Below are 56,520 nucleotides of genomic sequence, written 5' to 3'. Positions count from 1 at the left end.
TGCCGACAATTTCTCGTTCCGGCGCGGCGAGCCCTGGACGCACTAAGAGGCATTCTCTTCCAAGATGCCGTCATGCCCGGGCTTGTCCCGGGCATCCACGTTTTGGGGGCGCGTTTGAAAGAACGTGTACATCCCGCCCGGCGCTGTGGTGTGGGAGCCAGCAGCCGGCGGCCACTCATGGCGGACGTGCTTCGCGTCGCCGGCTTCGACGTCATCACCAGTGACATTGTCACGTATCGGCGCAGTCGGCCGCACTCGCTCATCTTCGATTTCCTCAACGGCTCGGCGATCGTCCCGCCGCGCTTCTGCGACGTCATCATTACGAACCCGCCATATGGCCCGCAGAACTGCACAGCAGCGAAGTTCGCGCGCCTGGCGCTGCAACGGTGCCCGGGCGTGGTGCGCTCTTGCTGACCGCCAAATTCGATTCCGGCAGCACTCGCCGAGGCCTGTTCGCGGATAACCCGCGCTTCCTGTGCAAGATCGCGTTGACTGACCGGATTAAGTGGTTCGCCGGAGATTACGAAGGAATCGAAGATCACGCCTGGCCGGCGATCGGCGCCACCGGCACGCCCAGGCTTTGCTACGCGGGGCGGGGACAATGACGCTGACACCGAAGGACTGGCGCGAATTCCAGCACTACAAAGACCGCTCTCCGCCGTGGATCAAGCTGCATAAGAAGACCCTCGACAACGCAGATTTTCACCGCTTGCCGGTTGCTAGCAGAACGCTAGCGCCGATGTTGTGGCTTCTCGCGAGCGAGTATGACGACGGCCAAATCACAGCCGAGCTCGACGACATCGCGTGGCGCTTCCGCATGTCGCTTGAGGATCTCCACGCGGCCGTGCGCCCTTTGATCGCAAAGGGACTTTTCATCTCGGATGATCCTGCAAGCGCGCCGCTAGCGCCACGCAAGCCGGATGCTATGCCAGAGAGAGAGGAAGAGGCAGAGAAAGAGGAAGAGACAGACTCTCGGCCGGGCAAAGCCCGACCGGAGCGCGCGCCTTCTCGCTTCGATGAATTCTGGCAGGCCTACCCACGCCGAGACGGGCCGAACCCGCGCAAGCCCGCAGAGACCAGGTTCGATTCGCTGGTCAAGACCGGGCTCGACCCGCAAATGCTGATCGACGCGGCCAAGAAACTCGCCACCGATGAAGGCGCGCGCGGCAACATCGGCACGCGGTTCATTCCCCAGGCCGTGACGTGGCTCAATCAGCAGCGATGGTCCGATCACGCCGCAATCGCGGCTCTGCAGTCGATGGGCCCGACCAACGGCTTCACGATTGAGAACGCCGTCGAGCACTGGGCAAAGCTCGGACGGTGGCCGCGCGGCATGGGCGCAGAGCCTGGAATGGCGAGCTGCGAAGCCTCGCCCGGGCTGCTCGCGCAATACGGGATCGCGCCGGATGGCCGTAAGTTGGTGATGAGCCTAGACGATGCCCTCGAATAGCTCTGGTTGCAGGTGGCGCGGCGCGCAATTAAGGTGCGGATCGGGCGGAGCAGGGGAGGGCTATGTGGGCGTCGAAAGCAAAGGGCAACCGGCGGAGCTAAGCCAAGGATTTGTTTTCAAAGATTGGGCCATCTTTGTTCCGACGCTAACGACCGCGCTTGCGTTAGCCTGGCAAGTCGGCGCCCTAGTGCCGACTGGGGGATTTGAATATTTTAGTATCTCCGACCATCTCGTTGCGGCGGCGAAGGCGTTACCCTTTGCACTCTCAATTTCGTCCGCAGTATCTATGACCTATGTGGTTTATTTTCTGGGGCCGTATCGTCCTCAATCGACGTTTGACCTTGTTGGCAAGCTGATCGGCGTTTATGTCGCGTTTCCCTTTTTAGTGATATTTTACGCCCTTACATTTTATGGCGTTGAGGTGCCGGGCCTCTTTCTCATGTTGACGTTGATTCTCGTCGTTATCGGCGCGTGGTTGTTAAACAGGCGGTCCGTTGACAAGGGCTTGCTGCTATTTTTCGTTTTTATGGGCCTCACGATGCTTTCGACCGCGCTAGCGGTTGATCTGACACTGTGGCGTCTTTGGAGAGTTGATGGTGGCAGAACTCCCCTAGCAACGATTACGACGAAATCCGGAGCGACAAAGGGCTACGTGGTGATGGCTGGTGAGCGGGGGTTCTTGGTGTACAACTCACCTCGCTCGACCACCTTCGTTCGGTCAGATGAAGTGTTGATGATCAACTACCAACGCTAACGCTAACGCTGCTCGCTTCTGAAAGCTGTGCATTAGTTGCGCGCTCATCCACAGATGCAGCTTCGTGTTATTTTCGGCTGCGAGAGGCCCGCGTCAGGGCTAAGACAGCGTTTGGCTGTGCTTGCGGCGGGTTGGAAAGCAGGTGTGTGGTGAGCGATTGGTGGGTAAACCAGAAAAGACCTACAGGACCGAGGTGCGGGGCGGCTTCTTATGGTCACCAAAGACGCGCAAGGGAAACATCCGAAATCCTTTCTATGACAACATGCGCTTGGTCAGACCCGGCGATCTCGTCTTCTCTTTTTGGGATACCAGGATAAAGGCGATCGGGATGTATTACGACGTTGGGGAATTGACCAGGTAACGAACGTCGGGCTCATTTATGCCTGAGCAACAAGCCTATTTGGAGTATCATCGAACGGTGCGATTTCGTCGCTCATAGAATGAGGCCGGCTGCGCCTATCGCGTCGTGTTGGATACCACTATTTCTTTGTTGGGTCGTTCCCCTTCTTCTTTTCTGGTGGCCTCGGCTCTGGCAAGACCTGACAGTTATCTCCATTACATAGCATCCGTGGGCGCGAGGGAGCCGGGGAAGGTGAAGTTGTGGGCGCGGGCCTTGGCTCCGGTTTGATCTGCAATTGCGCGTCATTGGGAGTATTTGTGCCTGTGGATTTCTCAGACGGGCGCAATTCAGGATTAAGCTGAGGCGGAGTCGCCATTGCGGTAGTCGCGATCGTGTCCAAAAATCCTAAAGAAAGCAGGAAAGCAAAGATATTCGCTTTCATTTCTTGCCTCCGTCGTTCACCGTCGCAAAATCATAGTAGCTCGATGTGGCCCAGCCGATTTCCGTGCCGGGTCGCGATTTCCGGGCGTTTCGAAAATAGGTGTATACGCGCACGCCCTTAACATCGGATGGGGTCACAAATTCAAAATCGAGACTCTGTTTTTCTCCTGGTTCGATCTCAGCCGAGGGTTTGAAGGAGACGTTTCGCTCACCTATCAGCGGCCACGAAAAGCGGTCGTCCTTCCTATCGACCCCAGCGGAAGCTTGCTTGAGTTGTGTCGCTGCACACGGCTCATTTGTGCAAGGCGCCAATGGCAATATTTGCTGGACTCGAACTATCGACATGTCGACCAACATTAGAGAGCTCCCGGTGTTGGTCAATTCGAGCCCGACTCGTAACAGATTTTGCTGATCAGACAGCGCGAGGTGAGTGATTTTCTGCTCGATGTTCGCGTGCGGATACTCGCGCCGCTCTTTAATGAAGACGTTGTAAGTCCAAATGCCGCCGATAATGATGGCCGCGATGGTCACAAGACCTTGGATGATGTCCACCTTCTCTTTGAACGCTGCTGCACCAGTCTTTGGGGCGCACATGGCTGAGCTCAAAATATGATTATTGCTAAAATATCGGGCTCAGTATGGTTGCCAGTCCGGAAAAATGCAAGCAAAACGATATTCAGGTTGGCGTGCGCGGGTGGCGTGAACTCGGTCCAAATCTGTGCATGGCTCATGCCGCCATCCACAGATTGCGTTCCGCACGCATTCTCTTCGCAAGGCAAATCAGCGCTCATGATCACGCATGAGCATTCACGATCTTAAGCACCGAATGAGCGACGTCCCGGGCATCGAGGCATTGACCATGGTCATGCTCTCGGGCCGCCAGCACTACAACATCGGCGGCAAGGTGGTGCAGTTGCCCGCCGCCGCGTCTGCCATCGAGGTTGAAGCGGCGATTCGCGCGGCCATGTCGTCGGATGCCATTGCACAGATACCAGCAGGGACGCCTGTGATGACAGCGCCCCATGCAGCGGAGGGGGCCGAAACGATGGTCCCTTCGCAGGCGGGAGAGGCCAGCCCAGTGGCAGCGCTTCATTCTGATGGCGCGCAGCGACGGGGAGCGCGTTTCGTGGCCGGTGCCGACCCACACCAAGAAGGCCGAGGGCCTCGCCTAATCCCCGGCGTCAAGCCGTGGCGGCCGGCCCGCGAAATCATCGATTGGTCGATCAACGGCAAGTCGATATTCAACCGCAAGAAGCCTCTCGCGCCGAAGACGCTCGCGCGCATCTATGCCGGTGCCGCAAAATTTGGCTGGCCGGAGCCGTTCCTGGTCATTCTCCGCAATCACATGGCCGGGCAGAGCGTCAACGATCCACTGCCGACCATCACCGCCGGCGGGACACATATCGGCGTTGCTCAACCAATCCTGCTATCGCAGCACAATTCGGGCGCGGCGCGCTCGGCTGACGACCCTTTGCCTACGATCACCACCGGCGGCGCGGTGGATGGCTGGGATAATCCGAGGGCTATCGTAGATGACAGCTGGAGGTTGACGGACGAGCTCGGCCGGTCGAGACGCCAGCTTTGGCGGGCTCCTCACCCTGATATCTCGACGCAAAACTCGACCTCATCCTGAGGGCACGGCGGAGCCGGCAGTCTCGAAGGATGGGGCGCAGGCAAGCTTCCCGCCCGCGCTTTTCTAGCCCTGGGGAAGCCTAAGGCGGTTGGCACCAATTCCGCCGCGTGCTTCGCTGCTGCGCATGACACGACCATGACGAGGGTGGGGTATGGCCGGGCGTGACCAGCTCGACGGCGTCGATCTGAAGATACTCTCCGAGCTGCAGCAGGACGGGCGGGTGCGCAACAACGAGCTGGCGCTGCGCGTCGGCGTGTCCGCGCCCAATTGCCTGCGACGGCTGAAATTGCTGTTCAGCCGCGGCGTGATCCGGGCGGTTCGCGCCGTCATCGACGAGCGGCTGCTCGGCTATGAGGTGGTTTCGTTCGTCTCGATCCAGCTCGTGAGCCAGGCCCAGCCGGTGCTGGAGGCGTTCGAGAGCTCGATTGCCGCGATCCCGCGCATCCAGCAGTGCTGGCGGATTTCAGGCGACACCGACTACCTGCTGAAATGCGTCGCGCCGAACGTCGAAAGCATGCGCCAGCAGCTGCTGCATTTCGCCGCGATGCCTGACGTGAAGAACGTCCGCAGCTTTCCGGTGCTGGGCGTCGCGAAGGATGTGCCGCTGCCGTTACAGGATGTAGTGGCGGCACCCGTCGGATAGGGCGTTCAAGTCTCGCTACTGAAGTTCCGAAGTCGGGGGCGCTTGCGCGCGGTGCGGTCTATTCGGATAGCTATAATAGCTTAGTAACTCACCTAACTGTGACATGTGATTTAGGCAGGACTGCAATGCGCGCAACCGTGATTGTCGGCATCTTTGCGCTGCCTAGATGCAGGGTGTGAACCTCGGTCTGCGTCGCACGCCGGGGATGCTTTTGTGGGACCCTAAGCAGGAAAAGACATCATGACATCGACTTCGAAGACGATCGCAGCCTCTGCTGCGACGCTGTTTGCGTCTGCGTTTTTTGTTCTGTCGGCGCCGGCTGCGAAGGCCGACGATTATTGCATCACCAACGGCGCCCAGGCCGCTCACGGCTGCGGCTATCCGACGATGGAAGCCTGCCGTCAGGCGGCCGGTGGCATCGGCGGCACGTGCTCGCAGGCCGGCGGCGCCAAGACTAGCAACGATGCGCTCGCCTTCCAGCCGAAGCAGACGAAGCAGCCCAAGGCTCGCCAGGGCGCGCAGAACTAACGCCTGAGATCGCGACCTGATCCGAGAGATTGCGTCCTCCGAGAGTGATCTCGGAGGACGTCAATTTATGACAAGCAGGTGACGCCGCGCCTCAGCGATAGCGCTCGCGAAATTCGCGCGGGCTAGCGCCGGTCCAGGTGCGGAAGGCGCGCGAAAAGCTCTTCTCGTTGCGGAAGCCGGCGATCTCCGCGATCCGCTTGATGGGGGCGCGGCCGCGCATCAGCTCCTGCTTGGCGAGCTCGAACTTTGCCTCTTCCTTGAGATCGCGCAGCGAGGTCGCTTCCTCGCGCAGGCGCCGGTGCATGGTGCGGGTCGAGAGCGCCAACTCGCTTGCGACATCCTCGGCGCCGAGAATGCGCCCGCGTGCATTGCGCAGCACGCGGCGGACGCGCTCGACCAGCAGCCGGTCGCGCCGGTAGGGCAGCACGGTGAGCCGCAGCGCGCCCTTGAGCATGCTGTCGAGATCGGCGGGGCTGCGGGTCAGCGGCAGAGAGAGATAATGTTTGTCGAACACGATGCGGGCGCCGTCCGCATCAAAGCTCAAATGCCTGCAGAAGATCGTCGGATAGACCGAGACGTGGCCCGGCTCGGAATAGGGAAACTCGGCCGCACGCAGCGCGATCGCGGAATCGACGGCCCAGCAGGAAAAGCCGAGGACATAGCGGAGCAGGGTGACCAGGCAGAATTCACGCAAGGGGCCGAGGTCGCGCTGTTCGCGAATGGAGATCGTCGCGGTCTCATCACCAAGCGAGAGCTCGAACAGCACGTCCTCGGTCAGCAGGCGATGATGCCGGCACCAGCGTTTTAGCGCGACTTCGAGATTGGGGGCCGTGATCGAGGCGCGGCACAGCATGCCGTAGGTTCCCCAAGGCAGCCGGCGCGAGAACCAGCCGAGCGCTTCGTCGTCGAGCTCGCGCATGGCATGGCCGGCCAGCGCCTCGAACTGGGCCGCCGTCACCCGTCCGTCGCGGGATCGAACGAGGTCCGCGGTGACCTGCCCCTTGCCCAAGGCTTCGGCCGGATCCCGCCCGTAAAGGGCATAAGCGGCAACCACGCCGCGGACGAAGGCGGCTGGGGTCATGGCGCGGCGGGGCGTCGCGGTCGCGGCTTGAAAGGGCATGAAAAATCCTCGCCAAACTTGGCGGAAAATGCAACCTTTTCGACCGCTGGGACGCCCGGGCGGGGGTAGGTTCGGACCCGACAAGAATACGGAGGAATCGCCTTGAACATCCCGAGCATCGATTTCGATCTGGGCGAAGACATCAGCATGCTGCGCGACACGCTGCGCGCCTTCGTGGAGGCGGAGATCGCCCCGCGCGCCGCCGAGATCGAGAAGGCCAATCTGTTCCCGGCCGACCTCTGGAAGCGCTTTGGCGACCTCGGCCTGCTCGGCATGACCGCGCCGGAGCAATATGGCGGCTCCAGCATGGGCTATCTCGCCCATATCGTCGCCATGGAGGAGATTTCGCGGGGCTCGGCCGCCGTGGGGCTGTCCTACGGCGCCCATTCCAACCTCTGCGTCAACCAGATCCGCCGCAACGGCAACGACGCGCAGCGCGCGCGCTATCTGCCGAAACTGATCTCCGGCGAATATGTCGGCGCGCTCGCGATGTCCGAGCCCGGCGCGGGCTCCGACGTCGTCTCGATGAAGCTGCGCGCAGACAAGCGCGGCGACCGCTATGTCCTCAACGGCTCGAAGATGTGGATCACCAATGGCGGCGACGCCGACGTGCTGGTCGTCTACGCCAAGACCGATCCGGAGGCGGGCCCGCGCGGCATGACCGCCTTCCTGATCGAAAAGGGCTTCAAGGGTTTCACCCACGGCCAGCATCTCGACAAGCTCGGCATGCGCGGCTCCAACACCTATCCGCTGTTCTTCGACGAGTGCGAGGTGCCCGAAGAGAACGTGCTCGGCAAGGTCGGCGAGGGCGTCAAGGTGCTGATGTCCGGCCTCGATTACGAGCGCACGGTGCTGTCGGGCGGCCCGCTCGGCATCATGGCGGCCTGCATGGACGCCGTGGTGCCCTACATGCATGAACGAAAACAGTTCGGCCAGCCGATCGGCGATTTCCAGCTGATGCAGGGCAAGCTCGCCGACATGTACGCGACCTGGCAGTCGGCGCGCGCCTATGTCTATGCGGTTGGGCGCGCCTGCGACCGGGCCGACCACGCCCGCACGCTGCGCAAGGATGCGGCCGCCGCGATCCTCTATTCCGCGGAGAAGGCGACGTGGATGGCCGGCGAGGCGATCCAGGCGCTCGGCGGCGTCGGCTACACCTCCGAATTCCCGGTCGGACGTCTCTGGCGCGACGCAAAACTCTACGAGATCGGCGCCGGCACCTCGGAGGTGCGTCGCATGCTGATCGGCCGCGAGCTGATGTCCGAGACGGCCTGAAACCTTCACCTCATTGGAATCAACATGCCGCTCCATTCCAGCATCGATACGTCTTCATCAGACTTTGCGCGCAATTCCGAGGCCATGCGCGGGCTTGTCGCGGACTTGCGCGAAAAACTGAGCCAGGTCGCCGGCGGCGGCGGCGAGGTCTCGCGCAACCGCCACACCTCGCGCGGCAAGATGCTGGCGCGCGAGCGCGTCGACCTGCTGGTCGATCCCGGCACCTCGTTCATGGAGCTGTCGCCGCTGGCGGCGTACGGCCTCTATGGCGGTGACGTGCATTCGGCGAGCGTCATCACCGGCGTCGGGCGCATCTCGGGCCGCGAATGCGTGATCGTCGCCAACGACGCCACCATCAAGGGCGGCACTTACTATCCGATGACGGTGAAGAAGCATCTGCGCGCGCAGGACGTGGCGCGGCAGAACAATCTTCCCTGCGTCTACATGGTCGATTCCGGCGGCGCCTTCCTGCCGCTTCAGGATGAGATCTTTCCGGACGAGCGCCATTTCGGCCGCATCTTCTACAACCAGGCCCAGATGTCGTCGCAGGGCATTCCGCAGATCGCGATCGTGATGGGCTCCTGCACCGCCGGCGGCGCCTATGTCCCCGCGATGTCGGACGAGAGCATCATCGTGCGCAACCAGGGCACCATCTTCCTCGGCGGCCCGCCGCTGGTGAAGGCCGCGACCGGCGAGGTGGTGAGTGCCGAGGAACTCGGCGGCGCCGACGTGCATTCGCGGCAATCGGGCGTGACCGACCACTACGCCCAGAACGACGCCCATGCGATCGGCATCGCCCGGCGCATCGTCGGCACGCTGAAGCCGTCGGTGCGGCCGAACCTCAACATGCACAGGCCGCGCGATCCGCTGTTTGCGGCGGAAGAGATCTACGGCGTGGTGCCAGTCGACGGCCGCAAGCCGTTCGACGTGCGCGACATTATCGCCCGTATCGTCGACGGCTCGGAGTTCGACGAGTTCAAGAAACTCTACGGCACGACGCTGGTCTGCGGCTTCGCCCATGTCTGGGGCTATCCGGTCGGCATCATCGCCAACAACGGCATCCTGTTCAGCGAGAGCTCGCTGAAGGGGGCGCATTTCATCGAGCTGTGCTGCCAGCGCGGCATTCCCTTGGTGTTCCTGCAGAACATCACGGGCTTCATGGTCGGCAAGAAGTACGAGGCCGGCGGCATCGCGCGCGACGGTGCCAAGCTCGTCACGGCGGTGGCGACCGCCTCGGTGCCGAAATTTACCGTCGTGATCGGCGGCTCCTACGGCGCCGGCAATTACGGCATGTGCGGCCGCGCCTACTCGCCGCGCTTCCTGTGGATGTGGCCGAACGCGCGCATCTCGGTGATGGGCGGCGAGCAGGCCTCGATGGTGCTGAGCCAGGTCCGCCGCGACAACATCGAGGCAAAGGGCGATAGCTGGTCGAAAGAAGAGGAAGACAAGTTCCGCGAGCCCATCCGCGCGCAATATGAGAGCCAGGGGCATCCGTATTACGCGACCGCGCGCCTGTGGGACGACGGCGTGATCGACCCGGCCGACACGCGCCTCGTGCTCGGCCTCGGCCTTTCCGCGGCGTCGAATGCGCCGATTGAGCCTACCAAATTCGGCCTGTTCAGGATGTGATGCGATGGACCGTTCAATGCTCTACCGGCGTTTTCGCACGCTCCTGATCGCCAACCGCGGCGAGATCGCCTGCCGCGTCATCCGCACCGCGCGAGCCATGGGCCTGCGCACGGTCGCGGTCTATTCCGAGGCCGACCGCGACGCGATGCACGTCGCGCTCGCAGATGAAGCCGTGTTGCTCGGTCCGGCGCGGGCGCGCGACAGCTACCTCAGTGCCGAGCGGCTGATCGAGGCCGCGCGCAAGACCGGCGCCGAGGCCGTGCATCCCGGCTACGGCTTCCTGTCCGAAAATGCCGAGTTCGCGCGGGCGTGCCTGGAGGCGGGCCTGGTGTTCGTCGGCCCGACCGCCGCGATGATGACGGCGATGGGCTCGAAGTCCGGCTCCAAGGCGCTGATGGAGAAGGCCGGCGTGCCGCTGGTGCCCGGCTAYCACGGCGAGGCCCAGGACGATGCGACGCTTTCGAAGGCCGCGGACAAGATCGGCTTTCCCATCCTGGTGAAGGCGTCCGCCGGCGGCGGCGGCCGCGGCATGCGCATCGTTCGCTCGGCGGATGAGCTTGGACCGGCGATTGTCAGCGCCAAGCGCGAGGCCAAGGCCGCGTTCGGCGACGACCGCATGCTGATCGAAAAATATGTCGACAATCCCCGTCACATCGAGGTGCAGATCATCGGCGACAGCCACGGCAATCTGCTGTCGCTGTTCGAGCGCGAATGCACGCTGCAGCGCCGGCACCAGAAGGTGATCGAGGAGGCGCCGTCGCCGACGCTCAATCCCGCCCAGCGCGAGACCGTCTGCGCCGCCGCGCGAAAGGCGGCCGGAGCCGTGAACTATGTCGGCGCCGGCACGATCGAGTTCGTCTCCGACGGCAAGGACGTGTTCTTCATCGAGATGAACACGCGTCTTCAGGTCGAGCATCCCGTGACCGAGCTGATCACCGGCATCGATCTGGTCGAGTGGCAGCTGCGCGTCGCCTTCGGCGAGGCACTGCCGCTGAAGCAGGACGAGCTCCGGCTCAATGGCCATGCGGTCGAGGCGCGCGTCTACGCGGAAAACCCGACCAAGAACTTCATGCCGTCGGTCGGGAGGATCTCGACCTGGCGCTTGCCGGCGGAAACGGGCGGCCTGCGCATCGACGCCGGCTATCGCGAAGGCGATACGGTCTCGCCCTATTACGATGCGATGCTCGCAAAAATGATCGCGTGGGCGCCGACGCGGGACGTCGCGATCGAACGGCTGAACCGCGGGCTGCAAGACTCCGACGTCCGCGGCATCGTCACCAATATCCCGTTCCTGTCGGCGCTGATGACGCATCCGAAGGTGCGGACCAATGCGATCGACACTGGCTTCATCGAGCGCGAGCTGGCAGTGCTGACGCAGGCCCCGCCGGCACCCGGCGAGCTCGAGCTATGCGCAGCAGTCGCCGCTGTTATCAACGACGAGCGGCAGTCCGCGCAAGACGAGGCGAGTTCGCCCTGGCAGACCTTCGGCTGGATGCCGGTCGGTCGCCGCCAGCGCAACTTTGCCTTCCGCGTCGGCCATGGACCTGAGCAGAAGATCACGCTGAACTACGGCAGCGGCCCGTCGACGCTGGTGATCGGCGACCGCGAGCTAGCGTTTGCCGTCGTGCCGAAGGATGGCGGCTTCGATCTGACGCTCGATGGCGTCAAATCGCAGGTCGCAGCCGTGATCGACGGCCATGAGCTGTATTTGCGCACACGCAACGGCCGCTTCGACCTGCATTGGGTCGATCCGTTCGGCGGCGAGAGCGAAGAGCATGTCGGCGAGGACAAGATCGCGGCGCCCTTGCCAGGCACGGTCGTCGCCGTGCTGGCCGAGGAGGGCGCCAAGCTCGACAAGGGCGCGCCGATCCTCACCCTGGAAGTGATGAAGATGGAGCAGACGCTGCGCGCGCCCTATGCCGGCGTGCTGAAATCGATCAAATGCAAGGTCGGAGACATCGTCCAGGAGGGCGTCGAGCTCGCCGTGGTCGAGCCATCGGGAGAGTGAGATGAGCGATCCCGTCCGCATCATCGAAATGGGGCCGCGCGACGGCCTCCAGAACGAGAAGACGCCCGTCAGCGTCGAGGCTCGCATCGCCTTCATCGAGGCGCTCGTCGCCGCTGGCCTCACCACGGTCGAGGTCGGCGCCTTCGTGTCGCCCAAGGCGATCCCGCAAATGGCGAGCTCGGACGCCGTGCTGCGCGGCGTAAGCCACGTCACGGGCGCCGAATTCCACGTGCTGGTGCCGAACGAGAAGGGCTATGACGCCGCGCGCGCTGCCGGCGCGCAAGTCGTCTCCGTGTTCGCGGCGGCCTCTGAAGGCTTTTCGCGCGCCAATATCAACTGCACGGTCGCGGAGTCCATCGAGCGCTTCAAGCCGGTGCTGGCGCGTGCCAAGGCGGATGGCGTCAAGGTCCGCGGCTATATCTCCTGCGTGCTGGGCTGTCCGTTCGACGGCGAGATCGAGCCGAAGGCGGTCGCCGATCTCGCCAACACGCTATGGGAACTCGGCTGCTACGAGATCTCGCTCGGCGACACCATCGGTGTCGGCACGCCTAATAAGGCCAAGGAGATGCTGCGCGCGGTTAGCGCCAATATCCCGCCGGCAAAACTCGCGATGCATTTCCACGACACCTACGGCCAGGCACTCGCCAATCTCAATGCCGGCCTGGAGGAGGGCGTCCGCGTCATCGATGCCGCCGCCGGCGGCCTTGGCGGCTGCCCCTACGCGCCGGGCGCGACCGGTAATGTCGCGACCGAGGACGTGGTCTACATGCTCGAAGGCATGGGCATCAGGACCGGCATTGACATGGACAAGCTGCTGGCGGCCACGAACGAGATGAGCGGCGTGCTGGGCAAGCCGCCTGTGAGCCGCGTAGCCTCCGCGCTGAACGCGAAGAAGAAGCGGGCGGCTTCCTAGCTTCGTATGGTGGGCAAAGGCGCGTAGCGCCGTGCCCACCATCTCTCCGCGACCGAATTTGCGAATGGTGGGCACGCTTCCGCTTTGCCCACCCTACGAGACCTTCGCCTACGCCGCCTTCAGCCCGACATCCGGCAGGCGCGGCCGGTTCTTGAGCGCCTTCGCCATCATCGCCTCGACCTCGGCCTTTTCCTGCGGCAGCAGCGCGAGGCGGGGCGGGCGGGTCAGCGCGGTGCCGCGGCCCATGATGTGCTCGCACAGCTTGATGCACTGGACGAGGTCGGGGCGTGCGTCGAGGTGCAGCAGCGGCATGAACCATTCGTAGATCGGCATGGCCTCGGCGAAGCGGCCGGCCTTGGCAAGGCGAAACAGCGTCTCGCCCTCGCGCGGGAAGGCGTTGGACATGCCGGAGACCCAGCCCACCGCGCCCATGGCGATGCTCTCGACGATGACGTCGTCGAGCCCTGCGAACAGCACGAAGCGGTCGCCGACCATATTCCTGGTGTCGATGAAGCGCCGCGTGTCGCCCGAGGAATCCTTGAAGCAGACCACGGTCTCGACGTCGACGAGCGAGGCCAGGATGTCGGGGGTGACGTCGTTCTTGTAGATCGGCGGGTTGTTGTAGAGCATCACCGGCAGGTCGGTCGCGCTGGCAACCGCGCGGAAATGTGCGGCGGTCTCGTGCGGTTTCGACGAATAGACCAGCGCCGGCATCACCATCACGCCGTCGATGCCGACGCGCGCGGCTTCCTTGGCGGTTTCGACCGCAAAGGCGGTGGTGAATTCGGCGATGCCGCATAGCACGGGCACGCGGCCGGCCGCGACGGATTTCGCCGTCTCCATGATCGCGACCTTCTCCTTGCGCTCCAGCGAGGTGTTCTCGCCGACCGAGCCGCAGACGATCAGACCGGAGACGCCGTCGCGGATCAACCCGTCCATGACCTTGGCGGTGGCGTCGATGTCGAGCGAGAGATCATCGTGGAATTGCGTGGTGACGGCCGGGAAGACGCCTTCCCAGGAAACGCGGCGGCTCATGATGTGACTCCAAGTGAGTTTGCCGGCGGGGGGCTGGATCCGCCGGCTGTGGTGAAGAGGATGGCGAATGGGATCAGAGCGTCGCGCCGACCTTGCGCAGCTCGGCGAGAACAGGTGCCTTGGGCAGCCAGATCTTGTCGAACTCGGCGATGACAGCCTCGGTGTCGCCGGGCGGGACCTGGCGGATCGGGATCGGCGCGTTCTTGAAATTCTCGATCAGCGCGGGCTCGTTGGAGGCCAACTCGTCGATCTGCGCGTCCAGCGTCGACTTCACCGTCTTGGCAATCAGCTCGCGGTCGGCTGCGGGGAGCGTCTGCCAGACCCGGCCGGAAACGACCGCGGCCATCGGCATGAAGACGGCGTTCATCTGCAGGATCACTTTGGAGACCTTGTCGAAGCGCTGGTTCCAGGAGAATTCGAGATCGGCCTCGAGGCCATCGACCTGGCCGTTGGCCATCGCGTCGAACACCTGCGGCGTCGGGATCGGCGTCGGTGCGGCACCGAGCGAGGAATAGAAGTCGCGATAGACCGGCGTCGGGTTGATGCGCAGCTTCATGCCCTTGATGTCGGCGAGCGAGTTCAGGTCCTTGGACGAGAACACCGCGCGCATGCCGGTGATGCCCCAGCCGAGGCCGATGGTGCCGGTCTCCTGCGGCAGCACATCGAACAGCTTCACGGCCGCCGGATGCCGCACGAATTTCGCGACCGCAGGCGTCGAGCGGACGATGTAGGGCGCATTGATCGCGGCGATGTGCGGCACGCGCGAGCCGAGCTCGGCGGCCTGGATGAAGCCCATGTCGAGCGCGCCGGACTGCAATTGCTGCATCATCGCGGGCTCGTTGCCGAGCTGGCCGGAATGGAACACGGTCAGGGTGAGCCGGCCGTTGGTGGCCGCCTTGAGATCGTCGCCGAACTTGAGCGCCGCCTTGTTCCAGGAATGGCCGTTGGGCGTGATCAGGCCGAGGCGGAATTCCTTGGCCTGGGCAAGCGCCAGCGACGGTGCGAACACCGAGGCGGCGGCACTGGCGGCGAGAAAGCGGCGGCGTGAAAGCGGCATGGTCGGGCTTCCTTTTGAACGGGCCTATTTGATGAGGATCAGCGAGAGCGAGGGGTAGAGCGAGAGCAGCACCAGCAGGACGCAGGAGATGACGAAGAAGGGCAGCGTCACCATGAACATCTTGCCGGGCTTGGCGCCGGTGACGGCGGCCGCGACGAAGAAGCAGAGCCCGACCGGCGGCGACAGCAGGCCGAGCACGAGGTTGATCACGACGACCACGCCGAAATGCCGGGGATCGATGTGGTAGACGTCGGTTGCAACCGGCAGCAGGATCGGCACCGTCATGATCAGGCCGGGAATGCCGTCGATGACAGTGCCGATGATCAGCAGGATGACGTTGCAGATCAGCATGAAGCTGACCGGGTCCTTGGCGGCGGACTGGATCCAGCCGGCGGTTTCCTGCGGCACCTTGCCGAAGATCAGGACCCAGGAGAACACCGCCGCGGCCGCCACCAGGAACAGCACGATCGCCGAATAGATGGCGCTGCGCAGCATCATCTGCGGCAGCTGCGAGAACTCGAATTCCCTGGTCCAGTATTTCCCGACGAGTGCGGCGGCGACCGCGCCGACCGCAGCGGATTCCGTCGCATTGGCGAGGCCGCTGAGGATGGTGCCGACGATGACGATCGGGATCAGCAGGGTGGGTGACGTCCGCAGGATCGTCATGACGCGCTGGCGCGGCGTCTGATAATCGGCGCGCGGATAGTTGTAGACGTATCCCATCAGCGCGATGACGAGGCAGAACATCACCGTGAGGATCACGCCCGGCACGATGCCGGCGATCAGCATGTCGCTGACCGAGACCTGCGCGAGCACGCTGTAGACCACGAACATCACCGACGGCGGAATGATCGGGCCGAGCATGCCGCCATAGGCGGTCAATCCCGCCGCGAAGGTCTTGTCGTAGCCCTTCTTCTCCATCTCCGGCACCATGATCTGGGCCATGATCGCGACCTGCGCGGTCGCCGATCCCAGGATCGAGGAGATGAACATGTTGGCGAGGATGTTGACGTAGGCGAGCCCGCCCTTGAGCGAGCCGACGAAGGCCATCGCCATGTCGACGATGCGCCGCGTGATGCCGCCGCCGTTCATGATCTCGCCGATCAGGATGAAGAGCGGAATGGCGATCAGGCCGTAGCTGTCGACGCCGCCGAACAGCTGGAGCGGATAGGACTGGAACAGCACCGGATTGCCGGATGCTGCGATGTAGACGAGGCCGGCGAGGCATAGGCAGAGGCCGATCGGCACGCCGACCAGCATGATCGCGACGAAGGCGGCTGACGTGATCATCAGTTGACCCCGTCGAGTTCGGAGAGCGCAAAGCCCTTCGGCGGCGTGCGCGGGACCAGTTCGAGATCTTCCAGCAGGTTGGCGAGGCCGTGGATGGTCATCGAGACCGCGAAGATCGGCAGCGTCAAATAGAGCACCCAGGTCGGCCAGTTCAGCGTCTGGGTGTGCTCGGTGTAGAGAAAGTTGAAGGTCTCAGCCGCGAGCTTGCGCCCGTCGAAGCCGGCGCGCGCGAGACCAATCGGGTCCATCCAGAGCACGCAGGTCACGATCAGTGCGATTCCGAACGCGACGACCATGCCGGTCGAGATCACCTTTGCGATCTTCTGGTGCCGCGGCGAAAGACGTTCCGTCAGCATGGTGACGGCGAAATCGAGCCGCAGCCGCGTCATCGCCGAGGCGCCGACGAAGGTCAGCCAGACAACGCAATAGACCGCGGATTCATCGATCCAGTAGATCGGGAAACGCGCGTAGCGGGTGACGACGTTCACCAGGATCAGCCCGGTGAGCAGGTACATCAGGCCCATCAGCGCGACGCGCTCGACGGCGAGCAGGGCACTGGACGCGCGGACGACCATGTGTCGAACGCTGAGTGCGCGCGTGGCCGGCATCGTCTGCTCGATCATGAAAGAGGCCCCGACCCCTGAGAAATCTCGTGCTATCGGCAAATGTATAATTTATACATTTTGCGTGTCAAACGGAGATTGCGGTCATTTCGGCGGCAGGACGCGCTTTTGCTGGGCACTGGCTTTTGCCGGGCCGCACACTTTTGTTGGGCCCCTCAACATGCAAGAGAGAGACCGCTTCGGCCGGATGAGTCGGGAAGGACAACAGAAGGTCAGATGAAACAGCCTCTGAAGCATCGCACGCTGTCGGCCGCGATCGTCGACCAGCTCAGGCAGGCGATCCTCGACGGCACCTATCCGGCCGGATCGCAGCTACGGCAGGACGCACTTGGCGAGGCCTATGGCGTCAGTCGCATCCCGGTGCGCGAAGCGCTGTTCCAGCTCGAAGCCGAAGGCCTGGTGCGCATCGTCCCGCAGAAGGGCGCGATCGTCTCGGAGCTGTCGCTGGACGAGATCAACGATGTGTTCGACCTGCGCGGAATCCTGGAGCCACGCCTCCTGGCGCAATCGGCGCCGCGTTTCACCGCCGATGATTTCGAAGGGCTCGACGACATCCACAAGAGTTTTGAGAAGGCGATCAAGGCGCGTAACGTCAGCGAATGGGGCCAGCTCAACGCCGATTTTCACATGGCGCTCTACGTTCACGCCCCCCAGCCGCGTACGCGCGCGATCGTGCTGTCACTGCTCCAGACCAGCGACCGCTATACGCGCCTCCAGCTCTCCAACACCAAGGCGATGGGAACAGCCGAGAAGGAGCACGCCCATCTGATCGCGCTCTGCCGCGCGCAGAAGGTCGAGGAGGCCTGCCGCTTCCTGGAGCGGCACATCGAGGCCGTGCGCAAGGATCTGTTGCAGGTGGTGGCCGGCAGCACGATCGCGCCGAAGTCACGGCGGAAGGATAAATCGTAGAGATCTTAGGGTTAGCTCGTAGGGTGGGCAAAGCGAAGCGTGCCCACCACTTTTATCGGGATCGAGGAGAGATGGTGGGCACGGCGCTGCGCGCCTTTGCCCACCCTACGGCAATTGCGATTGCCTCTACCTACTCCCGTCCGGCCCCATCACCAGGTCCGGCAGGCCGGTCGAGATTCCCGGGAAGAAGCACAGCAGCAGCACCGCGAGCATCATCAGCAGCACGAAGGGCAGGGTACCCCAGATCACCTCGCGCAAGGGAATGTCCGGCGCGACGTTGCGGATGACGAAGATGTTGAGGCCGACCGGCGGATGGATCAGCCCCATCTCCATCACGATGGTCATGACTACGCCGAACCAGATGATGTCGAAATTGGCGGCGCGGAGCGGCGGCAGGATGATCGGCGCGGTCATGAGAATAATCGAGACCGGCGGCAGGAAGAAGCCGAGCACGACGACCATGACGAGGATCGCGAACAGCAGCTCCCAGCGCGGCAGGTGCATCGCGACGATGGATTCGGCGACCGATTGCGAGATGTGCAGATAGCTCATCACGTAGGAATAGAGCAGCGACATGCCGATGATCATCATCAGCATGGTCGACTCCCGGATCGTCGACTTCAAGATCGGGGCGAGGTCGCTCGGCCGCCAGACGCTGTAGATCGCCGCGATCAGCGCCAGCGCGAGCAGGCCGCCGAGGCCGGCGGTTTCCGACGGCGTCGCGTAGCCGCCATAGAGCGCGATCATGACGCCGGTGAGCAGCAGCACGAACGGGATCACGCGCGGCAGCACGCTGAAGCGTTCGGCGAGCGTGTATTCGTCGCGGGCCAGGATCGCCGCCTCAGGCCCGCCTTTCTCAAAGATCGCCTGCGCCGCGGCATATTCCTGGCGGAAGCGGATCACCGCATAGGCGCCGAACAGGGACACCAGCAGCAGGCCGGGCCCGATGCCGGCGAGGAAGAGACGGCCGAGCGATTTTTCCGCGGCGACCGCGAACAGGATCATCGTGATCGAGGGCGGCAGCAGAATGCCGAGCGTGCCGCCGGCCGCGATGATGCCGGCGGCAAATCCGCCGGAATAGCCGCGCTTGCGCATCTCGGGGATGCCGGCCGATCCGATCGCCGAGCAGGTCGCGGGGCTGGAGCCCGCCATCGCCGCAAACAGCGCGCAGGCGAACACGTTGGCGACGCCGAGGCCGCCGGGGACGCGATGCAGCCACGCATGCAGGGCCGAATAGAGATCCTGGCCGGCGCGCGATTTGCCGATCGCGGCGCCCTTCAGGATGAAGAGCGGGATCGACAGCAGCGTGATCGAGGCCATTTCTTCGTAGACGTTCTGCGTCACCGTATCCAGGGACGCGGCCGGCATGTAGATGCCCATGAACACGACCGCGACCGCGCCGAGCGCGAACGCGATCGGCATGCCTGAGAACATCACGACCAGCGTCGCGATACCGTAGGCGAGGCCGATACCGAAAACGCTCATGGACGCCTGGCTCCTGCGAAAGGCAGCGCAAGCTGCACGAGGATCTGGATGCAGAGCAGGCTCATCCCGAGCGCCATCAGCGAATAGGGAATGGCGAGCGGCGGCGACCACATCGAGTTTGAGACCTGACCGTCGACATAGGCTTCATGGGTCAGCGTCCAGGACTTCCAGGCGAAAAAGGCGCAGAACAGGAACGTCGCAGCATCGACCAGCCAGAGCCTGATCCGGTTCGCGAGCGGCGACAGCAGGCCGACAAAGGCCTCGATGCCGATATGGCCGCGGTTCTGCTGCACATAGGCCGCCGTCATGAAGGTGGCGCCGACCAGGAGGAATACGGCGGCCTCGTCCTGCCAGTAATTGGCGGCCTTGAACAGAGCGCGGCTGAGCACGCTGTAGCTCAGGATGGCGCAGGCCGCGATCAGCGCGATCGCTGCGAACACGACGATGATGGTGTTGAGGACGGCGAGACCGCGATCGATCGCCGCCGCAAGGCCGGTCCTTGCGGCAGCGTTCGCCTGGTCGTCACGATCCGGAAGCGGACCGTGGCTCATGCGCCGACGTCGGAGGCGAGCTTGAGCAGGTTGGCGGCGGTCGCGGTCTTGGCGCCGTAATCCTTCCACGCGGTGTCGCGGGCGATGTCGCGCCATTTGCCGACGGTGGCGGCATCGAGCGCACTGACCTTGGCGCCGGCCTTCTCGTAGACCTTGGCGACCTCGACGTCGTCGTCCTGCGCGCCCTTGCGGCCGAAGGCTTCGAGCTCGGTGCCGACGGCGAGCAGGACGTCCTGCTGGTTCTTCGGCAGCTTGTCGAAAATCGCCTTCGACATCATCAGCGGCTCGAGCATGAACCAGTAGGAGGCACCCGCACCGGAGGTCAGCGACTTCGCGACCTCTTCGAGCCGGAACGAGATCAGGCTGGTCGAGGAGGTGATGCCGGCATCGCAGGCGCCGGTCTGCATCGCCGCGTAGATTTCGTTCGACGGCACCGAGAGCACCGAGGCGCCGGCGGTCTGGAGCACCATGTCCATTTCGCGCGAGCCGCCGCGCACCTTCATGCCCTTGGCATCTTCAGGAGCGACGATCGGCTTGGAGCGGCTGGCGACGCCGCCGGCCTGCCACACCCAGGTGAGCAGGATGATGCCCTTGTCGGCGAGGAAGTCGGTCAGCGCCTTGCCGACCGGCGCCTTCTTCCAGCGCATGCCCTGGTCGTAGGTGGTCACGAGGCCCGGCATCAGGCCGATATTGGTCTCCGGCAGCTCACCACCGGCGTAAGGCATCGGATAGAGGCTGATGTCGAGCGCGCCCTTGCGCATCGCGGAGAACTGCGCGTTGGTCTTGATCAGCGAGGAGTTCGGATAGATTTCTGCGGCGATGTCGCCTTTGCTGCGCTTGGCGACTTCAGCCGCGAACATGCGGCAAAGCCGGTCGCGGAAGTCGCCCTTGTCGATGGTCCCTCCCGGGAATTGATGCGAGATCTTCAGCGTGGTCGCGGCATGCGCGGTACCCGTGCCGAAGCGAAGAATGGCGGGTGCGGCGACGGCGGTCGCGATCAGATGACGGCGCGTGAGCATGGTGTATCCCCTTGGACGGCCCTTGGCCGGTTCTTGTTTGGTGTGAGGTGGGCTGGGTCCTTGAGACCAGCGCATAGGTCCATCCTAGCCGGTCTCTCACCCAATATTCTCTCATCTGATAGTTCGAGACCGAATGCCGGGGCAAGTGCCGGCCTTGCTGCAGTGCACACGGAACATCCTCGCAGCCGGCCCGCAGAAATTTTGTCAGTGGGCGCGTAACAACGCCAGCGGGCAATCCGTCGAGATCAGATAGCGGCGTCCGTCGCTGACAAACACCATCTCGAAGGGAAATCACTCATGACCATTCGCACCCGCATCGTGCTCGGCGTCTCGGCTGCCGCTCTGTCGCTTGGCCTCGCGCTGTCGCCGGCCGCTTTTGCCCAGGACAAGATGGGCAAGGACGACGGCATGATGAAGAAGGACACGATGTCCAAGGACGGCATGAAGAAGGACACCATGTCCAAGGACGACGGCATGAAGAAGGACCACATGTCGAAGGACGGGATGAAGAAAGACGACGGGATGATGAAGAAGAACTGATCTTCCGCCGTCTTCGCGGCGTCTGCGAAGGCAGCCGCGCGCTTGGAAGTCCGAGGGCGGTCACATGGACCGCCCCCAGCGATGTTTCAGTTCAACTTCACTTGAACGCGACGTGAGTTGAACGTGACTTGCGAACGTTACTTCCGCTTGGCCTTTCGGGCAGCGTAGCGGGCGTCGCGCTTGGCCTTTTGCTCGGCCTCGACTTCAGCCTGCTTGGCGATCGCTTCTTCCGCTTCGCGGGCGATACGCGCGGCTTCGGCCGCTGCAGCTTCTTCCGCAATACGCTTCTGCTCGGCCTTCTCGGCTTCGCGCGCGGCCTTTGCCTCTGCGCGCTTGGCCGCGAGCGCCTCGCGCTCAGCACGACGTGCCGCCACCGCCGGATCATCCAGCCCGGGCTGCGACTTGAATTTGTTCAAAAGATTTTTGCGCGCTTCCTGCGCCGCCTTTTGCCGGTCTGAAAACCCGGGTTCCCTAAATCCACTCACGGGCCTTGCCTTCCTCGCTTTCAATCCTACATCGGTGACTGTTGGTACGTCGGCTGGGCATAGCAGGCACCACGCGACGCAGAAGCGTGTACATCGGCGCGCGTCGCGAAGCCACCCATAATCGCAGCCGATCAGGTAGACGAAAAATCGCCACCACCGACGATCTCTCGTAGCCCCGAAAAACTGCCGAATTGTGATGTCCTTCATAGAGGACCACACGGAGCGGCGCCTAGCGTCCGCCCGGTACGAGACGGAGCACGGGCATGATGATCTCAAGACTGAGCCCGAAGGCGCTCGCAATCGCCGTCGCGGTGGTCGCCTTGGCTGGCGTCGCACTGTTGCTCGCCCGCCCGAAGCCGATCGAAAGTGCCGTCCTCGGCGCGGATTGGGAATGCACCCAGACCGCATTCTTGCTGACGACGTGCGCACCTCGGGCCACTCCGGCGGTCGAAACCTCGCGCAAGGATGCGATCCGGCAGACCCGGGGCTGAACGATCGGCCGGGATGTGACGCGACGTCGCAGAGGTGGTAAAGCCGGCTCACCCCTGCGATCGGCCAGTTATGTCCAAGTCTGAGTCCAAGCCCGAATCCAAGCCCGAACCGGGCAAAAAGCCCAAATCCCTCGCAAAACCTCAATCCGGCGACAACCGTCGCGGCGCGATTGCCGGATTGATCATCGCGCTCGTGATCCTCGGTGTCGGCTGGTGGCTCGCCCGCGATCTCACCGCGGCCAGCAAGATGCAGGACTGCCTGATGTCGGGGCGGACCAACTGCAATGTGATCGAGCCGGCGCGCTAGAACGGTTCCGCCGCGCCCCCAGGGCCGAAAATTGCCGTGATCTTAATCATTTGTAACGGGACTTAGCCGACCAAAGCAGGTCAGTTATGTCCGCCGGCATCAGCCAGGCGCGAGGCGAATCGTCTATCGCGCTAGGCACCACGGCAATCGCGAGAGTAGGGGGTCAAGCACGCATGAGTGCGTCCAGCCGCATGAAGATCATTATTCCCTTGGTTTCGGCCATCTCCCTTGTCGCACTGTCGGCGCAGGCACAGGACTCATTGCCGCCAAGACCCCAGGCCCAGCCGCCTGCGGGGCCCGGCGCCGGTGCGCCGCCCCAGAACAATCAGAACATGCGCAAGGGCCCCCCGCCGCAGCAGGCGGCCCGGCCCACGCAACAGCCCGGCGGCCAGCCCCACGCCGGCGGCCCCGGTCCCGGGCCGCACGGAGCAGGCGGCCCGCCGCCCGGACGCAATTACGCCAGGGGCCCCGCACCGGAGCGCGACTGGGGCGGACACGCCTATCGCGGCAATCGCGCCTGGGATGGCGGGCGCTGGCGCCACGAGGTCCGCAACGGCCGCTCCGGTTGGTGGTGGGACGTCGGCGGCGTCTGGTATTATTATCCGCAGCGGATGGCCGGCCCGCCGGCCTACATCTCCGAGGATTACTTCGACGACATGCCGGTGGCCTATGCTCCGGCGCCGCCTCCCGTCGCCTACGAACCGCCGCCGCCTCCGCCTGATCCCGGCGCAAGCGCACTTGGCGGCGCCATCGTCGGCGGCGTGCTGGGCGGCCTGATCTCGGGCAACGCCTCGGGCGCGGCCGCGGGTGCCGTGATCGGCGGCGCCACCGGCGCGATCGCCGGCGCCACGGCTGCCTCGCGGCCCGGCTATTATTTCGCCCAGGGCAATTGCTACTACCGCTATCCGAGCGGCCAGTATGTGCAGGCCGATCCTCGCGCCTGTTACTGAGGCTTCAGGCAAGGTCTGAAACAAGGAGGCGGGCGCAGGCCCGCCTCTTTTTGTCTGGGCAACGTATTGCTTGCTGAAGCGATACTGATCGCTTCGCGCGTCACACCAGCCAGTTGAAGAACGCGATCGCGGCCCAGACCAGGCCTGCGATCCAGGCCAGCATCACGATACCGATGGTGGCAAGAAACGTGGCGCCGAACAGGTCGGGCCTTGCGCGTCGCGTTGGGACGTGAGCCTCGGCTGCTGCTTCCTGTGTCATGATGGACCACCCATGCCCTCTCGCGGCGGTGCGAGCGGTTGAGTTCTGTTTAGCCGAGACGCCGGTTACAGGCTGTGACGCAGTTCACAGATGCGTCAGGGTGGGTTCGGACGACGTGAAGCCACCCCGCATTCATACGGACGAAATTGCCATCGGTCCGTCCATATCGGTCGGTTAGGTTCGGCCTCATGTGCCCCAAGTACGACCCACAGCACGAAGCCGAGGCGGCGATGAAGCGGGCCGCGGCGTCCGCCGACGGCGCCGACCGGCAGAGACTGATCCAACTGGCTCTGGCCTGGCATCAGCTTGCCCGCGACCGGCGCGACGAGCAGACGGACTAATCGCATCCTCGGCGAGATCTCGCGTCAATGGCCGGACGAGGTCGGGGCGCTGGCTGGCCTGCATGAGAAAGCCCCGTGCTCGGGGGGACAAGCACGGGGCCCTTCAAAGCCGACCGGGGCTGGCGGGTCGGCACCACTCCATTACGTTGCAGCCAACGTGCTGGTCGTGATCTCATTCCGCGGCGCTGCGCATTTCGTCGCGCCGGACTGACGTTGCGCGGTTAGGAACATCCGTTCCCCGCCGACGTTGGCCGGCTATGACAGACCCCGAATTACGCGCGCAGTCTTTCGAGATCGCCTGGAAATATCTCGACCAATCCGGCCTGCTCACCGGCGAGCCCAATGATTCAGCCCGCTTCATCCTGAACAGGATCGATCGCATGATGCTACGCGGCGAGCGGCGCAGGCTGCTACTGTCGAACGCTGCGATCGACGCGTACCGCTTGCGGCCCGTGCTCGTGACCTTGGATGCATGAACGAACCGAGCGAGCGAAACGCGACATTAACAAATGCGCGCTGCCGATTTTTGCGATGACGATTCGTGCTTTTGGAACGAAGCGGAGTCGGACCGTGAACAAAAGAAATGCCGCTTAGGCGTCGGCTGATTTGGTGCTGCGACCTGACTCAATCGATCGCCAGGCAGTGCTCCAAGCGTGGCTCCGAGTCCGGCTTCTGGCGGCTTGGGCGCGCCCAGGCCTGAATAGCGAAAGCGAGTTGATGCTGACTGGCCGCCGCGTCCGCAATGGAGGCCCGCGCCGTCTCGATGCGCCGTGTGATCACGCTGGAGTTCACGACGCCAGCGTCGATTGCCAAATACGACATCGCGATCACGGCAACCGCAGATGCGATAGCCATTCTCGTCCACTCGGTTGGCAGCATCGAATTCCCTATCGGGCGCACGTCGCCCGGCGCATAGATAGGGTTCGTCCGTCAGGTTCAAAGACCGGGGCGAGGGTACCCACGTATTCGTGAAGTAAAAGGATTGGTAACTGTGCGTCCGTCACGTCGATCAAGCGGCACCGAAATTCCGGCAGCGCGAATCGAAATCGTCCACGGGATCGACGCGACAAATCGGCTCCACGTTTGCGGGCAGTCGATGTGCAGCGCCCTGCTTTCGGCCGTGGACGTCGGAGGAGGGGCGGGGATTGTTTCGCGCATCAGCGAGGCTCTTGGGCTTCCGCCGTAATATCTCCTACGATCGTTTCGTTAAGTTCGCGCGCGATTGCCTTCCTGACGTCCCCGCGGCTCATTCCCATTTGGGCTGGGCCTTGCGGTTGAACAGCCGCTCCACGCGGGAGCATCAATAACTGCTCAGGTGGTATCGCGGAGGCTTCCTCGATAAACTGCTGTTGCAGGCGCAGAATCTGAGCCTCGACATAGCGGATCGCCAACGACACAACGGCCAACAGTTGAGCATGGCCGTCTTGGCTGGGACCAACATAGGCCGCAAACAATTTGGAATGGCCAAGAAACGCACCTGTTCCCGGGCGGACCACTGCCGCGATGCTGCACTGGCGGGCCGCGCCATGCCTATGCGCGGTGTAGGAGTTCCTCAGGTTGCGCAGCCATTTGAAGTAGGGGGCTACGCCGGTGGCGTTCGGGTAGACCGTTTCCACTACAAGGGGGAAGCGATTCTTGCTGTCGAAGCAGCTGACGAATTGGGTGATTCCGTCGCGGAACAAGCTGCCATTAACAGCCCTCTCTTTTTCGCTTTCGCCACCTTCTGGGCGATATCCCTGCGTCCATAGCGTCAAGCTGACTAGGGCGCAATCGAGGTCGAACTTCGTGATCTCCATCTCCGCCAGCTCCTCCGCCACAGCCAAGCCAGTGTCGGCCATGATGAGCTCTTCGCCTTCGCCTGTGTCTGCATCGCTCATTGCCGACTTTCCTCGCTAGGTTGATCGCCCGATGCGCCTTGGCCAGCGCCTGCAGGAGCCTACTTACTCGCGTGCGGCGTACCGTGATTCGCAAGCCATTGGATCGCGCGAAACAGTGCAGCGTCGAGTTCGGCCGCGCTCATGTGAAGAACTGCGTCGGCGGCAACCTCCAAGAGCGATGGCGACCAGAATACTCCCGGCGTTTCGGTGCAAACGGTTAGCCAAAAATACGCCGCGCCTGACGCGGCTGGCGATCCCAGCAGGACTCGAACCTGCAACCCGCGGAGTAGAAATCCGCTACTCTATCCAGTTGAGCTATGGGACCGTCTTGATGCCGGCCTCGGCTGCCGCCTGCCGGTCTTCTATCACGCCAAATATGAAAAATCCTCGCTCCCGCCAAGTCTGAACCGAACCGTTTTCCTCAACGCCGCGACTAAGCGGAACGGTGGGGTGTCAGGGTGCCGGGTTGAGCGGCAGCGGACTGGACGATGGATTACATCGCCGGGAACGCTGGCCAGCTTCCGGGACACGGCCGCCGGTCGATCGGTCAGGTAGGGCTGCGCCATCAGGACGGCGTGCGCGGTGATATCTCGATCGGTTTCCTCAGGGCTTGCCTTGTCATGGCGAATGCGACGATTTGCACCTTTGGTTCCATCGCCTTGAGTCCGTCACCTTTCCGCGCATTTCATGCTCACGCGGCGTTCGCCGCGATTTCCGGGAGTCCATTATGATCGGTCTTGTTCGCGCCGTCACACTCTGCGCCACGCTGGCGCTCGGCCTTAGCGCAGCGCTGGCCGCCGACAAGGCGTTCAAGCGCGACGACCTCGCCGATTCCGCGATCAAGCTGGAGGCCCAGATCAAGAGCGAGGCGGGGCCGGTAGCCAAGACCAGCGCGACGCTGCGCACCGACGCCGACGCCGCCTTCCGGCGCAATGATTTCCGCACCGGGCTGTCGGTGCTCGGCCAGATCGCCGCGACCACGCCGGAGGATACCGGCAACTGGCTGCGGCTCGCCAAGGTGATCTTCCAGATCTCGCCGAAAAGCTCGAGCGAGCAGACGTTCCTGCTGGAGCGGGCCTCGACCGCCGCCTACATCGCCTACCAGCGCGCCGGCAATCCGGGCGAGGAGGCGGATGCGCTCGCCGTGCTCGGCAAGTCGCTGGCCGAACGCAAGCTGTGGCGGCCGGCGCTCGATGCGCTGCGGCTGTCGCTCGACATGCGCGAGGTCGCCGACGTCCGCGGTCAATACGAGAAGATGCGCGACGAGCACGGCTTCCGGCTGCTCGACTATACCGTGGACTCGGATTCGGCGAGCCCGCGCGCCTGCTTCCAGTTCTCGGAGGAGCTGGCCAAGCGCACCGATTTCGCGCCGTACCTAGCGCTGGCGGGCCAGGACAAGCCGGCGCTGTCGGCCGAAGGCAAGCAGCTCTGCGTCGACGGGCTGAAGCACGGCGAGCGCTACAACATCAATCTGCGCGCCGGCCTGCCGTCCACCGTGAAGGAGGGCCTGCCGAAATCCGCCGAGTTCAACGTCTATGTGCGCGACCGCAAGCCGTTCGTGCGCTTCACCAGCCGCGCCTATGTGCTGCCGCGGACCGGCCAGCGCGGCATTCCCGTGGTCAGCGTCAACACGCCCGCGGTCAGCGTCAACGTCTTCAGGATCGGCGACCGCAACCTGATCAACACGGTCGTCGACAGCGATTTCCAGAAGACGCTGTCGCGCTACCAGCTCGCCGATCTCGGCGGCGAGCGTGGCGTCAAGGTCTGGACCGGCGAGCTCGCGACCGCGATGACKCTGAACCAGGACGTCACCACCGCATTCCCGGTCGACCAGGCGCTCGGCGAGCTCCAGCCCGGGGTCTACGTGATGACCGCCGCGGCCAAGGGGCCGGGCTCGGACGACGATTACCAGCTCGCGACGCAATGGTTCATCGTCTCAGACCTCGGGGTCACCGCCTATTCCGGCAATGACGGCATCCACGTCTTCGTCAATTCGCTGGCCTCGACCGACCCGGTCGGCAAGGCCGAGGTCCGGCTGGTCGCCCGCAACAACGAGATTTTGGCGACCCGCAAGACCGACGATAGCGGCCATGTGTTGTTCGAGGCGGGCCTTGCGCGCGGCGAAGGCGGCCTGTCGCCGGCGATGCTCACGGTCACCGGCGAGAAGGCCGACTATGCCTTCCTGAGCCTGAAGACCTCGGCTTTCGACCTGTCCGACCGCGGCGTTTCGGGCCGGGCGGTGCCATCGGGCGCCGATGCCTTCGTCTATGCCGAGCGCGGCGTCTATCGCTCCAGCGAGACCGTCTATCTCACCGCGCTTTTGCGCGACGGGCAGGGCAATGCCGTTGCCGGCGGGCCGCTGACGCTGGTGATCGAGCGCCCCGACGGCGTCGAATTCCGCCGCGCCGTGCTGGCCGACCAGGGCGCCGGCGGCCGCACGCTGTCCCTGCCGCTCAATTCGGCCGTCCCGACCGGGACCTGGCGGGTGCGTGCCTTCACCGATCCGAAGGGCTCGTCGGTCGGCGAAACCACCTTCATGGTCGAGGACTACGTTCCTGACAGGATCGAATTCGACTTGTCCGCCAAGGACAAGCTGATCAAAGCTAACGCTCCGGTGGAGCTCAAGGCGGATGGCCATTTCCTCTATGGCGCGCCGGCTTCGGGCCTCCAGCTCGAAGGCGACATGCTGGTCGCGCCCGCGAGCGAACGCCCAGGCTTTGCCGGCTACCAGTTCGGCGTCGCGGACGAGGAGACCACCTCGAACGAGCGCACGCCGCTGGAGAATTTGCCGGAGGCCGACGCCAACGGCGTTGCCACCTTCCCGGTGACGCTGGACAAGCAGCCTGCCTCGACGCGCCCGCAGGAGGCGCAGATCTTCGTTCGCATGGTCGAGACCGGCGGCCGTGCCGTTGAGCGCAAGATCGTGCTGCCGGTCGCACCCGCCAACGCCATGATCGGCATCAAGCCGCTGTTCGGCGACAAGAACGTCGCCGAGGGCGACAATGCGGAGTTCGATGTCGTGTTCGTCTCGCCCGAAGGCGAGAGGCTGCGCCGCGACGGCCTGCGCTACGAGCTCCTGAAGATGGAGTCGCGCTACCAGTGGTATCGCCAGAACAATTACTGGGAGTACGAGCCGGTCAAATCGACTTCGCGCGTTTCCGACGGCGACGTGACGATCGCTGCCGACAAGCCGTCGCGGATTTCGCTTAGCCCGCAGCCCGGCCGCTACCGGCTCGATGTGAAGTCGAACGACGCCGACGGTCCGGTGACCTCGGTGCAGTTCGACGTCGGCTGGTACTCCGACGGCAGCGCCGACACGCCGGACCTGCTGGAGACCTCGATCGACAAGCCGCAATACGCCTCCGGCGACACCATGACGGTGTCGGTGAACGTCCGCAGCGCTGGCAAGCTCACCGTCAATGTGCTCGGCGACCGCCTGCTGACGACGCAGACCATCGACGTCAAGGAAGGTACCGCGCAGGTGAGACTGCCGGTCGGCAAGGACTGGGGCACCGGCGCCTATGTGGTGGCGACGCTGCGCCGCCCGCTCGATGCGGCTGCGCAACGCATGCCGGGCCGGGCGATCGGCCTGAAATGGTTCGGCATCGACAAGCAGACCCGCACGCTCCAGGTGAAGCTGACGCCGCCGGCACTGGTTCGGCCGAATGCGACGTTGAAGATCCCGGTCAAGCTCGACGGGCTCAATCCGGGTGAGGACGCCAAAATCGTCATCGCTGCGGTCGATGTCGGCATCCTCAACCTGACCAATTACAAGCCGCCGGCGCCTGACGATTACTATCTCGGCCAGCGTCGCCTGAGCGCGGAGATCCGCGATCTCTATGGGCAACTGATCGACGGCATGTCGGGCACGCGCGGACAGATCAAGTCCGGCGGCGATGCCGGCGCCGGCGAATTGCAGGGCTCTCCGCCCGCGCAAAAGCCGCTCGCGCTCTACTCGGGCATCGTCACGGTCGCCGCCGACGGCACCGCCGAAGTGAGCTTCGATGTCCCCGAGTTCGCCGGCACCGCGCGCGTCATGGCGGTGGCGTGGACCGCGACCAAGCTCGGCCGTGCCAACACGGATGTCGTGATCCGCGATCCCGTGGTGCTGACCACGACCTTGCCGCGCTTCCTGCTCAATGGCGACCACGGCACGGTCAACCTCGAGATCGACAATGTCGAGGGCCAGGCCGGCGACTACGTCATCAACGTGAAGACCGGCGGCCCGGTGAAGATGACCGGCAATCCCGCAACCACGGTCAAGCTCGCCGCCAAGCAGCGCAACGCGTTTACGCTCGCAATCGACGCGACGGCGGCGGGGCAGGCGACGCTCGACGTCGACATCAAGGGACCGAACGGCCTTGCGCTGGCGCGTCACTATGCGCTCGACGTCAAGGCGGCGACACAGGTGCTGGCGCGGCGTTCGATCCGGACGCTGGCGAAGGGTGAAAGCCTGACGCTGACCTCGGACATGTTCTCCGATCTCGTCCCGGGCACCGGCAGCGTCTCGGTTTCGGCCAGCCTGTCGACGGCGCTCGACGCCGCAACGATCCTGAAGGCGCTCGACCGCTACCCCTATGGCTGCTCGGAACAGATCACGAGCCGTGCCCTGCCGTTGCTCTATGTCAACGAGCTCGCCGCCGGCGCGCATCTGGCCATGGACACCGAGGTCGACCAGCGCATCCGCGATGCGGTCGAGCGGCTCCTGGCACGCCAGGGCTCCAACGGCTCGTTCGGCCTGTGGTCGGCCGGAGGCGACGACGCCTGGCTCGACGCCTACGTGACGGACTTCCTCACCCGCGCCCGCGAAAAAGGCTTTGCGGTGCCGGACGTGCTGTTCAAGAACGCGCTCGACCGTATCCGCAACTCGGTCGTGAACGGCAACGAGCCGGAGAAGGACGGCGGGCGCGATCTCGCCTACGGCCTCTACGTGCTCGCGCGTAACGGGGCGGCGCCGATCGGCGATCTCCGCTATCTCGCCGACACCAAGTTGAGCAACCTCGCGACCCCGATCGCGAAGTCGCAGCTTGCGGCCGCGCTCGCGCTGGTCGGCGACCGCAATCGCGCGGAACGCGTCTACGGTGCCGCCCTCGACGGCCTCGCGCCGAAGCCGGTGCTGGAGTTCGGCCGCACCGACTACGGCTCGCAGCTGCGCGATGCCGCCGCGCTGGTCTCTCTCGCCAGCGAAGGCAACGCGCCGAAGGCGACGCTGACGCAGGCGGTGTCGCGGGTCGAGACCGCGCGCGGCCTGACGCCCTACACCTCCACGCAGGAGAATGCGTGGCTGGTGCTGGCGGCGCGGGCGCTGGCCAAGGAAAACCTCTCGATGGAAGTCGACGGCCAGCCGGTGAAGACCGCGCTGTACCGCAGCTACAAGGCCGTGACGCTGGAGGGCAAGCCGCTGAAGATCACCAACACCGGCGATGCGCCGGTCCAGGCGGTGGTCTCGGTGTCGGGCTCGCCGGTCACGCCGGAGCCAGCTGCATCGAACGGCTTCAAGATCGAGCGCAATTATTTCACGCTCGATGGCAAGCCCGCCGACATCAGCAAGGTCAAGCAGAACCAGCGTTTCGCCGTGGTGCTTAAGATCACCGAGGCGAAGCCCGAGTACGGCCACAYCATGGTGTCCGACTATCTGCCCGCGGGCCTCGAGATCGATAATCCGAAGCTGGTGTCGTCGGGCGACAGCGGCACGCTGGACTGGATCGAGGACGGCGAGGAGCCTGAAGACACCGAGTTCCGTGACGACCGCTTCACGGCGGCGGTCGATCGCGCCTCGGACTCCAAGTCGGTCTTCACCGTCGCCTACGTCGTGCGCGCGGTCTCGCCCGGCAAATACGTGCTGCCCCAGGCCTATGTCGAGGACATGTACAATCCCTCGCGCTACGGCCGGACCGGGACGGGTAACGTCGAGGTGCGGGCGGCGAAGTGAGTGTGAAATGAACGAGTCGGCGCTTCAAACTCAGTCGTCATGCCCGGGCTTGTCCCGGGCATCCACGAACTGTGGCGCCGTGGCGAAGAACGTGGATGGCCGGGACAAGCCCGGCCATGACGGAGCAAAGGGCTGGGGCCGTCGTGTCCTCTCGGCCCTCGCACTCACGCTCATCCTCGCCATCGGCGGCTTTGTCGGCTGGGTCTATTCCCTCGGCCCGCTCCCGCTCGACGAGGCACGCCAGGTCTCCACCACGGTCGTCGATCGCAACGGAAAGCTGCTGCGCGCTTATGCCATGGCCGACGGCCGCTGGCGGCTGCCGGTCGATGCCAAGGCCAACGTCGATCCGACCTATCTCAAGTTACTGCTCGCCTATGAGGACCAGCGCTTCTACGCGCATAACGGTCTCGACCCGCTCGCTCTCGTGCGCGCCGCACTACAGCTCACCACGCGCGGCCACATCGTCTCGGGCGGCTCGACCATCTCGATGCAACTGGCGCGGCTGATGGAGCCGCGGCGGCAACGCTCGCTCTATGCAAAGCTGCGGCAGATCGTGCGGGCGATCGAGATCGAGCGCAGCATGAGCAAGGATGCGATCCTGGACCTCTATCTCGCGTTGGCGCCCTATGGCGGCAATCTCGAAGGCATCCGCTCAGCCTCGATCGCCTATCTCGGCAAGGAGCCGAAGCGGCTCTCGCTGGCCGAGGCCGCGCTGCTGGTGGCGCTGCCGCAATCGCCGGAGACGCGCCGGCTCGATCGCTATCCCGAGGCCGCACGTAAAGCCCGCGACCGCGTGCTGGACCGCATGGTCGAGGAGCATGTGGTCAGCCTTGAGGACGCGAAGCAGGCCAAGGCCGTGCCCGTGCCAAAACTGCGCAAGCCGATGCCGATCCTCGCGCCACATGCCTCCGACACGGCGCTGTCGACGGTCAAGGATACGCCGGTCATCAAGCTGACGCTCGACGCCAATCTGCAGAAGGTGCTGGAACCGCTGGCGCGTGACCGCGCCATTGCGCTCGGGCCCAATATCTCGGTCGGCATCATCGTGGTCGACAATGAGAGCGGCGACGTGCTCGCCCGCGTCGGTTCGGCCGATTATTTCGACGAGAGCCGGGCGGGGCAGGTCGACATGACCCGCGCCGTCCGTTCGCCGGGGTCGACGCTGAAACCCTTCATCTACGGGCTCGCGTTCGAGGACGGCTTCGTCCACCCCGACAGTTTGATCGACGACCGGCCCGTCCGCTTCGGCTCCTACGCGCCGGAAAATTTCGACATGACGTTTCAGGGCACGGTGCCGGTGAAGAAGGCGCTGCAATTGTCGCTGAACGTGCCGGCGATCGTGCTGCTCGACCGCGTCGGCGCGAGCCGGCTGTCGTCGCGGCTGCGGCAGGCCGGCGGCAATCTGGTCCTGCCCAAGGACGAGGCACCGGGGCTCGCGATGGGACTCGGCGGCGTTGGTGTGACACTGCAGGACCTCACCCAGCTCTATACGGGTTTCGCCCGGCTCGGCACCACCATGCCGTTGCGCGACCTCATGACCGGCCGGGACGATCGGGAACCGCTGCGGCTGCTGGACCAGGTCGCGGCCTGGCAGGTCGGCAACGTGCTTCTGGGCACGCCGCCGCCCGAAAATGCCGCCCACAACCGCATCGCCTTCAAGACCGGCACCTCCTACGGCTATCGCGACGCATGGTCGGTCGGCTTCGACGGCCGCCTGACCATCGGCGTCTGGGTCGGTCGGCCCGACGGCGCGCCGGTTCCCGGGCTGATCGGCCGCGTGGCCGCAGCCCCGATCCTGTTCGACGCCTTCGCGCGCACCGGCAAGACGCTGGCCCCGTTGCCGAAGCCGCCGAAGGGAACCCTGGTCGCCAGCAACGCCAAGTTGCCATTGCCGCTGAAGCGGTTCCGCCCGGTCGGGGACCTGTTGCGGACCGGCAGCGAGCAGGCGCTGCACATCCAGTTCCCGCTGAACGGCTCGCGGATCGATGTCGACCGTTCCGGCGGCGAGGGGAGCGCAGCCATGCCGGTGAAGGTCGCCGGCGGCGTCCTTCCCATGACCATCATGGTTAATGGAACATCACTCGGCGAGATCGACGGGCGCCGCCAGCGCCTGATCGATCCGCCCGGTCCGGGCTTTGCGCGGCTGACCGTGATCGACGCCACTGGCGCCGCGGACACAGTTGTCATTCGAATTCAATGACCCCGCCTTAACCGGTTGTCGGAATGACGGTTTCAGCGTAAGCGGAACCAATGGCCGAGACCTATCCCAGCCCCCGTTTTGGAGCACCCCGCGAGCCGAAAGCGCCCGTGAATCCGGGCAGCCGGCTCGTGCTTATGCTGGACTACGCCACGGCCAGTCACGCCCGCGCGGTTGGCTTCCTGCTGCTGTGTGCGCTGCTGCTATTCCTGCCGGGATTCTTCACGATTCCGCCCGTTGACCGCGACGAGGCGCGCTTTGCGCAGGCCACCAAGCAGATGGTCGAGAGCGGCGATTATGTCGACATCCGCTTCCAGGAAGACGTCCGCTACAAGAAGCCAGTCGGCATCTACTGGTTGCAGTCGGCCGCGGTTGAAGCCGCATCCGCGCTCAAGCTGCCGAAGGCCGAATTGCGGATCTGGGTGTACCGGCTGCCGTCACTGATCGGCGCAATCGGCGCCGTGCTCATGACCTATTGGGCCGCGCTCGGCTTCGTCACGCGGCGCGCCGCGGTGCTCGCCGCGCTCCTGATGTGCGCCTCGGTGCTGCTCGGCGTCGAAGCACGCCTCGCGAAAACCGATGCGATGCTGCTGTTCTGCGTGACCGCCGCGATGGGCGCGATGTCGCGCGCCTATCTGTCGTGGCAGCGCGCAGAGGATGAGACCCATCCGCCCTGGAGCTGGCCCGCGATCTTCTGGACCGCGCTCGCGGTCGGCATCTTGATCAAGGGTCCGCTGATCCTGATGTTCGCGGGCCTGACCATCGTCGCGCTCGCGATCCAGGACCGTGATGCCTCGTGGCTGTGGAAGCTGCGTCCGCTCTGGGGCCTGATGTGGATGCTGGTGCTGGTGCTGCCCTGGTTCGTCGCGATCTTCTGGCGCGCGGGCGATGCCTTCTTCGCCGATTCCGTCGGCGGCGACATGCTGAGCAAAATCGGCGCCCAGGAATCCCATGGCGCGCCGCCCGGACTGTATCTGGCGCTGTTCTGGATCACGTTCTGGCCCGGCGCGCCGCTTGCGGCGATGGCGGCGCCGGCGGTGTGGCGGGCCCGGCGCGAGCCCGGCGCGCAGTTCCTGCTGGCCTGGCTGATCCCGTCCTGGATCGTGTTCGAGGCGGTGCTGACCAAGCTGCCGCATTACGTGCTGCCGCTGTATCCGGCGATCGCGATCCTCACCGTCGGTGCGCTGGAGCGCAACGTGCTGTCGCGCTCGTGGCTCGCGCGCGGCTCGGCCTGGTGGTTTGCGATTCCCGCTGCCGCCTCGATCATCGCCGTGGTCGGCGCGGTCATGCTGACGCGGCAACCGGCGTTCGTGGCCTGGCCGTTCATTGCGGCCTCGCTCATTTTCGGTCTGTTCGCCTGGTGGCTGTTCGACACCAACCGCGCCGAGCGCTCGCTGCTCAACGCGCTGGTCGCAGCGCTGATGCTCGCGGTCGTGGTCTACGGCATCGTGCTGCCGTCGCTGACCCCGCTGTTTCCGAGCATCGAGATCGCACGCGCGCTTCGCAACGTCACCTGCGTCGGGCCGAAGGCAGCCGCCGCCGGCTATCACGAGCCGAGCCTCGTGTTCCTGACGGGCACGCAGACGCTGCTCACCGACGGCTCGGGCGCGGCGGATTTCCTGCGGCAGGGGAGCTGTCGCTTCGCGCTGATCGAGCAGCGCTCGGAGCGCAGCTTCGTCCAGCGGGCCGAGGCGATCGGGCTGCGCTACAAGGTAGGTACCCGCATCGACGGCTATAATTTCTCGCAAGGGCGCGCGATCTCGATCTCGATCTTCCGCTCGGAAGGCACTGAGTAGATGCCGGCGCCGGCCGACAGCGCGCCACGCCCGGGCTATCCCGCGCAATTGCTCGCGGTGTCGGGCCATGCCCTGGTGCAGCTCGTCCGTACGCCTTCGCATTCGCGCCGCGCCGAAGCCGCGCGAAAGCTGGCGCGGCATTCGCTGTGGCTCAGTGCGGCCGGTGCGACCTTGATCATCGTGCTGATGCTCGCGTTCGATCAGACCGAGATCCAGCTGATGCCGACGCGCGGCACGCCGAGCCTGTGGCCGATCCGTATCCTTACCGATTTCGGCAAGGACGAGTATGTGCTCTCGGTGCTCGGGGGGACGCTGGTGCTCCTGGCGCTCGTTGCAGCGGGATTGCACGGCACCCGTCGTGGGCTGCTGCTCGGCCTCGGTACGCGGCTGCAGTTCATGTTTCTGTCTGTCGCCCTGTCCGTGTTCGTTGCCGAGATCCTGAAATATCTCATCGGTCGCGGACGTCCGTTCGTGAGTGGCAAGGCCGATCCGTTCAACTTCATCCCGTTCGAGGGAACGGGGGCTTATGCCAGCCTGCCGTCGGGTCATGCGGTGACGGCGTTTGCGCTGGCGTTTGCGGTCTCGGCGCTGTGGCCGCGCCTGCGCGTGTTCATGTTCACTTACGCAATCGTGATCCTGCTGACCCGGCTGGTGCTGCTCGCGCATCATCCGAGTGACGTCGTCGCCGGCGCTCTGGTCGGCATGGTCGGCGCCATGGCAGTGCGCTACTGGTTCGCGGCCCGGAGGCTCGGCTTTGCCATCCGCGCCGACGGCACCATTGTGCCTCTTGCAGGGGCGGTCTCGGGCCGTCTCAAAAGGGTTGYCCACGGGGCATCCGCCCCATAAAAGCGGCTGCCTGCCGGGACCGCCGGTTCCCCGGGGCAGGCCAATTCCAACCACGAGCTTTCGATTTGTCGTCGTCCCAGCCTTCGGTTTCCATCGTCGTTCCCGTGCGCAACGAAGCCGACAACATCGCGCCGCTGATCGAGGAGATCGGCGCGGCGCTCGACGGCCGCTGGGCCTATGAAATCATCTACGTCAACGACGGCTCGACGGACGCGACCGGCGAACGGCTCGGCGCGATCATGCAGCAGCGGGACAATCTCCGGCAGCTTCGCCATGCCAGATCAGGCGGCCAGTCGGCAGCAGTGCGCAGTGGCGTGCGCGCGGCGCGCAGCACGATCGTGGCGACGCTCGACGGCGACGGGCAGAACAATCCCGCCTTCCTGCCCGACCTGATCGCGGCGGTCGAGAAGGGGGCGGGGCGCGTCGGTCTCGCTGCCGGTCAGCGTGTCGGACGCAAGGATACCGGCTTCAAGAAATTCCAGTCGCGCGTGGCGAACGGCGTCCGCAATGCGATTCTGAAGGACGGAACGCGCGATACCGGTTGCGGCCTGAAGGCGTTCCGGCGCGACGTATTCCTGATGATGCCCTATTTCGACGGGCTGCATCGCTTCCTGCCGGCGCTGGTGCGCCGCGAAGGCTACGAGATCGCCTATGTCGACGTGATCGACCGGCCGCGCCATTCCGGCGTGTCAAACTATGGTTTCTTCGACCGGCTGTGGATCGGCATCATGGATCTCGTCGGCGTGTGGTGGCTGATCCGCCGCAAGAAGCCGACACCAGATGTGACTGAGGTGAAGGCATGATCATCCAATACGGTCAGGCGTTGAATAACTATCTCTACGACGTCTTCGTCGCCAAGTTCGATTTCTGGCTGGCGTTCGGCCTCGTCGCGCAGCTGTTCTTCACCGCACGCTTCCTGGTGCAGTGGATCGCGAGCGAGCGGGCCGGCAACAGCGTGGTGCCGATGGCGTTCTGGTTCTGCTCGATGGGCGGCGGGCTGATGACGCTGGTCTACGGCGTCGTGAAGCGCGAGCCCGTCATCATCCTCGGACAGGCGCTCGCGACCATCATCTATATCCGCAACATCATGCTGATCATCAAGAACCGCGGCCGCGCCTCGAGGACGCTGGAACGCTGAGACGCGCCGCTAGCGCGGTAACGCCGACGCCGCGCCGGAGGCGGGCAGGGCGGCATCCGCCTCGCTCCTGCGATAAGGCTCGCCGGCGGCATCGAGCACGGGATAGGCGACCGAGCAGATATGCGAGTGGATGCGGCGTAGGTCGCGCAGCACGTCGAGATGCAGCGAGGTGGTCTCGATGGTCTCGGGGCGGCCCTCGCGCAAGCGGTCGAGATGACGCTCGACGGCGGCGAGCTCGGTGTTCTTCAGCGTGGTCTTCTCCACCAGCAGCTTGCGCGCTTCGTTGGCATCGCCCGACATGAAGACGCCGAAGGCGATCCGCAGCGAGTCCATCGTGCGCTTGTGGAAGGCGGCGAGCTCCTCGGCGCCCTCGGCCGAGAACTGGAAGCGGCGCTTGATCTTCTTGGTCGCGAGCTCGCTCAGGCTCTTGTCGATGATGTCGCCGATATGCTCGAGGTTGATGGCGAAGGAGATGATCTCCATCGCGCGCCGGCCCTCGCTCTCGTCGAGGCTGCCCCGCATCAGCTTCGTCACATAGAGCTTGATGGCTTCGTCGAGGCTGTCAACGACATTGTCCATCTTCGTGACCTGGTCGACCAGCGCGCGGTCGCCGGTCATCATCGCCGCCATTACCTTGCGCAGCATGACCTCGACCAGATCGCCCATGCGCAAGGTCTCACGCGCGGCGTCGGCGAGCGCCAGTGACGGCGTCTCCAGCGCGCTCTCGTCGAGATAGCGCGGCCGGGCCGGATCGTCTTCCCGGACGCGATCAGGCAGCAGCCGGGTCAGGAGCCGGGACATGATGTCGAGCAGGCCGATGAAGATGACGGCCGTGCCTACGTTGAAGGCGATGTGGAAGGCCGCCGTCATCCTGGCGAGATCAGGCTGCCAGGCGTGCATGTGCTCAGCGATCCCATTCAGGAACGGCAGCACCAGCGCGATCCCGATCACGCGGTTGGCGAGATTGCCGAGCGGCAGGCGGTAGCTTGCGGGATCGTCGCGCCGGGCGCCCTCGAACACGGGATTGATGGCGCTGCCGAGATTGGCCCCCAACACCAGCGCGAGGGCCGCGTAAGGTGTGATGAACTGCGAATAGGCCAGCGACATGATCAGCAGCACGCTGGCGACGCTCGAATGCACCGCCCAGGTGACGAGCGCGGCGATGACGATGCAGAGCACGGGATCGCCCGTGATCGCGGACATCATGACACGAACACCCGGCGCGTTCTCCGCCGGAGCCAGCGTGTCGAGCAGGATGTGCAGCGACAGCAGCATCAAGCCGAGACCGATGAATACGCGCCCGATATCCTTGATCCGCGACCGTGGGCCGGAGCGGAAGGCGACGAGCCCGAGCACGAACAGGACAGGCGCAACGGCTGCGATGTTGAACGACAGCACCTGCACGATCAGCGTCGTGCCGACATTGGCCCCCAACATGATGGCGAGCGCGGCGGCCAGGCTGACGAGGCCTTCTGCCGCGAATGAGCTGGTGATCAGCGCCGTCGCCGTGCTGCTCTGGAGCAGCGCGGTAAGGCCTAGCCCGGCGGCGAACGCGTTGAATCGGTTGCCGAGCGCCTTGCCGAGCAGCCGCCGCAGGTCCGGGCCGAAGGCGCGCAGAATCCCGCTGTGGACCATGTGCAGGCCCCACAGCAACAGCGCCACGCCGCCCATCAGATCGAGCAGAACCAACGTTCCCATGCTCCGCGTCCGGATTGGAGTCGATTGGTGAGGCTAGCGCCAAACGTCAGCGGTTCAAACCCTTTGTTGGCGCATCCGCGTTAACGTTTGCGGCGGTTGCGCGTTCCCGCGGCGCGCGTTTTGCGCGTCCGCCGGCGCGCGATTGCCGCGTCCCGAGGCGCGATGCCTTGTGAGCAGGCTCACATTGCCGCCTTGAGGGCAGCGAAGCCGCGATCGAGATCGGACTTGAGATCGTCGACGCTTTCGAGGCCGATGTGCAGTCGCAGGGTCGGGCCGCCCGGCGACCACTTCGTGGCGGTGCGATAGGCGTCGCAATCGAAGGGAATCACGAGGCTCTCGAAGCCGCCCCAGGAGAAGCCCATGCCGAACAGCTTGAGCGTGTCGAGCATGGTGTCGACGGCCTTCTGCGGCGCCGGCTTCAACACGATGCTGAACAGGCCCGACGCGCCGGTGAAATCGCGCTTCCAGATGGCATGGCCGGGATCGGTCTCGAGCGCCGGATGCAGCACGCGCGCGACCTCGGGGCGGGCCGCGAGCCAGCGCGCCATGTCGAGCCCCGAGCGGTGATGCTGCGCCAATCGTACCGACAGCGTGCGCAGGCCGCGCAGCGCCAGGAAGACGTCGTCAGGGCCGGCGCAGACGCCGAGCAGGCGGATGCCTTCGGCAATCTGCGGCCACGCCTTGGCGTTGGCCGAGATGGTGCCGAACATGATGTCGGAATGGCCGCCGATATACTTGGTGGCGGCCTGCATGCTGATGTCGACACCCTGGTCGAGCGAGCGATGATAGAGCGGCGTCGCCCAGGTGTTGTCGTCGATGACGAGCGCATCGCGCGCATGCGCGACCTCGGCGATGGCGCGGATGTCAGGCATCTCGAACGACTGCGAGCCCGGCGCCTCCACCAGCACCGCGCGGGTGTTGGGCTTGAACAGCTTGTCGATGCTCGCGCCGATCAGCGGATCGAAATAGGTGGTCTCGATGCCGAGGCGCGCGAGCATGCCGTTGCAGAAATTGCGCGAGGGCCGATAGACGTTGTCGCAGACGAGCAGATGGTCGCCGGTCTTCAGCACCGAGAGCAGGGTGGTGGAGATCGCCGACAGGCCTGACGGCACGATGCCGACGCCGGCGCATTGCGGCCCCTCCAGTGCCATCAGCGTCTCCTGGAACGCCCTGGTGGTGGGGGTGCCGTGGCGGCCGTACTGGAACTCGCCGCGATGGGCGTGCAGGTCCTCAGCGGTCGGATAGAGCACGGTCGAACCGTGAAACACCGGCGGATTGACGAACCCCTTCTGCGCCTTGGTGTCGCGGCCGGAGGTCACCAGCCGGGTTTCGGCGTGCTGTTGGGCGGGATGCGAGGAATCCATGCGTCTGCTTTCAAAAAGCGCGTTTCCACCGGGCGCGCCGCGCCCGCGGGCCGGCCGAAGGCCGCTGCCGTTAATAACAGAACACAGAAGAGTCCCGTCAACCCCTTGACCCGGCTCGCCAGTCGTTCTGAGATGCGCGGGTGCTATTCAGTCGCCGCATGTTGAGGGGCTGCCGCGACCTTCGATCCATCGCCTGACCGGACCTTGCGTCACAGCCATAACGGCGGACGCCTGCGGCGGGGATTAAGGTATGGCCTCCCGGGATGGGCGAGTGTTCGGCAAGGTTTTCCAGCATGACTCTTGCAAGGCTAGTCTTGATGCGGCTAGCCCTGGCGGAGACGATCCCAAAGACGCCATTCCTGACCTTGAGACGACTTTGAAAGGCCTTCAGCCCATGAAACGCGTAACCCTGGCTCTCACTCTCGCTGTCGCCGCCGGCCTCTCCGCCCAGGCCGCCGATGCGCAAACGCTCAAGACCATCAAGGACCGGGGCATGCTGTCCTGCGGCGTCAGCCAAGGCCTGCCCGGCTTCTCCTCGCCCGACGACAAGGGCAACTGGACCGGGCTTGACGTCGACCTCTGCCGCGCGATCGCAGGCGCGATCTTCAACGATGCGACCAAGGTCAAGTACGTGCCGTTGTCCGCCAAGGATCGTTTCACGGCGCTGCAATCCGGCGAAATCGACGTGCTCTCGCGCAACACCACCTGGACCATCTCGCGCGACACCTCGCTCGGCGCCAACTTCACCGGCGTGACCTATTACGACGGGCAGGGCTTCATGGTGAAGAAGTCGCTCAAGGTGAATTCGGCGCTCGAGCTCAACAGCGCCTCGGTCTGCGTCCAGACCGGCACCACCACCGAGCAGAATCTCGCCGACTACTTCAAGGCCAACAACATGAAGTACGAGGTGATCGCGTTCGGCACCAACGACGAGACCGTCAAGGCCTATGAAGCCGGGCGCTGCGACGTCTTCACCACCGACCAGTCGGGCCTGTACGCCAACCGCCTCAAGCTTGCCAATCCCAACGACCATATGGTGCTCCCCGAAATCATCTCGAAGGAGCCGCTCGGGCCGATGGTGCGCCACGGCGACGACCAGTGGTTCGACATCGTGAAATGGACGCTGTTCGCCATGGTTACCGCCGAAGAGCTCGGCGTGACCTCGAAGAACGTGGACGAGAAGGCGAAACTGGAAAATCCGGAGCTGAAGCGCGTGCTCGGCAGCGACGGCAATTTCGGCGAACAGCTCGGCCTGACCAAGGACTGGGTGGTGCGGATCGTGAAGGCCACCGGCAATTACGGCGAGGTGTTCGACCGCAACGTCGGCGCCGGTTCGCCGCTCGGCATCAGCCGTGGCCTCAACAATCTCTGGAATAAGGGCGGTCTTCAGTACGCGCCGCCGATCCGCTGATCCCGCCTGATCCGCGGCGATGAGCACCGAGGCTCGAAAACCGCCGGCCCAGATCGCGCTGAAGATCAGGCGCGTTCTGGGCGGCAAGGCAGGCTGGAACGGCGTCGCCGTCCAGTTTGCCTTCGCGGCGATCCTGGGCTGGATTGGCTATGAGATCGTCTCCAACGCCCGGACGAACCTCGAAAACCAGCACATTGCCGCCGGCTTCGGCTTCCTCCGGAACAATGCCGGCTTCGACGTCAACCAGACCCTGATCTCCTACACCGGCTCGGACACGTTCCTGCGCGTGTTCGTGGTCGGGCTTTTGAACACGCTCGTGGTCTCGGTGGTAGGCATCTTCTTCGCCACCGTGATCGGCTTCATCGTCGCGCTGTGCCGGCTGTCGCCCAACTGGCTGTTGTCGCGCGTCGGCGAGATCTATGTCGAGATCTGCCGAAATCTGCCGGTGCTGTTCCAGATCCTGTTCTGGTACCTGGCGGTTCTCGCGGCCTTGCCCAATCCGCGGCAGAGCATTTCGCTGCTGGGCATCGCCTTCATCAGCAACCGTGGGCTCGTCATTCCGCGCCCGATCGGCGAGGGCGGCTTCGAGCCGTTCCTGGCGATGCTGGTCCTCGGCATCGTCGCTTCGCTGGTTTTGCGCTTCTATGCGCGGCGGGCGCTATTTCAGCGCGGTCAGATGATCCGGATCTGGCCCTATGTGCTGGGCCTGCTGTTCGGGCTGCCGCTCGCGGCCGTGCTGGTGTTCGGCCTGCCCTTCACCTTCGAGCTGCCGCAGCTCAAGGGGTTCAATTTTGCCGGCGGCTCAAGAGTCATCCCGGAATTCGTGGCGCTGACGCTGGCGCTGTCGACCTATACCGCGGCCTTCATCGCCGAGATCGTGCGCGCCGGCATCCTGTCTGTCCACTCCGGTCAGATGGAAGCGGGATCCTCGCTGGGGCTGAGCCGCGGCACCACGTTGCGCCTGATCGTCGTGCCGCAGGCGATGCGCGTGATCGTGCCGCCGCTGACCAACCAGTATCTCAACCTCACCAAGAACTCTTCGCTGGCGGTCGCGATCGGCTATCCCGACCTCGTCTCGGTGTTCGCCGGCACGTCGCTGAGCCAGACCGGGCAGGCGATCGAGATCATTGCCATGACGATGGGTGTCTACCTCCTGATCTCGCTGCTCACGAGCGCCGTCATGAGCGTCTACGGTTGGCGCGTCAGCCGGAGTCTGGGCGCATGAGCGACATCATCTCGTCCGCCTATGTCCGCCGGGACCTGCTCACCGAGCGTCCCGCGCCGGTCAAGACCACGGGCTTCATCGGCCTGATGCGCACGCGCCTGTTCAATTCGCCGACCAACATTTTGCTCACGATCGTCGGCGCCTTGCTGCTCTGGTTCACCGTCATTCCTGCCGTGAAGTTCCTGATGGTCGATGCGGTCTGGACCGGCAAGGATCGCAGGGCGTGCCTGACCGAGAATGCCGGCTTTACGGTCGGCGCCTGCTGGCCCTTCATCCAGGCCAAGCTGCCGCAACTGATCTACGGCTTCTATCCCGAGGCCGAGCGCTGGCGGGTCAATCTCGCGCTGATCCTGGCGGCGGCTCTGCTGCTGCCGCTGCTCATTCCGCGCCTGCCGGCGAAAGGACTGAACGCAAGTCTCTTCTTCTTCGCCTTTCCMGTGGTGGCGTTCTTTCTGCTGCACGGCGGCGGCATCACCGGGTTCGGCCTGAGCTGGACGGCCGGCCTGCTGCAATTGTTCGACGACAGCATCATCGGCGCCGGGCAGGCTCTGCTCAGTCTCGCCAAGACCTCAGCCATCGCACCGCTCTTCTGGCTGGCCGGCAATCTCATCGTGCTGGTCGGCAGCGCGATCTACTGGCTGATCTTTCCGCTGACCTGGCTGCGTGACCAGCTCCAGGCGACGGGCCAGTCGGTCTGGGCCGATTTCGCCATCACGGCGGCGGTCGTCTCCCTGATCGCCTTCGTTGTCGGCGGCGGCGTTCGCACCGGCGGCCGGGCGCTGACATCCAGCATCGCCACCTTTGTCGGCATCGCGGTCGTGATCAAGCTGATGGGGCTCGATCACGGCGGCCTGCCGGTCGTGACCACGAATCTGTGGGGCGGGCTTCTGGTGACGCTGGTGGTCTCCGTGACCGGCATCGTCACCTCGCTGCCGATCGGCATCGCGCTGGCGCTCGGCCGCCGCTCGACCATTCCGCTAATCCGGATCTTCTCGATCGCCTTCATCGAGTTCTGGCGCGGCGTGCCGCTGATCACCGTGCTGTTCTTCGCGACCTACATGCTGCCTTTGTTCCTGCCGGGCAATTTCACGGTCGACGGTCTGGTGCGCGCGCTGATCGGCATTTCGCTGTTCACGGGCGCCTATCAGGCCGAGAACGTCCGCGGCGGGTTGGCCGCGATCCCGCGCGGGCAGGGCGAGGCGGCGGCCGCCCTGGGCCTGTCCTGGTGGAAGACGACCTCGCTGATCGTGCTGCCGCAGGCGCTGCGCCACGTCATTCCGAACCTCGTCAACAGCTTCATCTCGCTGTTCAAGGACACGTCGCTGGTCTCGATCGTGGCGCTATTCGACCTGCTGGGCTCGCTCCGGGCGTCGTTCTCGGATCCGAAATGGTCGACGCCGTCGACCGCGTTCACCGGCTTTGCCTTCGCCGGGATCATCTACTTCATCTTCTGCTTTGGAATGTCGCGCTACTCGCTCTTCGTCGAGCACCGCCTCAACGCTCACCGTCGCAACTGATCGAGGTCATCATGTCCGACCCCATCGTCAAGATTTCCGGCCTCAACAAATGGTACGGCGAGTTCCATGTGCTGCGCGACATCGACCTCGAGGTCAAGAAGGGCGAGCGCATCGTGATCTGCGGCCCCTCGGGCTCGGGCAAGTCGACGTTGATCCGCTGCATCAACGCGCTCGAGGAATTCCAGGAGGGCGAGATCGTCGTCGACGGCATCGAGCTCGGGCCGAACCTGAAGCACGTCGATGCGGTCCGCCGCGAGGTCGGCATGGTGTTCCAGAGCTTCAACCTGTTCCCGCATCTGACCGTCCTGGAGAATTGCACGCTGGCGCCGATCTGGGTGCGGAACATCCCGAAGAGGGACGCCGAAGTCAACGCGATGAAATTCCTGGAGCGGGTCAAGATCCCGCATCAGGCCAACAAGTTTCCCGGACAGATGTCCGGCGGCCAGCAGCAGCGCGTCGCGATCGCACGCGCGCTGACGATGAACCCCAAGGTAATGCTGTTCGACGAGCCGACCTCGGCGCTCGACCCCGAAATGGTCAAGGAAGTGCTCGACACCATGGTCGACCTCGCCGAGGAGGGCATGACCATGCTGGTCGTCACTCACGAAATGGGCTTCGCCCGCGAGGTCGCCAACCGCGTCGTGTTCATGGATGCGGGCCAGATCATCGAGGCCAATACGCCGAACGAGTTCTTCGCCGCTCCCCAGCACGCACGGACGAAGCTGTTCTTGAGCCAGATCTTGCGGTGACCCCGTAGGGTGGGCAAAGGCGCCTTTGCGCCGTGCCCACCATCCGTCCGCAGTCTCCGGCAAGCAAGGTGGGCACGCTTCGCTTTGCCCACCTTACGGCTACGGCACCGCGGCTTGGCTCAACTTGAGCCGGACTTCGAAATCCGGGCGGCCGCAACCCTCCCGGCCTAGACGAACGGCGGCTTGATGTTGCTGCGCTTCTCCAGCCATTCCGGCACCGGCAGGTTCTTGGCGCGCATGAAGTCGGCATTGAACAGCTTCGACTGATAGCGGCTGCCGGAATCGCAGAGCACGGTCACGATGGTCTTGCCGGGCCCGAGCTGTTTCGCGAGTCGTATCGCGCCGGCGATGTTGATGCCGGTGGAACCGCCGAGGCACAGGCCTTCGTGCTGGAGCAACTCGTAGATCACCGTGACGGCTTCCGCGTCGGGAACGAGATAGGCGTCATCCACCTTCGCGCTCTCGACGATTGCGGTCGCACGGTTGAGGCCGATACCTTCCGTGATCGAGCCGCCCGGCGTCGCCTTGGCGTCGCCGCTCCGGAAATATTCGAACATGCCGGCGCCATGCGGATCGGCGCAGGCGATCCGGACGTCCTTGTTCTTCTCTTTCAGATAGCGGCTGACGCCGGCGAGCGTGCCGCCGCTGCCGACCGAGCAGACGAAGCCGTCGACCTTGCCGCCGGTCTGCTCCCAGATCTCGGGACCCGTCGACTCGTAGTGCGCCTTCGCATTGTCGAGGTTATTCCACTGGTCTGCGAACAGCACGCCATTGGGCTCGGTCTTGCGCAGCTCGTCGGCGAGCCGGCGACCAACATGCTGATAATTGTTGGGATTGGCATAGGGCAGGGCCGGCACCTCGACCAGCTCGGCGCCGCACAGCTTCAGAAAATCCTTCTTCTCCTGGCTCTGCGTCTCCGGGATCACGATCAGCGTGCGGTAACCGCGCGCGCTCGCCACGACCGCGAGGCCGATTCCGGTGTTGCCGGCGGTCGCCTCCACCACGAGACCGCCCGGCTTGAGCTCGCCGCGCTTCTCGGCCTCCAGGATCATCCATTTGCCGGCGCGGTCCTTCACCGACTGGCCCGGATTCATGAACTCGGCCTTGCCCAGAATGGTGCAGCCGGTCAGTTCGGAGGCGCGCTTGAGCTTGATGAGCGGGGTGTTGCCGATGGCTTCGACAACGTCATTTTTGATGGTCATGTCAGGCAATTACCGGCTGGATCATAGGGTGGGCGCGACCCTAAAGTAGGGTGGCGGGCCTTACAAGCGACCCTTGCAAGGCGAGCCCGCAAACTCTTATTGCTGCTTTGCGAAGATGACTTGCCGGACGTCGATATTTCCGGACAGGAATCCGGCCTCGCAATAGGACAGGTAATACTCCCACAGCCGCCGGAACCGGTCGTCGAAGCCGAGCGGCACGAGGCCCGGCCAGGCCGTCTGGAAGTTATTCCGCCAGGTGGCCAGCGTCTTGGCATAATCCTGCCCGAAGATGCGCTCGCGAATGACGGGCAGGCCGAACGTGTCGCCGAGCGACTTGAGCACGGCGGGCGAGGGCAGCATGCCGCCGGGAAAGACGTAGCGCTGGATGAAGTCCACCTCGCGCCGGTAGCTCTGGAACAGCCTGTCCTGGATGGTGATCGCCTGGATGCCGGCGAGGCCGCCGGGCAGCAGCCGGTCCCGCAACTGGGCGAAATATTTCGGCCAGAACTGCTCGCCGACGGCCTCGATCATCTCGATCGAGGCGATGCGGTCGTAGCGGTCGCATTCGTCGCGATAATCCTGAAGACGGATCTCGACCTTGTCGGCAAGGCCCGCCTCGTGAATGCGCTTCTGCGCAAAATCGCGCTGCTCGGTCGAGATCGTGAGGCCCACCACGCGCGTGCCGAAGGTCTTTGCGGCGAACTCGGCGAAGCCGCCCCAGCCGCAGCCGATCTCGAGCAGCGTCTGGTCCGGCTTCAGGTCGAGCGCCTCGGCGAGCCGGCGGTATTTGTTGGTCTGGGCTGCCGTGAGATCGCAGGTGCTCTCCTCGAACAGCGCCGAGGAATAGGTCATGCCGGGATCGAGCCAGGCCGAATAGAACGCGTTGCCGATGTCGTAATGGGCATGGATGTTGCGCCGCGCCTGACGGCGGGTGTTGCGGTTGAACCAGTGCTGCAGCAGCTGGACGAACCGCATCAGCGGCTTGTCGTTCAGCATGGCCTGGATCAGATCGTGATTGACGCAGAACAGGTAGAGGAATTGCGTCAGGTCCGGCGTATCCCAGTCGCCGGCGAGATAGGCCTCCGCGATGCCGATGTCGCCGCCGTTGATGAGGCGCGACGCGAAGCCGTAATTGTGCAGCCGCATCGCCGCATTCGGGCCCGGCTCCTGGCCGCCGAGGCGGATCACGCGTCCGTCGGGCAGGGTGACGTCGAGCGTTCCTCGCCGCAGCCGTGCGCCAAAACTGAGTGCGAGCCGAACGATGCGCGGCAGATCGGCAAGCACTGTGTCTATGGTGTCTGACGTCACCGAGATGGTATGCGACATCGGCAGATCCATCACCTGAACGGATACTGTCCGACCGCGAGCCAGGCGCCCCCATACGCCTCATATCGCTGGACCCGAGGGCGCCCCGCAAACGGTCAGCGTCGAATCATGCGCATGATATAGGTGTGCGCTGCGCCGGTCGCCAAGGGGCTGGCGGGGTACCTCCGGCAGTCCACCGCCGTGTGCACAGCGCAATTGCGGGCCAGCACCCGATCATAGCGCGCCGTGCGCTCAGCTAAGGCCAGGGAAGCTGCGGTGCGCCGCGGCGCAGGTTTCGGTGGAGCGCCTGGCGGGACCGGTAGCCCTGGCGTCGGCGTGGCGGCAATATCACATGAAATCTTGGTAAGCTTGAATGCGCCCCGGGCCGAGGTTGGAATACAAAATAGCCCTGTGACACAGGCATATTTTGTATTTGCGTGAGTTCGGCATCGACGCATTCGAGGCCGCATTTCGCAGGTGCGGGACTGTCCCCCTGTTCCGCGCCCCGCTAGTATGAACTTCAGGTTCCGCAGAAAGCATCACGGCTGTGAACGAGTTACATAAACGCCCCCGGCCGTCCCGCCACGAATCGGTTAATCCGGCTCTGCGGTGGCGGATCGATCTGCCCGGCGGGGGGTGGATGTGACACAGGATGGTCCTGCGGTCGCCATGAGGCAATCTCCCGGCCTTACGTTCCGGACGTCGCGCGCGGCGCGATGGGCTGCCGTGGCGTGCCTTGCCGCCAGTTCAGGCGCCTGCGTGCTGACGCAGGATTTGCCCGATCCCGCACTCGATGTTCCCACGCAGTACAAATACGCGGGCAAGCCGGATGTGCCGCCGTCGCTGGATTGGTGGCGCGGCTTTCGCTCCGCGGAACTGACGCAACTGATGGAGGAGGCGCAGACCGTCAATCTCGACATCGCCGCCGCCGTCGCGCGCATCGTCCAGGCCGACGCCCAGGCGCGGCAGGCGGGCGCGGCGCTGCTGCCGAGCCTGTCGGGCGGCGGATCGGAAACCTATTCACGCACCTCGGGTTCGAGCGCCTCGGGCCTGTCCATCGGCGGCCGCGAGGTCGTCAACTATTCGGCGTCGCTGAGCGCGAGCTACCAGCTCGACTTCTGGGGCCAGAACCGCGATGCGCTGCAATCGGCGGAAGAGACGGCGAATGCCAACCGGTTCGATCGCGACGTCGTCGCGCTGACGACGCTGGCCGGCGTCGCCAACGCCTATTTCCAGGTGCTGGCCTCGCAGGATCGCCTGCGTACCGCCCAGAGCAACATCGCCAGCGCGCAGCGCATCCTTGATGCCATCCGCGAGCGCCGCAAGGCCGGCACCGGGACCGATCTCGACGTCGCCCAGCAGGAGAGCGTGGTCGCCAACCAGAAGGCGCTGGTGCCGCCGCTGCGCCAGACGCTCGACCAGAACGTCAACGCGCTCGCCGTGCTGGTATCGCGGCCGCCGGAGAGCGTCCGCGTGCTCGGCGGCTCGCTGAACAAGATCGCCATCCCGCGCGTCACGCCCGGCCTGCCGTCGGAGCTTTTGACGCAGCGGCCCGACATCCGCCGCCAGGAGGCACAGCTCGCCTCGGCGACCGCGAACATCGGCAATGCCCGCGCGCAGTTCTTTCCGACGATCCAGCTCACCGGCAATGGCGGCTATCAGAGCTCGGCGCTGGTCTCGCTGTTCCAGCCGCATGCGGCCTTCTTCCAGCTCGTCGGAAGCGCCACGCAGCCGATCTTCGACGGCGGCAAGATCCTCGGCAATTTCGAATTCGCCAAGGCGCGGCAGGACGAGTTGCTCCAGACCTACCGCAAGACCATCATCCAGTCGTTTGCGGACGTCGACAACGCGCTGTATTCGATCAAGCAGACCACGATCAAGCTACAATTGCAGCGCGATGTCGTTACCTCGTCGAAGCGCGCCTTCGATCTCGCCGAGCAGCAATTGCGCGCCGGCACGGCCGACATCGTGACTGTGCTGAACGTCCAGCAGACACTATTTCAGGCCGAAGATGCGTTGTGGCAGGCCCAACTCGCACGGCTTCTCGCCATCGTCAGCCTGTATCAGGCGCTCGGCGGCGGCTGGGAGCCGCGAATGGAGAAACCGGTCAATGCTCTTTAAGCCGGATACGAAGGAAGGCGCGAAAGAAGGGACGGCGAAGAAATCGCGCGGCCGCGGCTTCGTCATGACCCTGATCACGCTCGCCATCCTTGGCGGGCTCGGTTATTTCGGCTGGACCGTCTGGCATCAGCAGCCGCAGCAGGCGAATGGCCGCAACCAGCGGCCCGATCTGCCGGTGCCGGTGCTGGCGGCGACGCCCCGCATCCAGGACGTCCCGGTCTATCTCGACGGCGTGGGAGCGATCCGCGCGCTCAACACCGTGACCGTGCGCTCGCAGGTCGACGGCAAGCTGATCGCCGTGAAATTCACCGAGGGCCAGGACGTCAAGAAGGGCGACGTGCTCGGCGAGATCGATCCCGCGCTCTACCAGGCGACGTATGATCAGGCCGTCGCCAAGAAAGCGCAGGACGAGGCGCAGCTCGCCAACCAGCGCATCGACCTTACGCGCTACGAGCAGTTAGCTGCCTCCAACGCGGGCTCCAAACAACAGGCCGACACCCAGCGCGCCGCGGTCGCGCAGACCGAGGCGCTGGTCAAAGCCGACCAGGCCGCGATCGACAATGCGGCGGCGACGTTGAGCTACACCAAGATCGTGGCGCCGCTTTCGGGCCGCGCCGGCCTGCGGCAGGTCGACCAGGGCAACATCATCCACGCCGCCGACGCCACCGGCCTCCTGGTGATCACGCAATTGCAGCCGATCGCGGTGTGGTTCAGCCTGCCGCAGCAGCAGATCATGCGCGTCAACGCAGYGGCGTCGAAGGGCACGCTCGCGGTCGACGTGTTCGGCAATGACGGCATCACCGTGATCGACACCGGCAAGCTGACCGGCATCGACAACCAGGTCGACCAGACCACCGGCACGCTCAAGCTCAAGGCGGAATTCCCCAACGCCAATTACCAGCTCTGGCCGGGCCAGTTCGTCAATGTCCGCCTCAAGGTCGAGACCTTGATGCAGGCGCTGGTGGTGCCGACATCGGCGGTGCAGCGCGGACCGATCGGCACCTTCAGCTACGTCATCGGCGAGGACAATGTCGTCTCCGCCAAGCCGGTGACCGTGACCCAGCAGAACGAGCATGACGCCGTCATTGCCAGCGGCTTGTCGCCGACCGACAAGGTCGTCACGACCGGCTTTGCCAATCTGTCCGACGGCTCCAAGGTGGTCGTCGGCCGCGATGACCAGACACCGTCGGCCGATCTCGCCCCGCGCAAGCGCACGCGCGGCCCGGATGGCCAGAAGAAGGATGGGCAGGCCAAGGACGGGCAAAAGGACGGACAGGGCAAGGACGGCGAGCACCGCGCCAAACGGAGCAGCAGCGAAGGCGACCAGAAGGGGCAGACCGGCGCGGCACCGGGGCCGGGGGCCTCGGGACCAGGAGCCAAGCAGCCATGATCCCGACAACAGCCGCCTGAGCGGCAGGCACATCCCATGGGCGTCTCCGAACCCTTCATCCGCCGCCCGATCGCGACCTCGCTGCTCGGCATCGCCCTGCTGATCGGGGGCGCGCTCGGCTATTTCTCGCTGCCGGTCTCGGCGCTGCCGCAGGTCGACTTCCCGACCGTGCAGGTGACGACGCAGCTGCCGGGCGCCAGCCCCGACGTGATCGCCTCGCTGATCACCGCGCCGCTGGAGCGGCAGCTCGGCCAGATCCCGTCGCTGTCGGCGATGAACTCGACGAGTTCGTTCGGCGTCAGCCAGATCTCGCTTCAGTTCGATCTCAACCGCGACATCGACGGCGCGACCCAGGACGTGCAGGCCGCGATCAACGCGGCGGCCGGCGTGCTGCCCAAGACGCTGCCGTATCCGCCGACCTACGCCAAGGTGAACCCGGCGGACGCACCGGTGATGACGCTGGCGCTTCGCTCCGACACGATCTCGCTGCGGGCGATGAGCGACATCGCCGACACGCTTCTGGCACAGCGGCTGAGCCAGATTTCCGGCGTCGGGCGCGTCTCGGTGCTCGGCGGGCTGAAGCCGGCCGTGCGCGTCCAGGCCGACCTCGCGCGGCTCGCGGCCTATGGCATCGCGATGGAGGATCTGCGCGCCGCGATCGCCAACGCCAACGTCTCGGGGCCAAAAGGCTCGCTCGACGGGGCGCAGCAATCCTACATCATCGCCGCCAACGACCAGATCGCTGCCGCCGACGCCTACAAGCCTGTTATCATCGCCTACCGCAACGGCTCGCCGGTCACGATCGGCGACGTCGCGCAGATCGTGGATGGCCTCGAGAACGACCGCACCGGCGGCTGGTACCAGGGCACGCCGGCGGTCATCATCGACATCCAGCGCCAGCCCGGCGCCAACGTCATCGATGTCGTCAGCCAGATCCGGGCGGAAATCCCAAAGGTCCAGCGCGCCATTCCGGCCGGCGTGAACCTCACCATCGTCTCCGACCGTACCGTCACCATCCGCGCCTCGGTTCGCGACGTGCAGTTCACCCTGATCCTCAGCGTCGTCTTGGTGACGCTGGTGGTGCTGTTGTTCCTGCGCTCCCTGCGGGCCACGCTGATCGCGGGCGTCGCGCTGCCGCTGTCGCTGATCACCAGCTTCGGCATCATGTATTTCGCCGGCTTCAGCCTCGACAATCTGTCGCTGATGGCGCTCACCATCGGCACCGGCTTCGTCGTCGACGACGCCATCGTCATGATCGAGAACATCGTCCGCCACATGGAGAACGGCGATAGCGCGATGGAGGCCTCGCTGAAGGGGGCCAGCGAAATCGGCTTCACCGTGATCTCGCTGACGGTGTCGTTGATCGCGGTGTTCATCCCGCTGCTGTTCATGTCCGGCCTCGTCGGGCGCATGTTCCGCGAATTCGCGCTGACGCTGACGATCGCGGTCGTGACCTCGGCCGTGGTCTCGCTGACGCTGACGCCGATGATGTGCTCGCGGCTGCTCAAGCACGCCCATGAGGAACTGGCGGTGCCGGGATTGGCCGCGATCAGCCGCTTCATCGATAGCACCGTCGAGTTCTATCACCGGACGCTGCTCTGGGTCCTGGAACGCCAGCGCGCCACGCTGCTCGTGACATTTGCGACCCTGGTCGCGACCCTCGTCCTCTACGTCGTCGCGCCAAAGGGCTTTCTGCCGCTTCAGGACACCGCCTCGATCACGGCGGTGACGGAGGCGGGACCCGACGTGTCGTTCACCGAGATGCAGAAGCGTCAGGCCGAGGCGGCCGATGCCATCAAGGCCGATCCTGACGTGGTCGGCGTGGTCTCGGTGATCGGGGCGGGCTCGGTCAACCCGACCACCAATGTCGGGCGCCTGGTCATGACCTTGAAGCCGCGCGGCGAGCGGCGCGACGACGTCAGCGCGGTCGTGACCCGGCTGAAGGAACGGGTGTCGGCCATCCCCGGCATGACCGTCTATTTCCAGCCGGTGCAGGACGTGCAGATCTCGACCCAGTCGAGCCGTTCGCAGTACCAGTACACGCTGACCGGGACCGATGCGACGCTAGTGTCGGAATGGGCGCGCAAGCTTGTTGCCGAGATGCGGCGCGATCCGCTGTTCCGCGACGTCTCCTCGGAGGCGCAGGAGGGCGGCCTGCGGGCGCAGCTCGATGTGGACCGGACCCGGGCCGGGCAGCTCGGCGTGAGCCTGCAGGGAATCACCGACACGCTCAACGATGCGTTCGCGCAGCGGCAGATCTCGACCATCTACGGCCAGGCCAACCAGTACCGCGTGGTGCTGGAGGCGCTGCCGATGTACCAGCGCGATCCCTCGATCCTGTCGAAGCTGTATCTGCCGGGCGCGGCGAGCAGCATCGTGGGCGCGCCCAACGCCCAGGTGCCGCTCTCGGCCGTGGCGACGCTGAAGCGCACCACGGCGCCGCTCGCGATCTCGCACCAGGCGCAATTCCCGTCGATCTCGCTCAGCTTCAACCTCGCCCCGGGCGCCGCGCTCGGCGATGCCGTCGAGGCGGTGAAGACGATCGAGACCCGGATCGAGATGCCCAACAGCATCGTCGGCGTCTATGCTGGCGATGCCGCCGAATTCGCCAAGGCGCTCGCCGGCCAGCCCTGGCTGCTGCTCGCCGCCGTGATCACGATCTACATCGTGCTGGGCGTGCTCTATGAGAGCTACATCCACCCGATCACCATCCTGTCGACGCTGCCTTCGGCCGGCGTCGGCGCGATCCTGGCGCTGATGCTGTGCGGGCAGGACCTCTCGGTGATCGGCCTGATCGGCATTATCCTGCTGATSGGCATCGTCAAGAAGAACGCGATCATGATGATCGACTTCGCGCTCGAGGCCGAGCGCCGGCAGGGGATGTCGCCGAACGAGGCGATCGTGCAGGCCTGTCTCTTGCGCTTCCGTCCGATCATGATGACAACGCTGGCGGCGCTGTTCGGCGCGCTGCCGCTCGCAATCGAGAGCGGCACCGGCGCCGAGCTGCGCTTTCCGCTCGGCATCTCCATCATCGGCGGCCTGCTGCTGAGCCAGCTTTTGACGCTCTACACCACGCCCGTGATCTACCTGGCGCTCGACCGCATCAACCGCCGCCTCGAGCAGGCGCTGCCGCCGGCTGAATCCGGCGGCCCGCCGGTCGCGGGCGCGACCGAGGGGATGCAGTGATGGCATCGATCTCGGAGCCCTTCATCCGCCGGCCGGTCGCGACCACGCTGCTGTCGATCGGGTTGTTCCTGCTGGGTGTCGTCGCCTACGAGTTCCTGCCTGTCGCCTCGGTCCCGAACGTCGACTTCCCCGCCATCTTCGTGTCGGCCAGCCGGCCGGGCGCCGACCCGTCCGTCATGGCGGCGACGGTGGCCTCGCCATTGGAGCGTCGGCTCGGCGAGATCGCGGGCATCAACCAGATCACCTCGACGTCGTCGCTCGGCACGACCAGCATCCAGCTGCAGTTCGACATCGGTCGCAACATCGACAAGGCCGCACGCGACGTGCAGGCGGCGATCAACGCGGCGCTGATCGACCTGCCGAGCGACCTCCCGACGCTGCCGCGCTTCCGCAAGGCGAACACGGCCGGCGCGCCCGTTTTCGTACTGGCGCTGACCTCGAAGACGCTGTCGGCCAGCGCGATCTACGACGTCGCCGATACCGTGCTCGCGCAACGCATCTCGCAGGTGCCTGGTGTCGGCGACGTGACGGTGAGCGGCGCCGATCAGCCGGCGGTGCGCGTGCAGCTCAACCCCGTCGCGCTGTCTAACGCCGGCATCGCCACCGACGACGTCAGGACTGCAATCATCAATGCCAACCCGCTTGGTCCCGTCGGCATCTTCAACGGCGAGCGCCAGAGCGAGACGCTGTCGCTGAACAAGCAGATGCGGACGGCGAAAGAGTTCCGCGACATCATCATCAAGAGCTCGAACGGCAATTTCGTCCGGCTGTCCGACGTCGCCGACATCGAGGACTCCGTCCGCAACGCTCGCTCCATCGCCTGGTTCAACAAGCAGCCGGCGGTGCTGATCCAGATCACCAAGCAGGGCGACGCCAACGTCATCGACACCGTCGACCGGGTGAAGGCGCTGATCCCGGCGCTGAAGCAATGGATCCCGGCGGGTGTCGATATTTCCACGCTGGTCGACCGCACCAGTACGATCCGCGCCAGCGTGCTCGACATGCAGTGGACGCTGCTGGCAACCGCTGTCCTCGTGATGGTCGTGGTGTTCGTGTTCCTACGGCGGCTGACGCCGACGATCGCGGCTGGCATCTCGGTGCCGCTGGCGCTGGCCGGGACCTGTGCCGGGATGTGGGTCGCGGGCTTCTCGATCGACAATCTGTCGCTGATGGCGCTGGCGATCTCGGTCGGCTTCGTGGTCGACGACGCCATCGTCATGATCGAGAACATGTACCGCAATCTCGAGCATGGCATGCGGCCGCTCCAGGCCGCGCTCGTTGGCGCCCGGCAGATCGGGTTCACCGTGGTCTCGATCAGCCTGTCGCTGATCGCGGCTTTCACGCCGCTGATCTTCATGGACGGCATCGTCGGCCGCCTGCTGCGCGAGTTCTCGCTGACGCTGACCTTTGCGATCCTGGTCTCGACGCTGGTGTCGCTGACGGTCACGCCGATGATCTGCGCCCATTACATCCGGCAGACCACGTCCGGC

51 protein-coding genes and 1 tRNA gene (1 of these 52 only partly in view) are annotated in these 56,520 nt (G+C 64.8%); 34 read left to right on the top strand and 18 right to left on the bottom strand.

Annotated elements, in window-relative coordinates; all coding sequences use genetic code 11:
* The 5 genes from AB4Z51_RS28260 to AB4Z51_RS28240 all read left to right on the top strand — a co-directional run.
* A protein-coding gene (locus AB4Z51_RS28260) for an ETC complex I subunit (protein ID WP_014495449.1) crosses the window boundary here: on the top strand, positions 1 to 46 show its 3' portion. Its footprint begins 260 nt before the window's first position; 46 of the gene's 306 nt are visible here — the last part of the coding sequence; its start codon lies off the left edge, out of view; the stop codon is at positions 44 to 46.
* A gap of 131 nt (positions 47 to 177) precedes the next feature.
* Positions 178 to 414, top strand: coding sequence for a hypothetical protein (locus tag AB4Z51_RS28255; protein ID WP_135213558.1), 237 nt, complete (start codon positions 178 to 180; stop codon positions 412 to 414).
* Positions 408 to 605: a hypothetical protein gene (locus AB4Z51_RS28250; RefSeq protein ID WP_135213559.1), complete on the top strand. Its 198-nt coding sequence runs from the start codon at positions 408 to 410 to the stop codon at positions 603 to 605. Before AB4Z51_RS28255 ends, AB4Z51_RS28250 begins: the two co-directional genes overlap by 7 nt.
* Complete coding sequence (locus AB4Z51_RS28245) at positions 602 to 1,450, top strand: hypothetical protein (protein ID WP_441498435.1); 849 nt, start codon at positions 602 to 604, stop codon at positions 1,448 to 1,450. Before AB4Z51_RS28250 ends, AB4Z51_RS28245 begins: the two co-directional genes overlap by 4 nt.
* A 64-nt stretch (positions 1,451 to 1,514) precedes the next feature.
* Positions 1,515 to 2,204: a hypothetical protein gene (locus AB4Z51_RS28240; protein ID WP_441498434.1), complete on the top strand. Its 690-nt coding sequence runs from the start codon at positions 1,515 to 1,517 to the stop codon at positions 2,202 to 2,204.
* 778 nt (positions 2,205 to 2,982) lie between these two features.
* Here AB4Z51_RS28240 and AB4Z51_RS28235 read toward each other — a convergent pair.
* Positions 2,983 to 3,579: a hypothetical protein gene (locus AB4Z51_RS28235; RefSeq protein WP_441498433.1), complete on the bottom strand. Its 597-nt coding sequence runs from the start codon at positions 3,577 to 3,579 to the stop codon at positions 2,983 to 2,985.
* A gap of 205 nt (positions 3,580 to 3,784) precedes the next feature.
* On the opposite strand from AB4Z51_RS28235, the gene AB4Z51_RS28230 reads away from it, so the two are divergent.
* The 3 genes from AB4Z51_RS28230 (at position 3,785) to AB4Z51_RS28220 (ending at position 5,789) form a co-directional block, all read left to right on the top strand.
* Positions 3,785 to 4,618, top strand: coding sequence for a hypothetical protein (locus tag AB4Z51_RS28230; protein WP_343287524.1), 834 nt, complete (start codon positions 3,785 to 3,787; stop codon positions 4,616 to 4,618).
* A 151-nt stretch (positions 4,619 to 4,769) separates the two neighbouring features.
* On the top strand, positions 4,770 to 5,261 hold the full coding sequence (locus AB4Z51_RS28225) for an Lrp/AsnC family transcriptional regulator (RefSeq protein WP_135213563.1): 492 nt from the start codon (positions 4,770 to 4,772) through the stop codon (positions 5,259 to 5,261).
* A 240-nt stretch (positions 5,262 to 5,501) separates the two neighbouring features.
* On the top strand, positions 5,502 to 5,789 hold the full coding sequence (locus tag AB4Z51_RS28220) for a DUF3551 domain-containing protein (RefSeq protein WP_063983447.1): 288 nt from the start codon (positions 5,502 to 5,504) through the stop codon (positions 5,787 to 5,789).
* A gap of 91 nt (positions 5,790 to 5,880) precedes the next feature.
* Here AB4Z51_RS28220 and AB4Z51_RS28215 read toward each other — a convergent pair whose 3' ends face one another.
* Positions 5,881 to 6,909, bottom strand: a complete 1,029-nt coding sequence (locus tag AB4Z51_RS28215; protein ID WP_135213564.1) for an AraC family transcriptional regulator — start codon at positions 6,907 to 6,909, stop codon at positions 5,881 to 5,883.
* Positions 6,910 to 7,056: 147 nt separating this feature from the next.
* Between AB4Z51_RS28215 and AB4Z51_RS28210 the strand changes: the two genes are divergently transcribed.
* Genes AB4Z51_RS28210 through AB4Z51_RS28195 form a run of 4 tightly spaced genes read left to right on the top strand, consistent with a single transcriptional unit; the run spans position 7,057 to position 12,734 of the window.
* A complete protein-coding gene (locus AB4Z51_RS28210; protein ID WP_135213850.1) occupies positions 7,057 to 8,184 on the top strand; it encodes an isovaleryl-CoA dehydrogenase in 1,128 nt (375 codons plus the stop codon).
* Positions 8,185 to 8,208: 24 nt separating this feature from the next.
* Positions 8,209 to 9,813, top strand: a complete 1,605-nt coding sequence (locus AB4Z51_RS28205; protein ID WP_135213565.1) for a carboxyl transferase domain-containing protein — start codon at positions 8,209 to 8,211, stop codon at positions 9,811 to 9,813.
* Positions 9,814 to 9,817: 4 nt separating this feature from the next.
* On the top strand, positions 9,818 to 11,821 hold the full coding sequence (locus tag AB4Z51_RS28200; protein WP_167767888.1) for an acetyl/propionyl/methylcrotonyl-CoA carboxylase subunit alpha: 2,004 nt from the start codon (positions 9,818 to 9,820) through the stop codon (positions 11,819 to 11,821).
* Between the two features lies 1 nt (position 11,822).
* Positions 11,823 to 12,734, top strand: coding sequence for a hydroxymethylglutaryl-CoA lyase (locus AB4Z51_RS28195; protein ID WP_441498432.1), 912 nt, complete (start codon positions 11,823 to 11,825; stop codon positions 12,732 to 12,734).
* A gap of 108 nt (positions 12,735 to 12,842) precedes the next feature.
* Here AB4Z51_RS28195 and AB4Z51_RS28190 read toward each other — a convergent pair whose 3' ends face one another.
* The 4 genes from AB4Z51_RS28190 to AB4Z51_RS28175 all read right to left on the bottom strand — a co-directional run bounded on the left by AB4Z51_RS28190 (position 12,843) and on the right by AB4Z51_RS28175 (position 16,724).
* Positions 12,843 to 13,769 carry a dihydrodipicolinate synthase family protein gene (locus AB4Z51_RS28190; RefSeq protein WP_166096502.1) on the bottom strand — a complete coding sequence of 309 codons (927 nt, stop codon included), beginning with the start codon at positions 13,767 to 13,769 and terminating at the stop codon, positions 12,843 to 12,845.
* Positions 13,770 to 13,842: 73 nt separating this feature from the next.
* Positions 13,843 to 14,826: a TRAP transporter substrate-binding protein gene (locus AB4Z51_RS28185; protein WP_038936090.1), complete on the bottom strand. Its 984-nt coding sequence runs from the start codon at positions 14,824 to 14,826 to the stop codon at positions 13,843 to 13,845.
* 24 nt (positions 14,827 to 14,850) lie between these two features.
* The gene (locus AB4Z51_RS28180) at positions 14,851 to 16,116 is read right to left on the bottom strand and encodes a TRAP transporter large permease (RefSeq protein WP_063983439.1); all 1,266 of its coding nucleotides are present in this window, start codon (positions 16,114 to 16,116) and stop codon (positions 14,851 to 14,853) included.
* On the bottom strand, positions 16,116 to 16,724 hold the full coding sequence (locus AB4Z51_RS28175) for a TRAP transporter small permease (protein WP_135213851.1): 609 nt from the start codon (positions 16,722 to 16,724) through the stop codon (positions 16,116 to 16,118). Before AB4Z51_RS28175 ends, AB4Z51_RS28180 begins: the two co-directional genes overlap by 1 nt.
* 231 nt (positions 16,725 to 16,955) lie before the next feature.
* Between AB4Z51_RS28175 and AB4Z51_RS28170 the strand changes: the two genes are divergently transcribed.
* Complete coding sequence (locus AB4Z51_RS28170; RefSeq protein WP_135213569.1) at positions 16,956 to 17,648, top strand: GntR family transcriptional regulator; 693 nt, start codon at positions 16,956 to 16,958, stop codon at positions 17,646 to 17,648.
* 126 nt (positions 17,649 to 17,774) lie between these two features.
* Here the strand turns inward: AB4Z51_RS28170 and AB4Z51_RS28165 are convergent, their stop codons facing one another.
* Genes AB4Z51_RS28165 through AB4Z51_RS28155 form a run of 3 tightly spaced genes read right to left on the bottom strand, consistent with a single transcriptional unit; the run spans position 17,775 to position 20,703 of the window.
* Complete coding sequence (locus AB4Z51_RS28165) at positions 17,775 to 19,133, bottom strand: TRAP transporter large permease (protein ID WP_063983437.1); 1,359 nt, start codon at positions 19,131 to 19,133, stop codon at positions 17,775 to 17,777.
* Complete coding sequence (locus tag AB4Z51_RS28160) at positions 19,130 to 19,684, bottom strand: TRAP transporter small permease (protein WP_135213570.1); 555 nt, start codon at positions 19,682 to 19,684, stop codon at positions 19,130 to 19,132. The genes AB4Z51_RS28165 and AB4Z51_RS28160 overlap by 4 nt, the downstream gene beginning before the upstream one ends.
* Positions 19,681 to 20,703 carry a TRAP transporter substrate-binding protein gene (locus tag AB4Z51_RS28155; protein ID WP_063983435.1) on the bottom strand — a complete coding sequence of 341 codons (1,023 nt, stop codon included), beginning with the start codon at positions 20,701 to 20,703 and terminating at the stop codon, positions 19,681 to 19,683. The genes AB4Z51_RS28160 and AB4Z51_RS28155 overlap by 4 nt, the downstream gene beginning before the upstream one ends.
* A 297-nt stretch (positions 20,704 to 21,000) precedes the next feature.
* On the opposite strand from AB4Z51_RS28155, the gene AB4Z51_RS28150 reads away from it, so the two are divergent.
* Positions 21,001 to 21,243, top strand: a complete 243-nt coding sequence (locus AB4Z51_RS28150; protein WP_028150975.1) for a pentapeptide MXKDX repeat protein — start codon at positions 21,001 to 21,003, stop codon at positions 21,241 to 21,243.
* A 137-nt stretch (positions 21,244 to 21,380) separates the two neighbouring features.
* Here the strand turns inward: AB4Z51_RS28150 and AB4Z51_RS28145 are convergent, their stop codons facing one another.
* Entirely contained in the window at positions 21,381 to 21,728 is a 348-nt protein-coding gene (locus tag AB4Z51_RS28145; protein WP_071914157.1) for a DUF6481 family protein, read from the bottom strand.
* A 263-nt stretch (positions 21,729 to 21,991) separates the two neighbouring features.
* On the opposite strand from AB4Z51_RS28145, the gene AB4Z51_RS28140 reads away from it, so the two are divergent.
* The 3 genes from AB4Z51_RS28140 to AB4Z51_RS28130 all read left to right on the top strand — a co-directional run bounded on the left by AB4Z51_RS28140 (position 21,992) and on the right by AB4Z51_RS28130 (position 23,476).
* Positions 21,992 to 22,219 (top strand): hypothetical protein, encoded by a 228-nt coding sequence (locus tag AB4Z51_RS28140; protein WP_028150973.1) that lies wholly within the window; start codon positions 21,992 to 21,994, stop codon positions 22,217 to 22,219.
* A gap of 70 nt (positions 22,220 to 22,289) precedes the next feature.
* On the top strand, positions 22,290 to 22,526 hold the full coding sequence (locus AB4Z51_RS28135) for a hypothetical protein (protein ID WP_085401256.1): 237 nt from the start codon (positions 22,290 to 22,292) through the stop codon (positions 22,524 to 22,526).
* Between the two features lie 173 nt (positions 22,527 to 22,699).
* On the top strand, positions 22,700 to 23,476 hold the full coding sequence (locus AB4Z51_RS28130) for a hypothetical protein (RefSeq protein ID WP_441498431.1): 777 nt from the start codon (positions 22,700 to 22,702) through the stop codon (positions 23,474 to 23,476).
* Positions 23,477 to 23,576: 100 nt separating this feature from the next.
* Here AB4Z51_RS28130 and AB4Z51_RS28125 read toward each other — a convergent pair whose 3' ends face one another.
* A complete protein-coding gene (locus tag AB4Z51_RS28125; protein ID WP_028161343.1) occupies positions 23,577 to 23,735 on the bottom strand; it encodes a hypothetical protein in 159 nt (52 codons plus the stop codon).
* Positions 23,736 to 23,923: 188 nt separating this feature from the next.
* Here AB4Z51_RS28125 and AB4Z51_RS28120 point away from each other — a divergent pair, with 188 nt between their 5' ends.
* Together AB4Z51_RS28120 and AB4Z51_RS28115 are read left to right on the top strand one after the other, a co-directional pair.
* A complete protein-coding gene (locus AB4Z51_RS28120; RefSeq protein WP_014495428.1) occupies positions 23,924 to 24,076 on the top strand; it encodes a hypothetical protein in 153 nt (50 codons plus the stop codon).
* Between the two features lie 257 nt (positions 24,077 to 24,333).
* Positions 24,334 to 24,552 (top strand): hypothetical protein, encoded by a 219-nt coding sequence (locus tag AB4Z51_RS28115; RefSeq protein ID WP_028161344.1) that lies wholly within the window; start codon positions 24,334 to 24,336, stop codon positions 24,550 to 24,552.
* Between the two features lie 148 nt (positions 24,553 to 24,700).
* Here the strand turns inward: AB4Z51_RS28115 and AB4Z51_RS28110 are convergent, their stop codons facing one another.
* The 3 genes from AB4Z51_RS28110 to AB4Z51_RS28100 all read right to left on the bottom strand — a co-directional run bounded on the left by AB4Z51_RS28110 (position 24,701) and on the right by AB4Z51_RS28100 (position 26,278).
* Entirely contained in the window at positions 24,701 to 24,931 is a 231-nt protein-coding gene (locus AB4Z51_RS28110; RefSeq protein WP_441498430.1) for a hypothetical protein, read from the bottom strand.
* 302 nt (positions 24,932 to 25,233) lie between these two features.
* A complete protein-coding gene (locus tag AB4Z51_RS28105; RefSeq protein ID WP_135213573.1) occupies positions 25,234 to 25,953 on the bottom strand; it encodes a hypothetical protein in 720 nt (239 codons plus the stop codon).
* A 248-nt stretch (positions 25,954 to 26,201) separates the two neighbouring features.
* Positions 26,202 to 26,278, bottom strand: a tRNA-Arg gene (locus tag AB4Z51_RS28100).
* Positions 26,279 to 26,441: 163 nt separating this feature from the next.
* On the opposite strand from AB4Z51_RS28100, the gene AB4Z51_RS28095 reads away from it, so the two are divergent.
* From AB4Z51_RS28095 to AB4Z51_RS28065, 7 genes are all read left to right on the top strand, one after another.
* Complete coding sequence (locus AB4Z51_RS28095; RefSeq protein ID WP_135213577.1) at positions 26,442 to 26,684, top strand: hypothetical protein; 243 nt, start codon at positions 26,442 to 26,444, stop codon at positions 26,682 to 26,684.
* The gene (locus AB4Z51_RS28090; protein ID WP_441498429.1) at positions 26,681 to 31,885 is read left to right on the top strand and encodes an alpha-2-macroglobulin family protein; all 5,205 of its coding nucleotides are present in this window, start codon (positions 26,681 to 26,683) and stop codon (positions 31,883 to 31,885) included. Before AB4Z51_RS28095 ends, AB4Z51_RS28090 begins: the two co-directional genes overlap by 4 nt.
* 7 nt (positions 31,886 to 31,892) lie before the next feature.
* A complete protein-coding gene (pbpC, locus tag AB4Z51_RS28085) occupies positions 31,893 to 34,085 on the top strand; it encodes a penicillin-binding protein 1C (RefSeq protein WP_244623019.1) in 2,193 nt (730 codons plus the stop codon).
* Between the two features lie 50 nt (positions 34,086 to 34,135).
* Positions 34,136 to 35,878 (top strand): ArnT family glycosyltransferase, encoded by a 1,743-nt coding sequence (locus AB4Z51_RS28080; protein WP_028151725.1) that lies wholly within the window; start codon positions 34,136 to 34,138, stop codon positions 35,876 to 35,878.
* Positions 35,879 to 36,724 (top strand): phosphatase PAP2 family protein, encoded by an 846-nt coding sequence (locus AB4Z51_RS28075; RefSeq protein WP_441498428.1) that lies wholly within the window; start codon positions 35,879 to 35,881, stop codon positions 36,722 to 36,724.
* 65 nt (positions 36,725 to 36,789) lie between these two features.
* On the top strand, positions 36,790 to 37,527 hold the full coding sequence (locus tag AB4Z51_RS28070) for a glycosyltransferase family 2 protein (protein WP_135213580.1): 738 nt from the start codon (positions 36,790 to 36,792) through the stop codon (positions 37,525 to 37,527).
* Positions 37,524 to 37,862, top strand: a complete 339-nt coding sequence (locus AB4Z51_RS28065) for a lipid-A-disaccharide synthase N-terminal domain-containing protein (RefSeq protein WP_071914138.1) — start codon at positions 37,524 to 37,526, stop codon at positions 37,860 to 37,862. The genes AB4Z51_RS28070 and AB4Z51_RS28065 overlap by 4 nt, the downstream gene beginning before the upstream one ends.
* Before the next feature lie 9 nt (positions 37,863 to 37,871).
* Here the strand turns inward: AB4Z51_RS28065 and AB4Z51_RS28060 are convergent, their stop codons facing one another.
* Together AB4Z51_RS28060 and metC are read right to left on the bottom strand one after the other, a co-directional pair.
* Positions 37,872 to 39,560 (bottom strand): Na/Pi cotransporter family protein, encoded by a 1,689-nt coding sequence (locus AB4Z51_RS28060; RefSeq protein ID WP_135213581.1) that lies wholly within the window; start codon positions 39,558 to 39,560, stop codon positions 37,872 to 37,874.
* A gap of 179 nt (positions 39,561 to 39,739) precedes the next feature.
* Positions 39,740 to 40,924: a cystathionine beta-lyase gene (gene metC / locus AB4Z51_RS28055; RefSeq protein WP_135213582.1), complete on the bottom strand. Its 1,185-nt coding sequence runs from the start codon at positions 40,922 to 40,924 to the stop codon at positions 39,740 to 39,742.
* 394 nt (positions 40,925 to 41,318) lie between these two features.
* On the opposite strand from metC, the gene AB4Z51_RS28050 reads away from it, so the two are divergent.
* From AB4Z51_RS28050 to AB4Z51_RS28035, 4 genes are read left to right on the top strand one after another with little or no spacing between them, the layout of a single operon-like run.
* A complete protein-coding gene (locus AB4Z51_RS28050; protein ID WP_441498427.1) occupies positions 41,319 to 42,335 on the top strand; it encodes an amino acid ABC transporter substrate-binding protein in 1,017 nt (338 codons plus the stop codon).
* Positions 42,336 to 42,354: 19 nt separating this feature from the next.
* Positions 42,355 to 43,560, top strand: coding sequence for an amino acid ABC transporter permease (locus AB4Z51_RS28045; RefSeq protein ID WP_247310409.1), 1,206 nt, complete (start codon positions 42,355 to 42,357; stop codon positions 43,558 to 43,560).
* The gene (locus AB4Z51_RS28040) at positions 43,557 to 45,077 is read left to right on the top strand and encodes an amino acid ABC transporter permease (protein ID WP_441498426.1); all 1,521 of its coding nucleotides are present in this window, start codon (positions 43,557 to 43,559) and stop codon (positions 45,075 to 45,077) included. Before AB4Z51_RS28045 ends, AB4Z51_RS28040 begins: the two co-directional genes overlap by 4 nt.
* A gap of 11 nt (positions 45,078 to 45,088) precedes the next feature.
* A complete protein-coding gene (locus AB4Z51_RS28035; RefSeq protein WP_063983419.1) occupies positions 45,089 to 45,826 on the top strand; it encodes an amino acid ABC transporter ATP-binding protein in 738 nt (245 codons plus the stop codon).
* A gap of 167 nt (positions 45,827 to 45,993) precedes the next feature.
* Here AB4Z51_RS28035 and AB4Z51_RS28030 read toward each other — a convergent pair whose 3' ends face one another.
* Entirely contained in the window at positions 45,994 to 47,028 is a 1,035-nt protein-coding gene (locus tag AB4Z51_RS28030; RefSeq protein ID WP_135213586.1) for a cysteine synthase A, read from the bottom strand.
* 96 nt (positions 47,029 to 47,124) lie between these two features.
* Positions 47,125 to 48,354 (bottom strand): SAM-dependent methyltransferase, encoded by a 1,230-nt coding sequence (locus AB4Z51_RS28025; protein ID WP_135213587.1) that lies wholly within the window; start codon positions 48,352 to 48,354, stop codon positions 47,125 to 47,127.
* 648 nt (positions 48,355 to 49,002) lie between these two features.
* On the opposite strand from AB4Z51_RS28025, the gene AB4Z51_RS28020 reads away from it, so the two are divergent.
* From AB4Z51_RS28020 to AB4Z51_RS28005, 4 genes are all read left to right on the top strand, one after another.
* Positions 49,003 to 50,454, top strand: coding sequence for an efflux transporter outer membrane subunit (locus AB4Z51_RS28020; protein WP_244623020.1), 1,452 nt, complete (start codon positions 49,003 to 49,005; stop codon positions 50,452 to 50,454).
* The gene (locus AB4Z51_RS28015; protein ID WP_441498425.1) at positions 50,444 to 51,844 is read left to right on the top strand and encodes an efflux RND transporter periplasmic adaptor subunit; all 1,401 of its coding nucleotides are present in this window, start codon (positions 50,444 to 50,446) and stop codon (positions 51,842 to 51,844) included. Before AB4Z51_RS28020 ends, AB4Z51_RS28015 begins: the two co-directional genes overlap by 11 nt.
* A 36-nt stretch (positions 51,845 to 51,880) precedes the next feature.
* Positions 51,881 to 55,030: an efflux RND transporter permease subunit gene (locus AB4Z51_RS28010; RefSeq protein ID WP_441498424.1), complete on the top strand. Its 3,150-nt coding sequence runs from the start codon at positions 51,881 to 51,883 to the stop codon at positions 55,028 to 55,030.
* The coding region (locus AB4Z51_RS28005; protein WP_441498423.1) for an efflux RND transporter permease subunit at positions 55,030 to 56,520 on the top strand (1,491 nt) is incomplete at its 3' end. The genes AB4Z51_RS28010 and AB4Z51_RS28005, both read left to right, overlap by 1 nt.

This window comes from Bradyrhizobium sp. 2TAF36, from assembly GCF_052114925.1.
GTDB lineage: Bacteria > Pseudomonadota > Alphaproteobacteria > Rhizobiales > Xanthobacteraceae > Bradyrhizobium > Bradyrhizobium barranii.
Note: the sequence above shows the minus strand (reverse complement) of the source record. Positions and strands in the feature narration are given on the sequence as shown.

Excerpts from the sequence above, each read along its gene's own strand:
- AB4Z51_RS28125 (WP_028161343.1), bottom strand. The coding sequence starts at position 23,735 with ATGACACAGGAAGCAGCAGCCGAGGCTCACGTCCCAACGCGACGCGCA.
- AB4Z51_RS28140 (WP_028150973.1), top strand. The coding sequence starts at position 21,992 with ATGATGATCTCAAGACTGAGCCCGAAGGCGCTCGCAATCGCCGTCGCG.
- AB4Z51_RS28170 (WP_135213569.1), top strand. The coding sequence starts at position 16,956 with ATGAAACAGCCTCTGAAGCATCGCACGCTGTCGGCCGCGATCGTCGAC.
- AB4Z51_RS28080 (WP_028151725.1), top strand. The coding sequence starts at position 34,136 with ATGGCCGAGACCTATCCCAGCCCCCGTTTTGGAGCACCCCGCGAGCCG.
- AB4Z51_RS28135 (WP_085401256.1), top strand. The coding sequence starts at position 22,290 with ATGTCCAAGTCTGAGTCCAAGCCCGAATCCAAGCCCGAACCGGGCAAA.
- AB4Z51_RS28180 (WP_063983439.1), bottom strand. The coding sequence starts at position 16,116 with ATGATCACGTCAGCCGCCTTCGTCGCGATCATGCTGGTCGGCGTGCCG.
- AB4Z51_RS28230 (WP_343287524.1), top strand. The coding sequence starts at position 3,785 with ATGAGCATTCACGATCTTAAGCACCGAATGAGCGACGTCCCGGGCATC.
- AB4Z51_RS28185 (WP_038936090.1), bottom strand. The coding sequence starts at position 14,826 with ATGCCGCTTTCACGCCGCCGCTTTCTCGCCGCCAGTGCCGCCGCCTCG.
- AB4Z51_RS28220 (WP_063983447.1), top strand. The coding sequence starts at position 5,502 with ATGACATCGACTTCGAAGACGATCGCAGCCTCTGCTGCGACGCTGTTT.
- AB4Z51_RS28160 (WP_135213570.1), bottom strand. The coding sequence starts at position 19,684 with ATGAGCCACGGTCCGCTTCCGGATCGTGACGACCAGGCGAACGCTGCC.
- AB4Z51_RS28025 (WP_135213587.1), bottom strand. The coding sequence starts at position 48,354 with ATGTCGCATACCATCTCGGTGACGTCAGACACCATAGACACAGTGCTT.
- AB4Z51_RS28150 (WP_028150975.1), top strand. The coding sequence starts at position 21,001 with ATGACCATTCGCACCCGCATCGTGCTCGGCGTCTCGGCTGCCGCTCTG.
- AB4Z51_RS28095 (WP_135213577.1), top strand. The coding sequence starts at position 26,442 with ATGGATTACATCGCCGGGAACGCTGGCCAGCTTCCGGGACACGGCCGC.
- AB4Z51_RS28195 (WP_441498432.1), top strand. The coding sequence starts at position 11,823 with ATGAGCGATCCCGTCCGCATCATCGAAATGGGGCCGCGCGACGGCCTC.
- AB4Z51_RS28225 (WP_135213563.1), top strand. The coding sequence starts at position 4,770 with ATGGCCGGGCGTGACCAGCTCGACGGCGTCGATCTGAAGATACTCTCC.
- AB4Z51_RS28020 (WP_244623020.1), top strand. The coding sequence starts at position 49,003 with ATGAGGCAATCTCCCGGCCTTACGTTCCGGACGTCGCGCGCGGCGCGA.
- AB4Z51_RS28235 (WP_441498433.1), bottom strand. The coding sequence starts at position 3,579 with ATGTGCGCCCCAAAGACTGGTGCAGCAGCGTTCAAAGAGAAGGTGGAC.
- AB4Z51_RS28105 (WP_135213573.1), bottom strand. The coding sequence starts at position 25,953 with ATGAGCGATGCAGACACAGGCGAAGGCGAAGAGCTCATCATGGCCGAC.
- AB4Z51_RS28120 (WP_014495428.1), top strand. The coding sequence starts at position 23,924 with ATGTGCCCCAAGTACGACCCACAGCACGAAGCCGAGGCGGCGATGAAG.
- AB4Z51_RS28115 (WP_028161344.1), top strand. The coding sequence starts at position 24,334 with ATGACAGACCCCGAATTACGCGCGCAGTCTTTCGAGATCGCCTGGAAA.
- AB4Z51_RS28045 (WP_247310409.1), top strand. The coding sequence starts at position 42,355 with ATGAGCACCGAGGCTCGAAAACCGCCGGCCCAGATCGCGCTGAAGATC.
- AB4Z51_RS28155 (WP_063983435.1), bottom strand. The coding sequence starts at position 20,703 with ATGCTCACGCGCCGTCATCTGATCGCGACCGCCGTCGCCGCACCCGCC.
- AB4Z51_RS28215 (WP_135213564.1), bottom strand. The coding sequence starts at position 6,909 with ATGCCCTTTCAAGCCGCGACCGCGACGCCCCGCCGCGCCATGACCCCA.
- AB4Z51_RS28205 (WP_135213565.1), top strand. The coding sequence starts at position 8,209 with ATGCCGCTCCATTCCAGCATCGATACGTCTTCATCAGACTTTGCGCGC.
- AB4Z51_RS28210 (WP_135213850.1), top strand. The coding sequence starts at position 7,057 with ATGCTGCGCGACACGCTGCGCGCCTTCGTGGAGGCGGAGATCGCCCCG.
- AB4Z51_RS28130 (WP_441498431.1), top strand. The coding sequence starts at position 22,700 with ATGAGTGCGTCCAGCCGCATGAAGATCATTATTCCCTTGGTTTCGGCC.
- AB4Z51_RS28255 (WP_135213558.1), top strand. The coding sequence starts at position 178 with ATGGCGGACGTGCTTCGCGTCGCCGGCTTCGACGTCATCACCAGTGAC.
- pbpC (WP_244623019.1), top strand. The coding sequence starts at position 31,893 with ATGAACGAGTCGGCGCTTCAAACTCAGTCGTCATGCCCGGGCTTGTCC.
- AB4Z51_RS28030 (WP_135213586.1), bottom strand. The coding sequence starts at position 47,028 with ATGACCATCAAAAATGACGTTGTCGAAGCCATCGGCAACACCCCGCTC.
- AB4Z51_RS28065 (WP_071914138.1), top strand. The coding sequence starts at position 37,524 with ATGATCATCCAATACGGTCAGGCGTTGAATAACTATCTCTACGACGTC.
- metC (WP_135213582.1), bottom strand. The coding sequence starts at position 40,924 with ATGGATTCCTCGCATCCCGCCCAACAGCACGCCGAAACCCGGCTGGTG.
- AB4Z51_RS28110 (WP_441498430.1), bottom strand. The coding sequence starts at position 24,931 with ATGGCTATCGCATCTGCGGTTGCCGTGATCGCGATGTCGTATTTGGCA.
- AB4Z51_RS28050 (WP_441498427.1), top strand. The coding sequence starts at position 41,319 with ATGAAACGCGTAACCCTGGCTCTCACTCTCGCTGTCGCCGCCGGCCTC.
- AB4Z51_RS28165 (WP_063983437.1), bottom strand. The coding sequence starts at position 19,133 with ATGAGCGTTTTCGGTATCGGCCTCGCCTACGGTATCGCGACGCTGGTC.
- AB4Z51_RS28245 (WP_441498435.1), top strand. The coding sequence starts at position 602 with ATGACGCTGACACCGAAGGACTGGCGCGAATTCCAGCACTACAAAGAC.
- AB4Z51_RS28035 (WP_063983419.1), top strand. The coding sequence starts at position 45,089 with ATGTCCGACCCCATCGTCAAGATTTCCGGCCTCAACAAATGGTACGGC.
- AB4Z51_RS28060 (WP_135213581.1), bottom strand. The coding sequence starts at position 39,560 with ATGGGAACGTTGGTTCTGCTCGATCTGATGGGCGGCGTGGCGCTGTTG.
- AB4Z51_RS28190 (WP_166096502.1), bottom strand. The coding sequence starts at position 13,769 with ATGAGCCGCCGCGTTTCCTGGGAAGGCGTCTTCCCGGCCGTCACCACG.
- AB4Z51_RS28175 (WP_135213851.1), bottom strand. The coding sequence starts at position 16,724 with ATGCCGGCCACGCGCGCACTCAGCGTTCGACACATGGTCGTCCGCGCG.